Origin of the sequence: Kitasatospora sp. A2-31 (genome assembly GCF_022288725.1) — a bacterium.
GTDB lineage: Bacteria > Actinomycetota > Actinomycetes > Streptomycetales > Streptomycetaceae > Kitasatospora.
This window is the reverse complement of the sequence record NZ_JAKNTA010000015.1, coordinates 1-43,924: the sequence shown is the minus strand read 5'-3', so window position 1 is coordinate 43,924 and position 43,924 is coordinate 1. Positions and strand designations below refer to the sequence as shown.

Here is a 43,924-nt window from a genome sequence, read left to right as displayed (position 1 = left end):
GGGGTGGGGTTAGGGGGTGGGTTGAGGGGTGAGGGTGGTGAGGAGGTGGTGGAGGGGTTCGGGGCCGAGGAGGCGTCCGGCGGTGAGGTCGAGGCCGTGGGTGGTGTGGAGTTCGTTGCGTAGTCGGGTGGCGGTGAGGGAGTCGAGTCCGAGGTCGCGGAGGGGGCGGCGGTGGTCGATGTGGTCTTGGGGGATTTCGAGGAGGTGGGCGATGTGGTGGAGGAGGGTTTGGGCCTGTCTCTTATACACATCTAGATGTGTATAAGAGACAGGTGCAGGTGGGGGTGAGGCGTTGGGTGAGGGTGGTGAGGGTGGTGCGGGTTTTGGCGTGGGAGGCGGGGTGGGGGAGGGGTTGGAGGGTGATGTTGAGGAATTCGGCGAGGGTGTGGCCGGTGGTGTCGAGGAAGAGGACGTCGGCGTGGGTGGGGTGGGTGCGTTTGGTGGGGCGGATGCGGGCGAGTGCCCAGTAGTCGCTGGTGGGTGGTTGGTGGATGTGGATGGTGCCGAAGCGGGTGGGGGTGTAGGTGGTGTGGGGTCGGTAGGCGGCGAGGAGGGTGAGGAGGCCGGCTTCCCAGGTGAGGCCGTCGGTTGCGCTGGTGACGGGCATGGCGCCGGTGGTGGGGGTGGTGTCGGTACTGGCTGTGGTGGGGGTGGGGTGGAGGCGGGCGATGGCGAGGTTGTTGCGGCGCCAGAGGTGTTGGAGCGCTTGGTGGTTGGGGTTGATGGTGATGCCGTGGGTGTCGGTGAGGTGGTGGAAGTCTTGGGGGGTGTGGTAGTCGAGGCGTTTGGCGAGGGTGTGGTGGAGGAGGGTGTGGCGGTGGGGGGGGGGGGGGGGGGGGGGGGGGGGGGGGGGGGGGGGGGGGGGGGGTGGGTCGATGGTGATGCGGAGGTGGGTGTGGGGGATGTCGTGGTGGGTGAGAAGGGTGTTGGTGAGGTGGGTGTTGGTGAGGGTGTGGGGGTGGCCGAGGGTGGTGTGGGCGGTGTGGAGGATGGCGGCGAGGTAGGTGGTGGGGGGGAGGGGGCGTAGGCCGCGGATGGTGATGGGGGTGTGGTCGGGGGTGATGCCCCAGTGGGCGAGGGGGGCTTCCAGGGTGTGGGGGGCGGGCGGGGTGAGGGTGTGGTTCCCTGTGTGGCTCCCGGTGTTGCTCCCGAAGCCGCTGCCGGGGCCGGTGGTGGGGTTCGGGCTGTTGTCGTGGCTGGTGGCGAGGTAGGTGCTGCTCGGGGTGCCGGTGCCGGTGCCGGCGTGGCTCGTGCCGAGGGTGCCGGTGCTGGTGTGGGTGGGGTGGCGGAAGGGTTTGGTGTCCCAGGTGTAGGTGGGGAGGTCTGGGATGTGGGGTGGGGTGGTGGTGTTGTAGTGGCGGTTCCAGTTGATGGTGGCGCCGTGGGTGTGGGCGTGGCCGAGGGTTTCGAGGAGGGTGGTGGGGGCGTGGTGGTGGCGTTGGAGGGTGGGCAGGGTGGTGCCTTCGGTGGTGGTGGTGCGGAGGGTTTCGTCGATGGCGGTGGTGAGGACGGGGTGGGGGCTGATTTCGAGGAAGATGGTGTTCTGTTGGCAGAGGTGGCGGATGGCTTCGGTGAAGCGGACGGGTTGGCGGAGGTTGTTTTGCCAGTACTGGGGGGTGAGTTCGGTGCCGGTGAGGGGTTGGGCGTGGAGGCTGGAGATGAGGGGGGTGTGAGTGCGCTGGGGGGTGATGTGGGTGAGGGCGGTGGTGAGGTCGTGGGCGATGAGGTCCATGTCGGGGGAGTGGGAGGCGACTTCGACGCGGACGGTGCGGCAGAGGATGCCGTGTTGTTCGAGGTGGTGGGTGATGGTGGTGAGGGTGTGGGGTGGTCCGGCGAGGATGGTGGAGGTGGGGGAGTTGTCGGCGGCGATGCAGGCGGGGGCGTAGTCGGGGTGTGAGGTGAGGAGGGTGCGGGCGGCGTCGGCGCTGAGTTCGACGGCGAGCATGGCGCCGCGGCCGGCGAGGCGGCGCATGAGGTGGCTGCGGCGGCAGATGATGGCGGTGGCGTCGTTGAGGGTGAGGGCGCCGGCGGTGTGGGCGGCGGCGACTTCTCCCATGCTGTGGCCGAGGCAGACATCGGGGTCCAGGCCCATGCCGCGCAGGGTGGTGGCGAGGGCGGTGCCGATGGCGAAGAGGGCGGGTTGGACCTTGTCGATGTCGGTGGGCAGGGTGGTGGCTTCGGTGAGCAGGGTGGTCAGGGACCAGCCGAGTTCGTTGTGGATGGCGTGGTCGCAGGCGGTGATGGTGTTGCGGAAGGTGGGGTTGGTGGCCAGGAGGTCGCGTCCCATGCCGAGCCATTGGGAGCCTTGGCCGGGGAAGATGAAGGCGGTGCGGCGGGGGGTGTAGCCGGCGTGGGCGGTGGCGGCGCCGGTGGTGGGTTTGCCGGCGGCGATGTCGCGTAGGCGGTGGGCGAGGTCGGTGTGGGTGGCGCCGCGGGCCCAGAGCCGGTGGGGGTGGGTGTCGCGGCGTAGTGCGGCGGCGGCGCACAGGTCGCGCAGGCGGTGGCGGTGGCCGTCGCCTTCGAGGTAGTCGGCCCAGGCCGAGGCCAGCAGGGTCAGTGAGCGCTCGGAGCGGGCGCTGAGTACCAGTAGCTGTTCGCCGTCGCCCGGATCCTGAGCGCCCGCTCCCGCTCCCGCGTTCGCGTTCTTCGGGACGGCGGTGGTTGCGGTGGTGGTGTTCCCGAGGCTTGAACCGGTCGGCGTGTCCTGGGGGTTGAGGCCGGCGGGTGTGCGCGTGGTGGCTGGGGTGTTCGTCATGGCAGGCGTGCTGGTGGTGGTGTGTCCCGCGTCGGCCGTCTCCCCCTCGGCCGCGTGGGTGGTCGCCGCGAGGGCGCTGGTGCCGGGGCCGGTTGCTTCTGCGGGGTTGGCGTGGGTGGCGGCTGCTTCCTCGCGGGTGTCGGTGAGGGTGGGGTGTGCCGCGTCAGCCGTCTGTGCCGCGTCGGCGCTCTTGCCGTGGGTCGTGTGGGTGGTCGCCGCGAGGGCGTTGGTGTGGGGGTTGGTTGTGTGTGTGGGGTTGGTGGGGGCGGGGTGGTGGGTGCCGATGATGATGTGGGCGTTGGTGCCGGAGATGCCGAAGGAGCTGATGCCGATGCGGGCGGGGGTGTGGGGGCTGGGGGTGAGGGGGGTGTTGCGGGTGACGATGGTGATGTTGAGGTGTTCGTCGGTGATGACGGGGTTGGGTTGGGTGCAGTGGAGGGAGGCGGGGATGGTGTGGTGTTGGGCGATGAGGATGGCTTTGATGAGTCCGGCGATGCCGGCGGCGGATTCGGCGTGGCCGATGTTGGTTTTGACGGAGCCGGTGGGGAGGGGGTTGTGGGTGGGGCGGGCGGTGGCGTGGGCGAGGGCGCGTAGTTCGACGGCGTCGCCGACGGCGGTGCCGGTGCCGTGGGCTTCGATGTAGTCGAGCTGGTCGGGGGTGATGCCGGCGGTTGTGGCGGCGGTGTGGAGCATGGTGATCTGGCCGCTGACAGCGGGTTGGAGGAGGAGGCCGCTGCCGCGGCCGTCGTTGGTGACGGCGCTGCCGAGGATGGTGGCGAGGATGTTGTCGCCGTCTGTGTGGGCGTCGGTGAGGCGTTTGAGGATGACGACGCCGACGCCGTCGCTGCGGACGAAGCCGTTGGCGTTGGCGTCGCCGAAGCGGCAGCGGCCGTCGGGGGAGAGCATGGCGCCCTGGGAGTAGGCGATGGCGTCGTGGCTGGAGAGGACGATGTTGACGCCGGCGGCGATGGCGAGGTCGCATTCGCCGGTGAGCAGGGACTGGCGGGCGGCGTGGACGGCGACGAGGGAGGAGGAGCAGGCGGTGTCGATGACGACGCTGGGGCCGAGCAGGTCGAGGGCGAAGGACAGGCGTCCGGCGGTGACGGCGCGTAGTCTGCTGCCGGCCATGTCCTGGATGTGGGGGCCGGTGGGGTGGGCGGAGACTTCGGAGTATTCGGCGGTGGCCTGGCCGACGAAGACGCCGGCGTGGGTGCCGGCGAGGGTGGAGGGGCGGATGCCGGCGTGTTCGAGGGCTTCCCAGGCGGTGTGCAGGAGCAGGCGCTGCTGGGGGTCGACGGTCTTGGCCTCGGCGGGGGATATCCCGAAGAAGGCGTGGTCGAAGGCGAAGACGTCGTCGATGAAGCCGCCGTGGCGTGAGGCGGTCTTGCCCGGGGTGCCGGAGTGGGGTGCCCAGTGGGGGGTGATGTCGAAGCGCTCGGGGGGCACGGGGGTGACCGAGTCCGTGTTGGCCAGCAGGTTGTTCCAGAACTCGGCCGGCCCGTTTGCGCCCGGGAAGCGGCACCCGAGACCGATGACGGCCAGCGGGGTGGGGGCGACGTGTGTCGAATGTTCCATGGGATGGGCCCAACCTCTTCATTGAATCCGACCGGTGAGGACGTTTCAGCACTGCCGTTGGACGAGCAGGATGCAAACTTACACTGCGAGTCAAGTTTGGCCCTAGTGTTTTCAAAGAGAACCCCGCCGTCTCGGGATGTGGGATGACCTGGGCAGGTTGACACGCTCCCGCAACACCAACCGCCTCCCGCAGGGCACATGACGTCACGTCAGCAACAGCCTCAGCCTGCCGCCTTGCAGGCTCGGCCCCGCTGCCCCGACGCCGACCGGGCTGTCATGGCGCGGACCGGCTGGCGTGGCGCGGGCCGGGCGGGCTGTCGCGGCGCGGGTCGGGTGTCTTGGCGTGGACGGGCTGGCGTGGTGCGGGCCGGGTGCGGCGCGGCCGGGCTGTCGTGGCGGGGGTCGGCTGCGTCGGCGTGGCGTCCTCAGGTTGAACTCGCGTTGTCGGCGGTGTGTAGCAGAGCGGGCGGCCCCGCCGCCGGAGCTCCACCCTGCTCCGGCAACTGCACGAGCACCGTCTCCATCCGCCACCCTCCGGTCACGCCTCGCTACCCAGTGCGACAGATCGGGACTCGTCCGCGCACGAAACACCGCGTGCGGCGCGCGGCATCGGCGGGAGGCCGGTCCCGAGCCCGGGTCGAACCGTGGTCCCGTCCGCCGACGGTGAGGCCCGTACGGACTCCCGCCCTACCGCGCCGGCAGGTTCACCGCCCAGACGCTGAACGCGGCACCCTGCGGGTCCCGGAGCGCCGCGAGCGGCCCGACCGGGGTGTCGATCGGCCCGTGCACGACGGATCCGCCGAGCGCCTCCGCACGGGCGGCGGTCTCCTCGACGTCGGTCACCGCGAAGTAGACGATCCAGCGGGCCACCGCGCGCTCGCGCTGGAGGGGGATGACTCCGCCGACCATGTCCTCGCCGGCCACCAGTCCGGTGAACGGCGAGCCCCCGAGGTCGACGACCCGTACGGTGAGCCCGAACACCTCCCGGTGGAAGGCGAGGGCCGTGTCCCGGTCACCCGTCATGAGCTCACTCCAGGTGTACGCCCCGGGCTCGTTGACCACGATCCCCTCGGCGCCCTCCCCCCTCGCGCAGAGCCCGACGAGCGCGCCGGTCGGATCCACCGCGAGGGCCGTCCGCTCCGCCCCCACGCCGTCGCCGGGTGGCATCAGCAGCGAACCGCCCGCCGCCTCGACCTTGGCGGCGGCGGCCTCGATGTCGTCCACGGCGAGGTACGTCCACCAGGCCGGGGACGCGCCGCCCGCCTCGACGATCCCGGCGACCACTCCGCCGTGGTGCATGGCGATCGTGTGGCCCGGGGCTTCCGGAGTCACCGAGTCCTTGAACTCCAGTTCGTTGAGGTCTCGATCCTTGAACTCCCAGCCGAACAGGCCGCCGTAGAAGGCCATCGCGGCCTCCCGGTCGGTGGTCCGGAGGTCGATCCGACTGGGGGTGCCTTCGCGCCACCAGGTTCGTCGCGGCATGACGGTCACTCTCCTGTTCCGGGCAGCGCGAACAGCGCGGCCGGCCGTGCCGGTCGCGCTGTCGCGGAGTCTTCGGGGCCGAACGCATCCGCCCCCTGAACGGCGGTGCGTTCAGGGGGCGGATGCGTTCGATGTGCGGTACCCGTCCAGCCTAGCGCGGCACGGACATGACCGTCCATCAGAACCCTAGAGACCTCTCGGTCGCTGGACGACTGCGCGCCGGTGGACGGCTCGCACGTCCGGGCCCTCAAAGGGGGGACCTTGTCGGCCCCTCGCCCGTCGACCGCGCCCGTCCCGGCTCCAAACGCCATGTGATCGTGGACCGTTGTGGCACCCCGCTCGCCGTCCAGTACTGCCCGCACCTGATCGACGGCTGCTTCACCCGGGCCGGCCTGGACACGAACGACTGCTCCGAGCCGACACCGACATCACGAATTCCAGGTCAGTCAGCGCCCTGCCAGGGCGCCGCCGTTGACGTGCAGGGTCTGGCCGGTGATGTGGGCGGCGGCGGGTGAGGCGAGGAACAGTGCCGTGCCGGCGATGTCCGCGGGGTTGCCGGCGCGGCCGTTGGCGGTCTGGACGAGGAGGGCGGCACGTCGCTGGGGGGTCATGCCGCCTTGGAAGAAGTCGGTGGACTCGATGTAGCCGGGGGCGATGACGTTGGCGGTGATGCGGTCCTTGCCGAGTTCCTGGGCGATGGTCAGGTTCCAGGCTTCGACGGCGGCTTTGGCGGCGCCGTACGAGCCGGAGCCGCCGCGGTGGGCCGCGATGGAACTGATGCTCACCACGGTTCCTCCCGCTGCCAGGCGCGGCCGCAGGGCGGTGGTAACCAGGACGGCGGAGAGCACGTTGGCGTCGAGGTTCGCGCGCCAGGCCGCGGCGACGGCGTCCAGCCCGGTGGGCTCGTCGGCCCCGATGTCGGTGTTGCCGCCGGCATTGTTGACCAGCACGTTCACGCGGGCGGGCAGGGCGTCGAGCGCTGCCTGAACCTGCACGGGGTCGCTCGCGTCGAAGGCGACGGCGCGCACGTTCACGCCGAGCTGTGCACTGGTCTGCTCCAGCACGTCCTTGCGGCGTCCGGTGATCACCACCTGGTCGCCTTGGGCGGCAAAGGCCTCGGCGACCGCTCGACCGATCCCGGTACCGCCACCGGTCACCACAATCTGACGCATCCCCACCCCCGCGTTCGGCATTCGACGTGCTGGGGACGCTACCACCGTGGCCACCCCCACAACGACCGGACCAGCCACACCGGAGCTGCCACACCGGCATCAACTGCATCGGCCGCCCCGGTACCGAGGGCACCGGCTCGCGCGGGCGTGCGGCCGCACCCGACTGCACCGGCCGTGTCGGGGTCGGAGTTGGTGGGATCGTCAGGTCAGGGGCTCCTGGTGTCCCCGGGGGTCGGTGGTTGCGGTCCGGGGCCGGCGTCCGGTGGGCGGGGCCGATGGGTCAGGTGGTTCTCTGGGGGCGCACGGTGAGGATCTGTTCGGCGCGGCCGAGGGGGCCGTGCTGGTCATGCAGGACGGTGCTCGTGATGCCGTGGCCGGTGGGGCCGAAGCTGACGCTGGTGTCCAGGCCGGTCCAGCTGCCCTCGGGGCGGCGGAAGAAGTGGATCGTCAGGTCGGTATTGGGGAACATCCACTCGGTGGGTGGTTGGCGTGCGGCGATCCCGTTGGCGGTGTCCACCAGGGCGACGAAGGAGGCGTGCGCGGTACTGGGTTCCCCGGCGACCAGCTCGAGGGGGGTGGTGATCCAGGCGGTGGCCCGGCCCGGGGCGCTCTCGCGGCGGCGGACGTCGATCGAGGCGATGTAGCCGCCGCCCCACATCGCGCTCATCGTCCAGGGCTCCAAGTCCTTGGGCGCCGGGATACGGCTCTCATGGGTGCCGGCGACGGCGGCGGTGTCGAGTTCGGCGAGGAACCACGCGCGGGCCCGGACCACGGCGCGGTCGCCGATCACCACGGTCGCCTCGACCAGCTCGATGGTGCGTCCGGGCCGGACGGTTTCCACCGCGATCTCGCACTCCTCCAGGGCGATCAGGCCGAGTATGTCGAAGCTGATCCGGGCCAGGACCAGGCCGGCGTCGCTGCCGTGGCGGGCCCGGTGGCACTCGATCGCGTGGACGATCAGACCGCCCAGCGGGCTGAAGTGCTGCTCGTCGCGGTGCCAGGCGCCCTGGGCGTGGAGGGTGGGCTTGAAGCGGTCCTCGCCGGTGCGCTGGTAGTAGCTGTCGGGCACGGCGGTGGGGGTGGTCACGTGCGCTTCTCCTTGCTCCGATCGCCGGGCGCCCAACGGGCCGCTGCCGAGGCACGGCGGGCCCCGTGCCCGCGCCCATGATCGTAAACGGGCCGGACCGCCCCGGGAGCACGACGGTGACACATCCCACACCGCCACCCCGCCCGACCGCCCGCCCGACCGCGCGACGCTCTCACCGGCGACCGTCCGCCCGACCGCCTGAGGGCCCACCGACGCCACGCCGTCCGTGCGAGGGCCCGACCGTGCGCGGGGCCGGGCGCGGGGGCGCCGGGTGGGGTGGTGGGTGTGGCCCTGGCCGTGTGGTGGGTGGGGCCGCTCGTGTGTGGTCCGTGGCTGGGGTGCGGGTCGGCGGTGCGTGGCGGCGGCGGGTGCTCGCCGCCGCGCCGGCGTCCGTCGTTGGCTTCCGGTGGGCGCGTCCGGGTGTGTCCTGCGCGCGTATGCCCGGGTGTCTATCGGCTGCTGGGAGTGCGGGTGTCGGCGCCTGTACCGGCACCTGTACCGGCACCTTGAGCGGTGCCTGTATCGGGGCGGGGGTGGGGGTGGGGGGGGGGGTGGTGGGGGGTGAGGCCGTTCAGGAGGAGGTTGAGGGCTTGTTGGAGTTCGGTGTCCAGGCGGCCGCGGGCGCGGTCGGCGGTGGGGTGGCTCCAGCGGTGGAGGGTGCCGATGTAGAGGTCGCGTAGGGCGCCGGCGATCTGTTCGGTGCTCGCGGTGGTGTGGATCTCGCCGCGGGTGCGGCCTTGTTCGACGATGTCGGTGAGGATGGCGCCCAGGGGCGGGCCGGGTTGCAGGAGGCGCCCGGTCTGGATCCAGGCGGTGAGCATGGCGGCGCTCAGCTCGGGTTCCTCCTCGTTGAGGTCGCTGAGGGTGGACATGCACGCGCGCAGTGCCCCGGCCGTGTCGGGGGCGTTCTGGAGCCGGGGCGCGAGGCGGCGGTGGAGCTTGCGCACGCGTTCCTGCGTCCAGATGTTGATCAGGCACTCCTTGTGCGGGAAGTAGTTGAAGAACGTGCCGCGCCCGATGCCGGCCTGCGCGGCGATCTGGGCGACGGAGGTGTCCGCGTAGCCCTGGCGGCTGAAGAGGGCGACCGCTGCCGCGTAGACGTGCTCCCGGGTGCGCTCCTTCTTGCGCTCGCGTCGCGGCGCGACGGGCGCTGCTTCGTCCGAGGGCTGGCGCACGGGGCCTCCACTGCATCGACTTCTTTGCATGTTGGTTCACGATTACCCTCTCATACAAACATGGATCTGAGTGCATTTCATGGACGGGTGGCAGCATCCCGGCCGGGCGGGCCCCGATCGGGCGATGGCACGCCAGCTCCGGCCGTACGGTGGGACATTGATGAACCGTGATCCATCTTTAGTCTGTGGCCATGAAACGGACTAGAGTGTATGTTTGAATCATGGGCCGCCAGGGGCAGGGCGGGCCGGTCGATCCTGGGCAGGGGAGGGCATGGTGACGCTCCATCAGGCGTGCGCCGGAGACGTCCGCCACGCCGCGCCGCCGCTGTCCCGGGGGCTTGTCGCCCGTACCACGCGCACCGCCCCTACCGGCTCCACCGCCCGCATCGTCCCTGCCGTCCGCATCGTTCGCATCCTCTGCAAAGTCGGCATCGCGGGTGCCGCGTGCGCGGTGCGGGCTGCCCGTGCCGCCCACACGGTCCGGGCCGCCCGGGCCGGGGGTGCGCTGCGGCGTCGCACCGCCGGCGCGTCCGGGCGCCGGCGGCGGGCGGTCGTCCCGTCGGTTCGGTCCATGACCTCGTACACGTCCATCACCGGCCCGGAGGCGTTCCGGACGGTGGCCGCCGAGCGGATGGCGCGCGGCGCCAGGGCGATACCCACACACGCCCGACTGGCTTACCAATCCCCGGGGGAGCAATGACTCAGATGACGTATCAGGTGCCCAGAACCGGGACGCGTTCGGCCCACCGGGCGCGTGCGTGCCACCCGGTGGCCGGGGCGGCGCCGGCCGCTCTCACCTCCTCGGCGGTGACGGCCTCCCCGGCCCCGGCGGCCACAGGCACCCTCACACCCACCACCGTGCGGCCCGCCAGCGTGGCGCCCACCACCGTGCGGCCCGCGGCCCTGCGGCCCACCGCCGTGCCGCCCACGGCTTCGTCGCCCGCGCAGGGACAGACACAGACACAGGCACAGGCGCAGGGCTCGGGGGTGGTGTCGGTGCTGGTCGTGGCGGGTGACGCCGCGGCCGCGCAGCTACGGGTGCGGGACCTGCAACGCCAGGGCTACACGGTGAGCAGCGTCGACACCGGCGCCAAGGCGCTGGCCGCGCACCAGAGTTACGACATGGTCCTGCTCGACCTCGACCTGCCTGACCTCGACGGCCTGGAGGTGTGCCGGCTGATCCGCCGCACCGGGGACAAGCCGATCATCTCCATCGCCACCCGCGACACCGAGCTCGACCGGGTACTGGCCCTGCAGGCCGGAGCGGACGACTGCGTCCTCGCCTCCTGCGGGATCCGCGAGATGCTGGCACGCATCGAAGCGGTGCTGCGCCGTGCCCATCCGCGCCCGCAGGTCTCCCACACGATCTCGCTCAGTCCGCTGCACATCGACGGCACGACGCGTGAGGTGCGGTTGGACGGGCGGCCGGTGGTGCTGACGGCCAAGGAGTTCGACCTGCTGCACACCCTGGCGGCCGATCCGAAGACCGTGCTGTCCCGCAAGGAGCTCATGGCCCGGGTGTGGGACACCACGTGGGCGGCGTCCACCCGCACTATCGACACCCATGTGAGCAACCTGCGGGCCAAACTCGGCGGCAAGTGGATCATCACGGTCCACGGCGTCGGCTACCGTCTGGGCCGCGGCTGACCCCGCCCGCGACCCGGCCCCGCCCGCCCCGGGTCCCGGGTCCGGTCCCGTGCCGGGTGTCGGCCGTAACCCGCCGGGCAACCCGCCCGCTCCCGGCGGCCCCGGCGGCCACCCGGCCCGGGCCGGGTGGCCGCCGTCCATTGTGTCCGCTCCCGCTCCGCACCACCGCACCACCGCACCACCGCACCACCGGTCCGTACCTGGGTCGTGTGTGGGCGTCCCACTGGCCCGCACCCGTGGCCCGTACCTGGGCCGCCCTGGCCCGTGTGTGGCCGGCGTGTGGGCGTCCCACCGGCCCGTACCTGCGTCCGGGTCGGGTCGCCTGCGGCCCGGGCAGTTCTTGCCCTGTGTCCGGGTCAGGCAGTGCTCGGCGTGGGGCGTGCAGTCTCCGGCCCGGCATCCCTACTGAGCGGGGGTGCCGGGCCGGCTGCCTGGCGGTGGCGGTGGCGGCCGATCGGTGAGTCTGTCACGGGGCGGCGGGTTCGCCAGGTCCTGACGGTGGCCGGGCCGTCGCTCCGGCCGGGCGGGGTGTGGGCCGGGCGGGGTGTCGGCCCTGTCGCTCGTCCGTGCCCGCTCACGCCGCCGGTCGAGACCGGCACCGATTCCTTCCCTCGCGCGAGCGCCATCGTCGAGCGCAACGCCGCCACCGCATCCTGACCGGCCCCGGCCCGGGCCGGGTTGCCCGGCCGAGGCCGCCGGGTTCCTCCGAGGCCCGTGCGGCTTCCCCGCCTCGGCCGTTGAGCACGTCGAGCAGGCAGTGAACGGCCACGTCGGCTTCGATACCTTGGTGGAGTGGGTCGTCCGTCTTCCTGGAGATCCTCCTTGTCGCCGGGGCGGGACTGACGTCTCGTCACTGTCTCGTGGTCGGTGTGGAGCTCCACGGCGTCCGCCCGGCCGCGTTCAGCTCGCTTGGCCTGTTTGGCCCGTGCCTGTTGCGCCTGTTGTGCTGATCTGTTCCGCCTGGGTGGGGCCCTTGGCCCTCACTGCGGGTCTTGTGCGTGTGGGGTGAGGGGGGTGGGTTCCGGGGCCGTGCGCTGTGGTGTCGGTGGGGCGGTTTCGAGGGTGGTGGCGGTGGGGAGATCGGCGCCACGGCATGCCCGGGCCGGGCTGCCGCGGGTGGATGGCATGCGGCCGTCGGCGGGCGGCGGGGAGTCGTTCCCGGGCGGGGAGTCGGCCGGGTGGGGAGTCGGTCCGGGGTGTGGGGAGTGGGCCCGGGGTGGGGGGGGTGGGTTGGGTGGTTCCCGGCCCGGGGGGTGTTTTGGCAGGGCTGAAACGGCTTGTGACGTTCGCTGACAGTCCTTGACAAAGCCCGACACGGGGAACGTTGCCGGCCCTGGCCGGGGCCGACAGGATGGTCATCAGCGCACCGCACCACCGCGCTTTGGCTCGATCCCCTCGCCCGTCTAAGAGGGGCGGGAATTCAGTCCAGAGCCCGATCCGGGGGTATCCGCCCGGATCCAGGAGGAGGGAACGGCAATGGCAACATCAGAGCACGGGGACACACTCCCGATACTGCCGCACATATCCGACGCGACGCTGCGGGATTCCGCTCACATGGCAGGTGTGGAATTCGGTCCCAGGGATGCGGCCCGTATCGCGGACTTGCTGGTGAGGACGGGCGTCGACCTGGTCGAGGTCGGGATGGTCGCCGGGGCGAACTCCAAGGACGCCGACCTGGTCCTGGCCACCCACGAGGCCGTCGGCCCGCAGCGCAGCATGACTCTCGTGGTGGTGCGTGACCGCCAGCAGGTGGCGAGCGCCCTCGACGAGGCCGAGCGCCTGGGCGTCCGGCACATCATGTACTCGATCCCGACCTCGGAGCAGCACGCCCGTCTCAAGCTCGGCTCGCCGAGCGCCAAGTTCCTGCAGACGCTGGCCCGTTCCGCGATCACGCAGGCCAAGGAACGCGGCTTCCATGTCACCTTCAGCGGCGAGGACGGCGCCCGCACCCCGGCCGAGCGCCTGGTGCCCTACGTGGCGGCGGGCTTCGAGGCCGGCGCGGACCGCTTCCGTCTCGCCGAGACCGTCGCCTACCTGTCGCCCTGGCAGATGGAGGAGGTGATCGCCGACCTCACCGCGATCGACGGCTCCGAGATCGAGATCCACTCCCACAACATGCTGGGCATGGCGGTCGCCAACTCCCTGGCCGCGGTGCGCGCCGGCGCCCGGTGGATCTCCGCCACCGTCGGCGGCATCGGCGAGCGCGGCGGTAACGCCCCGCTGGCGGAACTGCTCACCTCGCTGCGCGTCATCCACGGCGACACCCGTTTCGACCTCTCGCACCTGACCGAGTTGTCCAAGGTCGCGCTCAAGGGCGCGGGCCTGGGCGAGGCGTTCCAGTCCGGCCCGACCACCCCGCACTCCTTCGCCTACGAGCTGCCCGGCCAGCTCACCCACCCCGAGGCGTACGAGACGCTGCCCGCCGAGCTCGTCGGCAACAGCCGTGAGCTGCTGGTGCGTACCCGTCTGACCCCGGCGCTGGTGAAGTGGGCGCTGGCCGACTCCGGCGTGTTCGTCGACGTCGAGGCGTTCACCCCCTGGCTGGTCAACCGTCAGGAAAGCAACGGCGCGCCGCTGCTGGACCGCGACGCGATCCGCAAGGCCGCCATCGAGTTCCAGGCCGCCTGACCCACCCCCCGGATCCACCCAGTCCGCCCCACCCCAGACCGCCCCACCCGAGGCAGCCCACCACGGCAGCCCCACCACAGCGGTCCCACCACGGCAGCCCCACCACAGCGGTCCCACCACAGCAGTCCCACCACAGCGGTCCCACCCGCAGTACCCCCGGGCGTGACCTCCGCACGGGACGGGCCACGGCAGATCCCCTGCTCCGCTGCCACGTAGCAGCGCTGTCCGGGCCGGAACCCGTACCGGCACGCGCCCCCATGTGCGGGGCTGGCCGAGGCAACCCGCCTGCACCGTAGCCGGGTTGCAGGCCTTCCACCCCCCGACACCCCCGACAACCCCCCCGGATCCCCACACCTCGATCCCCACGCCTCGATCCCTGCGCCTCGATCCCTGCGCCTCGATCCCTGTGCCTCGATGGCTGTGCTGCGGGCCGTGGGCCGTGCGGGACGGATCCCGCCGGCACCCCACGGCCGGTCACGGACCCCGGCCGAGAGGCCAGGCGCCGGACCGGACGGGAACCGGAGCCAACCCTTCACCACCACGCACACGGCTACATCGCGAAGCCGCGCCGCATCGGGCGCACCGGCACGGCCGGCGGCCCAACCGCGGCCCGCCTGCAGCCGTTCGGGCACCCGGACACCCACCCCGGCCCCGACACAAGCCGCACCACCGCACCACCGGCACCACCGCACCACCGGCACCACCGGCGCCACCGCGTCACCGGCACCACCGGCGTCACCGCACCACCGCACCACCGGCGTCACCGCGCCACCGGCGTCACCGCGTCACCGCGTCACGGCGTCACCGGCGCCACCGCACCACCGGCACCACCGCATCACTGGCACCACCGCATCACTGGCACCACCGCACCACCGCGCCACCGCACCACCGCGCCACCGGCACCACCGGCGCCACCGCACCATCGGCACCACCGCATCACCGGCGCCACCGCACCACCGGCACCACCGGCACCACCGGCGTCACCGCGCCACCGCGCCACCGCACCACCGGCACCACCGGCACCACCGGCGTCACCGCGTCACCGCGCCACCGCGCCACCGCATCACCGGCGCCACCGCACCACTGGCGCCACCGCATCACTGGCGCCACCGCACCACCGGCGTCACCGGCGTCACCGCGTCACGGCGTCACGGCGTCACCGGCGTCACCGGCGTCACCGCATCACCGGCGTCACCGGCGTCACCGGCGTCACGGCGTCACCGCGTCGCCGGCGTGACCGGTCCGTTGGCGTCACCGGCGTCACGGCGTCACGGCGTCGCCGGCGTGACCGGTCCGCTGGCGTGATCGGTGTGCCTGTATCACCGTTGTCCGTTCTTCAGCCTCACCTTCTTGGAGTCCTCTGATGTCCACCGCCACTCTTTCCGGTGTCTGCCCCGAGTGCGAGACCGACCTGACCGTTCCGCCGGTCGTCCAGGGCGAGACTCTGGCCTGCCCGGAGTGCATGCTGACCCTGCGCGTGGAGGACGTGCAGGGCGGCCAGCTGACCCTGCAGATGGTCGAGGTCCAGCTCCGCGACTGGGGCCAGTAAACATGGCCGCCAACGTCGCCATCGTCGCGGACCGGATCAGCTGGGAGGAACGCGAGCTGATCAAGGCCGGCCCCGCCCTGGGACTGAGCGTCGACTGGCTCAACGACGAATCCCTGTGCCTGGGCGGCCTGAACGCCGCGGCCATCCACCACTACGACGCCCTGCTGGTCCGCAGCCGTAGCTACACCCGCGGCGGACTGATCGCCACCCTCGCCGAGGCCGCCGGTATCCCGGTCCTCAACACGGCCCGTGCCATCAACGCCTGCGAGAACAAGGCGCTGCTGCGCACCGTGCTGCGCGGCGCCGGCGTGCCGGTGCCCGACTACCGCCTGGTGCTGTCCCGTAAGGACTTCGCCAAGGCACTGGAGGAGATCGGCACACCCGTCGTCCTCAAGCCGATCTTCGGCGGGATGGGCAAGCGCGTCACCCTGATCCGCGACAGCGACACCGCCCACTCCGTCTACGACTACGTCGAGGACCTCGGCCACGCCTTCGAACAGGCCTGCCTGGTCGAGCCGTTCCTCGCCGCCGGCAGCTCAGTGCGCTGCCTGGTCGTCGGAGGCGAGATCGTCGCCGCGGCCGAGTTCTCCAGCGCCGGCACCGACTGGCGCAGCAACGCGGCCCTGGGCAACCAGTCCAGCGCGCTCGCCCACGACCCCGACCTCGTCAAGATCGTCGACGCTGTCGTCGCCGAACTCGGTGCCGGAATCTACGGCGTCGACCTGTTCCGCACCGACGAAGGCCTCGTCGTCAACGAGGTCAACCACGCCCCCGCCTTCAAGGGCGTGGCCTCCACCACCGCGGCGGACATCCCCACCGCCATCGGCTCGTACGTCCAGGAGATCCTCGCATGATCCGAGCAGGTGTCGTCGGAGCCTCCGGGCTCGCCGGCGGCGATCTGATCAGGCTGATCACCCAGCACCCCGAGATGGAACTGGCCTTCCTCGGGGGTTCCTCCAACATCGGCCGCCGCCCGGCCGAACTCCACGCCAACCTGCGCCTGGACCTTGGCCTGACCGTCCAGCCGGTCACCGAGGAGGCCGTCGCCGACGTCGACGTCCTCTTCCTGGCCACCCCGGCCCCGGTCTCCGCGCAGTTGTCCGAACTGCTCGCCGACAAGGTCGCCACCATCGTCGACCTCTCCGGCGCCTACCGCATCCGCACCCCCGAGCTCCACGACCGCTGGTACCCCAAGGTCCAGCGGACCACCGACCTCGCCGACCGCTTCGTCTACGGGGTCCCCGAGCTCGTCAAGGACCAACTGCCCGGCGCCCGGCTGATCTCCATCCCCGGCTGCTACGCCACCGCCCTGACCGTCAGCCTCGCCCCGCTCACCCTGGGTCTGGGCCTGCACCTGAAGACCGTGGTCGTGGACGGCAAGTCCGGCTCCAGCGGCGGCGGCCTGCAACTGCGCACCGCGGACCTGCACCCGTTCCGCAGCGGGGCGATCGCCCCCTACGCGCCGACCGGGCACCGTCACGCCGCCGAGGTCGCGGACTTCCTGGAACGCGGCAAGCAGGGCAGCATCGACTCGCTGACGATGTCCGCCTACGGCGTCTCGCACGTGCGCGGCCTGCTGACCAGCGCGTACGTGTTCACGGACGAGCCGGTCACCCAGCGGGACCTGCAGCGGGCCTACACCCGCTTCTACAAGGAGCACCGGTTCGTGCGGGTGCGCCGGCACAACGAGACGCTGATCCCGGTGCCGGACCCGCAGGCCGTCCTCGGCTCGAACTTCTGCGACGTGACGGCCCTGCACGACGAGGAGGGCGGGCGCATCGTCGTCCTCGCCGCCCTCGACAACCTGATCAAGGGCGCCGCGGGACAGGCCCTGCAGGCCGCGAACATCCGCTTCGGCCTGCCGGAGGAGAGCGGCCTGACCATGCAGCCGGTGATGCCCGCATGAGCCCGAACACGAACCCGAACCCGGACACGCACCCGAACCCGAACCCAAACACGCACACGGCCGCGAACCCGGACACGCACGCGAACCCGGACACGCACACGGCCGCGAACCCGGACACGCACGCGAACCCGGTCGCGAACCCGGACCCAGGCGCGGACACGGGCGGGGGCGGGGGCGGGGCGGTGGTGGTGCCCACCGTCGTCAAGCTCGGCGGCAGCTGCCTGGACGGCCTCGCCGACGCCTGGTGGGACGACCTGGCCGCCTACGGCCGCACCCACCCGCTGATCCTGGTGCACGGCTGGTCCAAGCCGCTGCGCGAGCTCAACCCCCGCTACACCGAGCCGTCGGCGATCCTGCGTGACCGCTACGGCAACCAGAGCCGCTGGACCACGCCCGAGGTCATCGCCGACATCAAGACCGTCAGCGCGGCCATGGCCGAGGAGGTGTTCGCGCGTCTTTCGGCCCGCGGCATCACCGGTGAGCGACTGCTGGGCAGCGAGGGCCTGGTCAAGGCCGGGGCGGGCGAGCGCTGGTGGTGGCGCGACAAGCAACTCGTCGAGCTGGACAACCTGGTCGGCCCGATCACCGGCGTCGACCCGGCGCCGCTGAAGAACCTCCAGGCCGGCCACGCCTACCTGGTGACCCCGCTCGCCCGCAACGAGGCCGGCCAGGAGATCAACACCGACGCCGACCGGGCGGCCGCCGCGATCGCCGGCGCCGCCGGCGCCGCCGACCTGGTCCTGGTCACCGACGTCGCCCACCTGCTCATCGACGGCGAACCGGTCAAGCGGATCAGCGCCGCGGACGCGGCCGCGTTCCGCGACAAGGGCGCCACCGGCGGCATGCGCAAGAAGCTGCGCGCCGCGGGCGAGGCCCTGGAGGCGGGCGTGGAGCGGGTCGTCATCGGCAGCGCCAGCGTGTCGGACCTGCTCCAGGCCCGCACCGGCACCGTCATCACGCGAACCTGAGGAGCACGCCCGTGGCGCAATCCCGAGTGCTAGTGGTCAACAACGGCACCCTCTCCCTCAAGCAGCTCCGCCAGCGCTTCGAGGACCTGGGCTCGGAGACCGACGCCGTGCGCGCCGATTCCGTGCCCGCCAAGCTCGACGGCCGCTACCAGGCCATCGTGCTCAGCGGCACCAAGGTCAGGGCCTACGACACCGAGTTCTACAAGCCGCTCATCGACCTGGTCATGAACGCCGACGTCCCCGTCTTCGGGATCTGCGGCGGCATGCAGATCATCGCCGTCGCCAACGGCGGGCGCCCGGCCGACGGGCCGCAGCGCGTCGGCGGCTACGAGGTCCAGGTCGACAAGGAAGAGGCGCTCTTCACCCACGTGAAGCCGACCGTGACGGTCTTCCACCGCCACACCCTCTACCTGCAGGAGGCCCCTGCGGGCTTCCGCTCCATCGGACGCTCCGAGCACGCGCCCGTGGAGTTCCTGCGCTCCGACGACGGCCGCATCCACGGCTCCCAGGCCCACCTGGAGTTCCGCAGCGACGGCATGGAGATCCTGCGCGGCTTCGCCCAGCTCTACCAGCAGTAACCCGCACCGACCCGGGTGCCGACCCGGGTGCCCACCCGCACCACCGGTCCCGCACGGCCCGCCAAGCCCGGCACGGCCCGGCACGGCCCGCCAAACCCGGCACAGCACGGCCCGGCACGGCCCCCGGCCGGGCCCGGCCCGGCCCGGCACGGCCCGCCAAGCCCGGCACGGCCTGCCAAGGCCCGGCAAGCCCGGCACGGCCTGCGAAGGCCCGGCACGGCCCAGCACGGCCTGGCACGGCCCCCGGCCGGGCCTGGCCCGGCCTGGCCAGGCCCGGGCCGGCCCGGCACGGCCCGCCAAACCCGGCACGGCCCGGCACGGCCTGCGAAGGCCCGGCACGGCACGGCCTGCGAAGGCCCGGCACGGCCCGGCCCTGTCAGGCCCGGCACGGCCCGGCCCTGTCAGGCCCGGCACGGCCCGGCCCTGTCAGGCCCGGGCCGGCCCGGGCCTGGACCCCTGGGGGGAGACCAGCACCGGCCCCGCACGGCTCCACCCCGCCCCGCCCGCCCCCGGGCCCGGGGCCGGGGCCCTGGAGACCAGCACCGGCCCCGCACGGCTCCACCCCTGCCCCCGGCCCCGGGCCGGCCCGTACAGCACCGCACCACCCCATCGACGGCCGCCGCGCGCCGCCCCACAGGGGCGCGCGGCGGGCCCGCCTCGGCTACGACGTATCCAAGGAAACGGCACATGAGTGATCTGGAAAAGCAAGACCCCGCCTTCACCGTCCACCTCAACGGCAGCGGCGGCGACATCAAGGGCTGGGTGGTCGTCGACTCGCTGTACAACGGCCTGGCCATGGGCGGCACCCGCATGACCCCCGGGGTCACCGAGGAGGAGGTCGCCGGCCTCGCCCGCGACATGACCCACAAGTTCACCCTCGCCGGCCTGCCCATCGGCGGCGCCAAGGCCGGCATCGTCTCCGACGGCACCGACCGCGAGCGCACCTTCCGCACCTTCGGCCGCACCGTCAAGCCCCTCCTGCACGGCGGCATCCACCTGGGCATCGACATGGGCGTCACCCCCGGCGACCGCGCGATCTTCTTCGACGAGGCCGGCTACGACCCCCGCTACCGCCTCGGCGCCCCCGACATGCCCATCGACTGGCGCACCTACTACGAGCCGCTGATCGACGCCACCGGCCACGGCGTGGGCGTCGCCGCGATCACCGCCCTCGAGGCCGGTGCCCGCACCGAGCCGGCCCGCGTGGTCATCCAGGGCTTCGGCGCGGTGGGCCGCGCCGTCGCCGAGTTCCTCCAGGCCCGCGGCCACGTCATCGTCGGCGTCGCCGACATCGCCGGCACCATCAGCGCCGAGCGCCTGCCGGTCGCCGACCTGATCGCCATCACCGACGAGTTCGGCCGCATCGACCGCTCCCGCCTGCCCCAGCACGTCACCGTCTCCACCGAGCCCGACGCCTGGCTCGACGTCGACTCCGACCTGCTGATCCTCGCCGCCCAGAAGCACGCCCTCAACGACGACAACGCGCACCGCCTGCGCGCGGGCCTGGTCGTCGAAGGCGGCAACATCTCCTCCACCGAGCAGGCCCGCGAGAAGCTGCGCGCCTGCGGCGCCACCCTGGTGCCCGGCGTCATCTCCAACATCGGCGGCGCCGGCTCGGCCGCCCTGGCCGTCACCCGCGTCGTCCCCTTCGAGCTCGGCCACGAGGCCCGCAAGGCCTGGGTGTTCGACTGGGTCGCCGACACCGTGCGCCGCAACACCCGCGACCTGCTGCAGATCGCCGCCTCCCGGGCCGGCGACCCGCTGCCCGAACTGCTCGACACCCGCCGCAAGGAGCGCCGGTGACCGCCACCACCACCGCCGTGCACACCGGCCTGACCTCGGCCACCACCGAGGACCGCGCCGCCGAGTACCGCCGCCGCGGCTGGTGGCGCGACGAGACGTTCCTGGACGACCTGCGCCGCCAGGCCGCCAAGCGCCCGCACAAGCTCGCCATCGCCGCCCGCCGCCTGGCCGACTCGCGTACCGACACCCTCGACTACGCCGAACTGGCCCGTCTGACCGACCGGTTCGCCGGCGCCCTGCTCGAACTCGGCGTCCGACCGGGCGACTTCGTCGCAGCCCAGCTCCCCAACCGCTGGGAGATCGTGCCGCTGATGTTCGCCTGCATGCGGGTCGGCGCGGTCATCTGCCCCATCGCCCCGGTCTGCCGCGAGGACGAACTGCGCCACCGCCTGGCCCTGACCGAGGCCACCGTGTGCATCACCGTCCCCGAATGGGACGGCTACCCGCTGGCCGCCACCGTCCTGGCCCTCAAGGACGAACTGCCGCTGGAACACGTCGTCGTCCTCGGCGGCCACGCCTTCCAGGACGCCATCGACTTCCACGACCACTTCGTCGCCGTCCCCCACGAGAAGCACTACGAGGGCCGGCTCGACGGACGCGAACTGGGCCCCGACGACCCGTTCGTGGTGCTGTTCACCTCCGGCACCACCGGCGAGTCCAAGGGCGTCCTGCACAGCCAGAACACCGTCCACTCCGGGGTGCGCGGCTACGTCGACACCTTCATGCTCGGCGACGACCTGGTGGCCACCGTCACCAGCCCGCTCGTGCACTACTCCGGCTTCGGCCAGGGCGTCCTGGCCGGCGTCATGCTCGGCGGCACCATCGCCTTCCAGGACGCCACCGACAACCCCGGCCTGCTGGACCTGTCTCTTATACACATCTAGATGTGTATAAGAGACAGACCCAGCACCAGCCCAGCACCACCCCGCACCACCCAGCACCACCCCGCACCAGCCCAGCAGCACCCCGCCACCGAACCACCGCGCGCCGCACCCCCGTTGCCCCGCCCCTGCCGCCCCGTCGCCCCTGCCGCCCCGTCGCCCCTGTCGCCCTGTCGCCCCTGCCGTCCTGCCGCCCCTGCCGCACTTGCGCCGACCGGCCCCGGCCGCCCGAGCCCGACCACCTGGAGCCCACCATGCCCGAACCCGTGCCGGTGACCATGTCGGCGACCCTGGCCGCCGACGCCGAGATGGCCCGCCGCCGCCGCGCCGGCGAACAGGTCCTCTCCCTGGCCAGCGGAGAGATCGGCCTGCCCGTCCTGCCCGAACTGCGCGAACGCCTCGCCGCCGCCGCCCACCGCAACACCTACGGCCCCGTCGCCGGCAGCCCCGCCCTGCGCGAAGCCGCCGCCGGCTACTGGGAGCGCCGCAACCTGCCCACCGACCCGGACCTCGTGGTCTGCGGCCCCGGCAGCAAGCCCCTGCTGTTCGCCCTCATGCTCGCCATCGGCGGCGACGTCATCGTCCCCGTCCCCAGCTGGGTCAGCTACGCCACCCAGGCCCGCATGGCCGGCGCCCGGCCCCTGAACGTCCCCACCCTGCCCGGCCAGGGCGGCGTCCCCGACCCCGACGCCCTGCGCGAGGCCGTCACCACCGCCCGCGCCGCCGGACGCAACCCCCGCAGCGTCGTCGTCACCCTCCCCGACAACCCCACCGGCACCATCGCCCACCCTGACACCCTGCGCCGCCTCGCCCAGGCGGCCCGCGACCTGGACCTGGTCATCGTCTCCGACGAGATCTACTGCGACCTCGTCTACGACACCCCCGCCGGCCCTGCCCTCTCCCCGGCCGCCCTCGCCCCCGAACGCACCGTCGTCACCACCGGCCTCACCAAGAACCTCGCCGTCGGCGGCTGGCGCACCGGCATCGCCCACCTGCCCGACAGCGCCCTGGGACGCGCACTCCACACCCGGCTGACCGCCGTCGCCAGCCAGCTCTGGTCCTCCACCACCGCCCCCGTCCAGGACGCCGCCGCCTACGCCCTCACCGAACCGCCCGAGATCCTCGCCTACGTCGCCGCCGCCCGCCGCCTGCACGAGAGCGTCGTGCGCCAGGCCGCCCGCCACTTCACCGCCGCCGGCGCCCAGGTCGAACCCGTCCGCTCCACCTGCTACCTCTACCCGAGCTTCGAACCGCTGCGCGCCCACCTGCACGCCGCCCACGGCATCACCGGCGCCACCCAGCTCGCCACCCACTTCGCCCAGCACTACGGCGTCGGCCTGCTGCCCGGCACCGCCTTCGGCGACAGCGACGACCTCCTGCGCATCCGCACCGCCACCAGCCAGATCTACGGCACGACCGAAGCCGAGCAGACCACCGCCCTCACCAGCCCGGCCCCCCTCGACCTGCCCTGGATCAAAGCCGCCCTCGACCGCCTCGCCGACGTCCTCACCGACCTCACCGGCAACCCCGTCCCCCACCACGACACCCCCACCCAGACCACCCCCACCCAGACCACCCCCACCCAGACCGCCCCCGCCCCCGCCCCCGCCCACGCCTGAGCCGCAGCCGCGCCTGAGCCGCAGCCACCGCCCACGCCACCGCCTGAGCCGCAGCCGCGCCTGAGCCGCAGCCCCGCAGTCCCTCCTTCACCCGCCCCCGATTCCCGACCCAACCGCGGAGGTCCACGCCCCATGTCCGTCATCGTCAGCGAGTACACCTACCGCGGCCGGCGCTACGTCAGCCTCGGCATCCCCACCCCCGGCGAGCCCCAGACCCTCCACCACGTCGCCGACGGCGCCCTGCGCGCCGCCTTCCTCACCGACGCCGGCCCCGAGGCCGTCACCGCCCTCGTCGAGGCCGCCGAAACCCTCACCGTCACCGCCGGCGACCCCGAACTCCAGCCCCTGCCCCCGCTGCTGCCCACCACCGCCGGCGGCCAGGCCCTCGTCAGCGGCTTCCTCGGCACCCACAAGGCCAAGTCCGAAGCCATCGTCGGCTACAACGACCAGCCCCCCGTGCCCAAGTGGTTCTTCAAGGGCCTCGGCTCCTGGCTGCGCCTGCCCGGCCAGCCCCTGGTCGTCCCCGCCGAACCCGTCATCATCATCGAGGAAGCCGAAATGGCCCTCGTCTACGTCAACGACGACCAGGGCGTCCCGCACTACGCCGGCTACACCTTCGGCAACGACCTGTGCGACATCGGCCTGCACCGCATCGACCCCGGCTACACCTCCTCCGGCAAGCTCTGCGACACCGCGTTCTCGCCCCACCTCTTCCTCGGCGAGCCGCCGCGCGCCGCCACCGGCCGCGTCACCATCGAGCGCGACGGACAGCCCGCCTGGGAAGGCAAGTTCGACTGCGGCGCCGACGCCCTGTGGTTCCGCGTCGAGGACCTCGTCGACCGCGCCTTCTCCTTCCCCGCCCTGCGCCGCCCCGGCCTGGTCAACTACGTCCTCACCGGCGCCGACCTGTCCAGCTTCCACGACGGCTTCCACCTCACCGACGGCGACCACATCGTCATCGACATCGCCAGCCACGGCGTCGTCCTGTCCAACCCGCTCCAGTTCGGCGGCACCACCTCGTCCCTGTGACCGGGCCCGCCCCCGCCCCCACCAGGTGACCCCCGAACCCGACCCGGAACCCGCCCCCGGGCGCCCGGGGCCGGCAGGTACCGGCCCGCGGCTGCGCCTGCTCGCCGCACGCCTGCGCACGGCCCTGAACCGCGGCATCACCGCCGCCGCCACGCCCGCCACGGCCGCCGCACCGCCACCCCGCACGGGCCCCGGACCCGGCCCCGGACCCGGCCCCGGCCCCGGACCCGGCCGTGGGCCGGGCGGTGGGCCGGGCGGTCGGCGCCGCGGGCGGGCCCCTTCGAACCACCCGCCGGCGCTGCCGGCCAGGCCGGTCCGACCCCGGCTTGACCCTCACATTAATGGAAAGGTTTCAGTATCCCGTCATGACGAACAGCAAGCCGTCTCTTGGAGGTAGTGCAGTGAGTGACCTGACCGGCAAGGTGGCCCTGGTGACCGGCGGCAGCCGCGGCATCGGCGCGGCGATCGCCAAGCGCCTGGCCGAGGCGGGGGCGTCGGTGGCCGTCACCTACGTCAACGCCGAGGAGCAGGCCCGCGAGGTCGCCAAGCAGATCGAGGCGGACGGCGGCACGGCCCTGGTCATCCAGGCCGACCTGACCCGGCCCGCCACCGCGGCCCAGGCCGTGGAGCAGACCGTGCGCGAGCTCGGCGGCATCGACATCCTCGTCAACAACGCCGGCTTCCTCGCCTACGGCCCGCTCGGCGAGATCACCCCCGAGGACATCGACCGCGTCCTCGCCGTCGACGTCACCTCGATCATCCTGGCCGCCCAGGCCGCCGCCCCCAACCTCGGCCGGGGCGGACGCATCATCAGCGTCGGCTCCTGCTTCAACGGCCGTGTCCCGGGCGGCAACTTCGTCCTCCAGGCCACCGCCAAGGCCGCCCTGGTGGGCCTGACCAACTCCCTGGCCCGCGAGCTCGGCCCGCAGGGCATCAACGTCACCACCGTCGACCCGGGCCCGATCGACACCGACATGAACCCCGCCGACGGCGACACCGCCGACTTCCAGCGCGGCCTCACCGCCCTGGGCAGCTACGGCAAGGCCGAGGACATCGCCAACGCCGTCGCCTTCCTCGCCGGCCCCGGCGGCAACTACATCACCGGCACCGCCCTCGCGGTCGACGGCGGCTACACCACCTGACGGCGATCCGTCGCCCTTCCCCGGGGGTGACGGCATCGCAGCGAACGAGGCTCCCCGGCAGTCGGAACGAGGCGTGCGACCTCCCCCCGACCCCCGGGGAGCCTCGCCGCACCCCGGCACCCCCCGGCACCCCCCCCGGCACCCCCCCCGACACCCCCCGGCACCCCCCCCGGCACCCCCCGGCACCCCGCGCAGGCCCCGTGCAGGTCCCGTGCAGGGCCGGCCCGCGGGCTCAGCGCCCCGCCAGCAGCCGCCCGCTCACCGCACCCGCCGCCCCGCCCGCACCCATCTGCGCGCCCCGGGCCGTCGGTGACGGCGCACCGCACGTCGAACTCCCGGTCCCCGGCCCGCGCCCACGCCGCCGCGTCGCGCTCCCGGCCGAGGAAGCACGACCCGTGCGGCGACAGCGCCATCAGCACCTGCGCGCCGCTCCCCTCGGCGGTGAGCGTCACCAGCCCGCCGTCGTCACCCGCCATGAACCCCGCCATCGCGCGCAGCACCGCCAACGCCCACACCAACGTCGCCAGTTCGACGTCCACCCGGGTCTCGACGTCGACGGCGAGCGAACCCCTCTCCTCGTCGAACGCCAACGCCAGCGCCCCCAGCCCGTCGTCGAGACCGCACAGCAGACCCGCGTCGTCACCGCCCCCCGCCCGCCGGCCAGGCATCGCCCTCCCGCACGGCCGCGGCCCGACTTGGCGCGGTAGTACCGCCGCAGGCCGTCCTCACCCCACGACTCGCACAGACCGGCCCACTCCCGCAGCACCCACGCCGACGCCGCCACCACCGGCGCCCGCAGCCACGCCCGCACCCCCGGCCCCGCGATCTGGGCCGCCGCCACCCCCACCGACTGCGACATCCCGCCCCTGCCCGCACCCCGGGCACCCCGTGGCCACCGCCTACCGGGCCTGCCCCGGGCGGACCGTGCCGAGCCCGTCCGGCACCCCCGTCCCGACCGTCCATCCTCTCGCGTGTCGGAGCCGCCCCCTAGAGTCGGCACCCACACCGCAGGAGCGCTGCGGTACGGCACGAGGAGGGGAGATGTCGTGGGCGACGGAATCCGGTGGCTGCCCGAGGGCGGCGAAACGGGCTACCTGTCCGGCGTGACCATGGCCCGCGGCATCGACGCGCAGGAACTCGCGCTGCGCATGGGCGCCCAGCCCGGGACGGGAACCGAGCCGATCACCCATGCCGAGGTGCTCCAGCTGGACATGCTGATCTACCGGCCGGGGGACAGGGGCGACGGCATCGTCCGGATCGGCGAGCACGCCGGGTGGGCGTTCGCCTTCGAGTACGGCGACTCCACGGGGTCCGAGCGCCTGGAGGAGATCTCCCGCGACGGGGTCGAGGTCGTCCACTACACCCCGGTCAGGGAACATCCGCCCGCCCTCGTCTGCTACGCCCGCGACGGCCACCACATCTGCGGATTCGGCCTCGGCGAAGAGAGCACCCGCTGGGGCGAGGAGCCCGACCTGCTCCTGCCCGCCCTCGTCGCCGCCGACATCCTGGACCCCGACGGGACCACCTACCGGCGCCCCGACGACGAGCACCACACCGCGCGCAACCGCCGCACCCTCGCCGTCGTCGAACAGCACTTCGGCCTGGACCTGCCCCAGGCCCTCCTCACCCACGCCCTGCTACCGGCCTACGCCGTCATGGGAACCCCCGACATGACCACCGAGGACCCCGACTTCGACGCCGCCTGCGCCTGGGCCACCGCCAACGGCCACCCGCTGCCCACCGGCCGGCTGCGCCTGCTCCCCGACGTCACCCGGCAGGCCTACCGGTGGGCGATGCGGCACTGACCCACCCGCCCCGCACCCCCGCGGACCCCCTCGAAGCCCATCGGGGTCGACCAACCGCACCGGCAGACACCAGACTTGACGGATGCCGACACCGCCGCTCCTTCCTCCCCCCTCGGACCTGCGTGCCGTGCTCCTCGACTCCGGGGGCGTGCTGATCCGCCCGATCGGCGGCCGCTGGAACCCGCGGGCCGACTTCGAGCAGACCGTCCTGACCCGCCGGCCGGACCTCACACCCGCCCGGTTCGCCGAAGCCGTCGCCACCGGCGACCGCTTCCTCGACGCCGCCCCCACCACCCCCGACCCCGACGACTACCACCGCGTGCTGCTCCACGCCCTCGACGTGGACCCGGACCCGCACCTGCTCGCCGACCTGCGCCGCGACGTCCCCGCCCCCACCGTCCTGGAGACCTACCCCGACGTCGCACCCACCCTCGACGAGCTGCGCCGGCGGGGCGTACGGATGGCGGTGGTGTCCGACGCCTGGCCCAACCTGCCCCGCCTGCACGAGGAACTGGGCATCGGGCACTTCTTCGAGGCCTACGCGATCTCGGCCGAGCTGGGCTGCAACAAACCGGATCCGCGCATGTACCACCACGCCGCCACCGCACTGGGCCTCGCACCCGCTCAGTGCCTGTTCGTCGACGACGACCCCCGCCTGGTCGCCGCCGCCCTCGACCTCGGCTACGCAGGACGCGCACTGTGCCGGGAGCCCGCCGCCGGTGACCCGCCGCCCACGGGCGTGGCGGCGATCGCGTCCCTGACGGACCTGCTGGACCTGCTGCGGCCCACACCGCCACGCCCCGCCGCCGGCCGGCCACCGGGCCCGATGAGGACACCATGACGAGCCCACCCAGAATCCGCGTCGCCGCCGACGTGATCCGCCGACGCGCCGTCCCCGAGCTGCTGGTCTTCGACCACGCCGGCCTGCCGCAGGCGGGCACCCAGGTCCCCGCCGGGGGAGTGCAACCCGGTGAGAGCCCACAGGAGGCGGCGCTGCGGGAAGTCATCGAGGAGACCGGACTGTTGACGGCCACCGTGGTCGGGATCGTCACGACGGACGGGCGCCCCCACCCCGACACCGGGCAGCCGCGGCACACCACCTTCCTCCACCTGCGGGTACCCCGCGATGCCCCCGACGCCTGGGAACACCGCGTCCACAGCGGCGGCGACGACGCCGGCCTCGTCTTCGCCTGCCGCTTCCTCCCGCTGCCGCTGCGCCACCCGCTGGCCGACGCCCAGGACGCCTGGCTGCACCGCATCGACCCGCGCTGGAGCACACCGGCCCCAGGTCCCCGCCAGTGAGCCGCCGCCCCGCCGCCCCGCCGCTGCGCCGCTGCGCCGCTGCGCCGCCGCCCCGCCGCTGCGCCGCCGCCCCGCCGCCCCGCCGCCCCGCCGCCGCTGCGCCGCTGCGCCGCCGCCTCGCCGCCCCGCCGCTGCGCCGCCGCCCCGCCGCCGCTGCGCCGCTGCGCCGCCGCCTCGCCGCCTCGCCGTCCCGCCGTGCCTGCCGGCGGAGTCGCCCGGGTACGACGAAAGCCGCGCGGGGCGCCGGCGATGGCTGCTGCACCATCGCCGGCGCCCCGCGCGGCTGTTCCCGGCGGCACCGACCCGGCCCCGGGGCGCGCCGCGAGAGGGGGCTTCGCGACGCGACGTCCCGGGCCGCGGTGTCGGTGCCGCCGGGCGCTGTGATGCCGGCCCCGCAGGGCCAGCGACATGACGTCGTGTCAGCTGGCGTCGAGGGCACGCCGGCCGGGGAAGCCGTGCACCCGGGCCGCGACCACCACGGCCAGGACCGGCACCAGCAGGCCGAACACCGTCCACGGCAGCGGCCCGGCCCCGGAGGAGTCCAGCAGCAGACCGCCGATGATGCCGCCACCGGCCATCGCCACGTTCCACAGCACCACCAGGATCGCCTGCGCCGCGTCCGCCGCGTCCCCGCCCGCCTGACCCGCGGCCGTCTGCAGCAGCGTGGGCACACCGCCCCAGCCCAGCCCCCACAGCGCGGCCGCCACGTACACCAGCGCGTGGGTGCCCGAGAACGCCCCCAGGACCGCGACCGCGACCCCGACCAGCAGCGTGCTCGCGATGGTCAGGTTCCGCAGGTGCCCCTGGATGTAGGTGCCGACCACCCAGATGCTCACCAGACACGCGACACCGAACACCAGCAGCGCCGCGTCCGTCTGGTCGCCCATCCCGGCGTGGTCGAGGAAGGAGGCGATGTACGCGTAGAGGATGGTGTGCGCCAGCACGAACACCAGCATCACGAACAGCACCGCCGTCACCCCCGGCACCTTCAACGTGCTGCGCACGGGGATCTTGCCGCCGCGCTCCTGCCCGGGGTAGTCGGGCACGATGGCCGTGATCCACACCAGCAGCAGCACGGTCAGTACGGTCATCACGAGGAACGCGGTCTGCCAGGACGCGACCTGGCCCAGGAACGTACCCGCCGGCACGCCGACCGACAGGGCCAGGGGGATGCCGGCCATCGCGATCGCGATCGCCCGGCCCTCCAGCGCGGGGGCGACCATGCGCCGGGCGTAGCCGGCCAGCAGCGCCCAGGCCAGGCCCGCGGCGACGCCGGCGAGGAAGCGGGCGGCCAGGGTGAGCGGGTAGTTCGACGACACGACGGTCACGGTGTTGGCGACCGCGAAGCCGCCCATGGCGGCCAGCAGCAGGCGCTTGCGCGACCAGCCGGCGGTCGCCGCGGACAGCGGGATCGTCGTCAGCACCGTGCCCAGCGCGTAGATGGTCACCGTCTGCCCGGCGGCCGACTCGCTGGTGTGCAGGCTGGAGCTCATCTCGGGCAGCAGCCCGGCGGGCAGCGTCTCGGTGAGGCTGGTGATGAACACGGCGACGGCCAGCGCGAGCAGAGCCGCCATCGGCAGCTTCTGGCCCTCGGCGGGCGCAGCGCCTACGGTGTCAGGCGCACCGGTGGTGCCCGGTGCCTCGGGGACGGGGGGTGCGGGGGTGGCGGTGCCGACAGACGGCTCGGTGCTCCTCATGACGGGATGCTGAAACCTTTCCATTAATGTGAGGGTCAAGTCCGGTAGGCGCGGGGTCGGGACGGGCGGCCCGCGGACCGGGCGAGCGGTTGCAGCGCCGCAAGGGGCCGTGCTCCCCGCCGCATCGCCGGGAACGAGGTGGCGTGGTCAACGTGACTGGATCCTGGGCTGGTCGAGGGCTTTGCGGAACCGCCGGGCCGTCGGGCGGTCGGGCCCTCGAGCCCTCGGGCGGTCGGGCGGTCGGGCCGTCACGGGGCCGCCGGGGCGCCGATGCGCCCGGGGCAAGCGCGCCGGGGCAGCGGTGGCGGGGGAGCGGTGGCGGGGGAGCGGTGCCGGGGTCGGGGCGGTGGGGTTCGGTTACAGGCGCAGCGTGTGGATGCCGCCGTCGACGGACAGGACGGTTCCGGTGGTGCCGGAGGCCGAGGCGGCCAGGTAGGCGATGGCCTCGCCGACCTCCTCGGGCCGGGTCAGGCGTCCGATGGGGTGCCGGTCGTCCAGGGCCGCCCGCGCCGCCTGCGGGTCCGGGGCCATCGCCAGCACGCGCGTGATCCACGGGGTGTCGACGGCGCCGGGGGCGACCGCGTTGACCCGGATGCCCTCGCGGGCGTGGTCCGCGGCCATCGCGAGCGTCAGCGCGTGGACGGCCCCCTTGGAGGCGGAGTAGAGGGTGCGCTTGGGCACCCCGGTCCACGCGAAGATCGAACAAGTGTTGACGACCGCCGCCGCCGGCGACTTGCGCAGGTGGGGCAGGGCCGCGCGCGCCAGGCGCACCATGCCGACGACGTTCACGTTCAGCACGCGCAGCCACTCCTCGTCGTCGTTGTCGTCGATGCCGCCCTGGGCGGCGATACCGGCGTTGTTGACGACGATGTCGATGCGCCCGAACCGCTCCACCACCTGATCGACCGCGGCGCGCACCGACGCGTCGTCGGACACGTCGCAGCCGATGCCCACGGCCGGGGCGGCGACCTCGTCGGGGTTGAGGTCCAAAGCGGCCACGCGCACGCCCCGGGCGATCAACGCGGTCGCGGCGGCCGCCCCGATCCCGGACGCACCGCCACTGACCACGGCCACCAGGGCATCGGGCGAATCGGGCGTTGGAGCTTCGCTGTTGGCGGCCACGGCCGGCCCTCCTTGAAGAATGCGCTCACAGACGGACGATGAAGAACAGCGGGACGAACCGGCCCTAGCGGGCGGCCAGTTCGCGCTCCAGCCGCTGCACCAGCGGGTGCGCGGCGGCGAAGCCGGACAGGCCCGCGGTGCGCCGGGCCCACCACGCCGAGGCGAGGTTGGAGGTGATGAGCGTGCGTGAGGAGTTCGCCTCGGCGAGCTCGGTCGCCGCGAGCAGGGTGTGCATGCCGGTGCCGGTGAACAGCACCGTCGCGTCCTCGGGCACCTTCGCCTCGGCGATCCGCCGGCGGATCGTCTCGGTCGTCACCAGGTACGGGTTGAACCCCACGTCCACCCCGTCCTCGTCCACCGCGGACGGGGTGTAGACGATCCGCTCGACGCTCAGACCGGCCTTCTCCCAGTAGCCGCGGGACAGTTCGGTCAGCCACGGCGCGTACGGGGAGACCAGCGTCAGCTCCGACACCCCCAGCGCCTCGCACAGGTCCACGATCGCCCGCGTCGAGGAGGTCACCGGCGAGCCGAACCGCTGCGACAGCTCGGCGACGAAGTCGCGGTCCCCGTCCGGGTCCAGCAGGTAGTGCGAGGCGTTGCACGCCACCACCGTCGCGTCCAGCCGCAACTGCCCGAACGTCGCGAGCACCTCCGGCAGCACCTCGTTGTACATCTCCATCGTTTCCCGGTTGAATTCCGCGGTCACCGGGAAACGCGTGGTGTACACATTCATCTCGGGGACGAGATAGCTGTGGTACTCGGGCTCCGCGATAGGGTTCTCCGGGGGCACGACGAGCCCGAATCGGGGCAGCGGAAAGATATCCATGCCAGCACGGTAACAGCCGTCAACGCCCCCGCCGCCCCTGATCTCCCGGTCTTGACGTTCCCCCGCGCCAACCTTGAAAGATCTTGAGATCTTGACATCCCTTGACATCCCGCCACAATTCTTTGACGTCGGCCGGAAATCCCGGACGATGAAATCCGGAAAGGCCGGGCCGGGGGAGGGGTGGCGGGCGTCGCAGGAGATACCGGACCGAATCCTGGGAATTCCCGCGCGTGAAATGCCGCAGACGTCGGACGGGGGTCGCGCGATCGGGCGGCCGGCCCCTGTCCCGCCGGCTTCCTGGCCGCCGTCGAGCACTACCGGGGCAGCCGCGAGCAGGGTGCGCGGCAGTGGTACGGACCACCGGGTCTTCCCTCGGCTGCGCGGACCCTGACGGCCCCTTCCGCCGGATCCTGACACGGCCCCGGCGTGCGCCACCAGGCATTCGTGACGGTGCGTCATGGCATGGTCATAAGTCAGGGTTATCGGATCCTGTGCAGGTTCGGCGTTGATGATCACCTCGGACAGCTGAAGGATCGTCAGCGGGCCGGGAACAGGCTCGCCGCGGCCACGGCCGCGCCACAGCCATGTCCGCGCCTCGGCCACGGCCCGCCGTAGCCATGTCCACGCCCCTGCCCTCGACCGCGACGCCTTCGCGGCGGCCCGAGCCCTACAGACCCGGAGCACACCCGTGACCATGACCGGCACCGCAGCAGTGCCCACTACCTCCACCGCGGACGAGCCGGTGGCGCTCAGGCGCTGGCTCGCCGTCGTCGCGATGGCGGTCGGAACGTTCGCCCTGGTGACCGTCGAATCGCTGCCCGTCGGGCTGCTGCCCTTCGTCGGCGGGGACCTTCACGTCTCCGAGGGGACCGCCGGGCTGATGGTGACCGTGCCCGGCCTGGTCGCCGCCGTCACCGCGCCCCTGCTGCCGGTGGTGATCGGGCGCCTGGACCGCCGGATCGCCCTGGTCGGCCTGGTCGCGCTGATGGTGCTCGCCAACGCGCTGTCCGCACTGGCCCCCGATTTCACCGTCCTGCTGGGCTCGCGCTTCCTCGTCGGCATCAGCATCGGCGGCTTCTGGGCGCTCGCGGCGGGCGTGGCGGTGCGGCTGGTGCCCGAGCGCCTCATCCCGCGGGCCGTCTCGATCGTCTTCGGCGGCGCGACCGCCGCCAACGTCCTCGGCGTGCCCGCCGGCACGCTGATCGGCGGCCTCGCCGACTGGCGCACCGCCTTCGCCGCCGCCGGCGCACTGGGCCTGCTCGTCCTCGTCGCCCTGCTCCTGCTGCTGCCCGCCCTGCCCGCCCAGCAGGCGGTTCGCCTGCGCGCGCTGCCGCAGCAGTTCCGCCACCCCGTGGTCCGCGCCGGCGTCCTCGCCACGTTCCTTCTGGTGGGCGGCCACTTCGCCGCGTTCACCTTCGTCAGCCCCGTCCTCCAGGACGTCAGCGGGATCGGCGAGGGCGCGATCGGCCCGCTCCTGCTCGGCTTCGGCGCGGCCGGCATCCTCGGCAACTTCCTCGCCGGCGCGGCCGCGGAACGCAACGTCCGCGCCACCATCGTCACCGTCGGCGCCGTACTGACCGCGGTCCTCGCCGTCTTCCCCCTCGCCGGCCGCACCCCCGTCGGCGGTGCCCTGCTGCTGCTGTGCTGGGGACTGGCCTTCGGCGGCGTGCCGGTCGGCGTCCAGACGTGGATCCTCAAGGCCGCACCCGACTCGGCCGAAGCGGCCACCGCCCTGAACACCTCCGTCTACAACCTCGCCATCGCCCTCGGCGCGCTCGTCGGCGGCATCGTCGCCACCCACCTCAGCCTCAACGGCGTCCTGACCACCGGCGCCCTCTTCGCCCTCCTCACCGCCCTGGCCGTCTGGAGCGCCCGCCGCAGCTGACCGCCCGCCGCAGCTGACCGGCCGCCGCACCCGACCGGCCCCCGCACCCGACCGGCCCCCGCACCCGACCGGCCGCCGCACCCGACCGGCCGCCGCACCCGACCGCCCCGGCCCGCCCACGAACCCCGTCCCTCCCCTCGAACAGGAGCACCGCACCATGACCACCCCGGCCGACACCACCAGCCGCGTCTGGCTCGTCACCGGCGCCAGCCGCGGCCTGGGCCGCGCCTTCACCGAGGCCGCCCTGGCCGCCGGCGACCGCGTGGCCGCCGCCGCCCGCACCCTCGCCCCGCTGGAGGACCTCGCTGCCGCCCACCCCAGCCGGGTCCTGCCCCTGCAGGTGGACGTCACCGACCGCGACGCCGTCTTCGCCGCCGTGCGCAAGGCCACCGACCACTTCGGACGACTCGACATCGTCGTCAACAACGCCGGGATGCTCTCCATGGGCATGGTCGAGGAGTTCACCGAAGCCGAGGCCCGCGCCCAACTCGACGTCAACTTCTTCGGCGCACTCTGGGTCAGCCAGGCCGTCCTGCCCGTCCTGCGCGACCAGGGCCACGGCCACCTCGTCCAGGTCTCCAGCATCGCCGCCCTCGGCGGCTTCCCCAGCACCGGCCTCTACAGCGCCAGCAAGTTCGCCCTGGAAGGCCTCAGCGAAGCACTCGCCGCCGAAGCCGCCGGCTTCGGCGTCAAGGTCAGCATGATCCAGCCCGGCGGCTACTGGACCGACCTCTACACCGCCATGCGCACCACCGCCCCCCTCGACGCCTACACCCCGCTGCGCGAGGAACTGGCCCGGCAGTTCGCCGACGGCTCGGTCGACAGCGACCCCAAGCTCGCCGCCACCGCACTGCTCGCACTCGTCGACAGCGACGAACCACCGCTGCGTCTGCTGCTGGGCAGCATGGTCTACGACCTCGCGTTCGACCTCGCCCGCACCCGCATGGACACCTGGGCGCAGTGGGAGGCCGTCAGCCGCGCCGCGGAACACGCCATCCCCGCCCCGGCCGACGACGCGGCCGGCGACGCGGCGACCTGACGCCGCGCTGACCCGACCGCCCCCCCAAGACCCGCCCCCGGCCGGGCTATTCAGCGAGGACCAGCTCCGCGAGCCGGCGGGCGGCCGGCGCCGGATCCGTGCCCGGCCGGGTCGCCCCCGCCGCCAGCGCGCCGTCGATGAGCAACAGCAGCTGATCGGCGCCGGCCCCGGGCCGCGGATGCCCGAGCGCGGCCAACTCGCGCTCCAGCAGCCCGGTCACCCGCGCCCGGTACTCCCGGGTCACCGCGTGGCCCGGGTGCTCGGGGTCGGCGAGCGCGAGATCGGCCGCCAGGTAACGGCAGCCACGGAAGTCCTCCCGCGCCATCACCTCCCCGATCCCGTCGAACACGGCCAGCAGCCGCGCCCGGGGATCCTCACCCGCCGCCGCCATGGTCCGCACGTACGCCGCCTCGTCCGCCTCCGCGCTGCGCCGCAGGACCTCGGCGATCAGCCCGTCCTTGCCGCCGAAGTGCTCGTAGAGCGAGCGCCGCGCCACGTTGGCCGCCTTCAGCAGGGCGTCGACCCCCACGCCGACGCCCTGGCTGTAGGTGAGCTGCTGGGCGGCCTCCAGGAGGCGCTCGCGGGGGCCCGGGGTGGGGCGTGTGCGCGTGGTGGTCATGGCGGACAGCCTGCCACCGGTTGACGAGTAGATCAACCGGTCTATATGGTTCACGACAGATAGACCAACCGTTCTACTTCTGGGGGGTTCCGGCATGTCGCACCGCACCACGGCCGAGGTCATCGACCGCTTCAACCGCGCCTTCACCGAGCACGACGCGTCCCTGCTCACCGACCTGATCGCCGACGACTGCGTGATGGAGGCCATCCAGCCCGCCCCCGACGGCGCCCGCTACGAAGGCCGCACCGCCTGCCTGGAGTTCTGGCAGGCCCTCGCCGACGACCGCACCACCCGCTTCGAACCGGAGAACATCGTCATCGCCGGCGAACACGCCACCGTCCGCTGGCGCTACCGCTTCGGCGACGGCCCCACCGACTCCGTGCGCGGCGTCAACCTCACCACCGTCCGCAACGGCTTGATCGTCGAATCCCTCGGCTACAGCAAGACCACCGGCGACGTCCCCCTCGCCGCCGACGGCCTCGACGCCTGAGCCCACAGCCGCAGCCGCGGCCGGGCCCCCGCCCGGGGGCTCAGGCCGCGGGGCGGGTGGCGCGCAGGACACCGATCTTGTCGATGCGGTGCTCCGGGTTGCCGTTCGCGTCACGCCAGCGGTTGCCCGCGGCGTTGTCCTCCGGGGTGGCACACGTCGAGATGGTGATCATCGGCTGGACGGCGCTCTCACCCGGCCGGCCCGGAACGGCGGCCCGCTGCTCGGCCAGCGACCCGGGGGAGCGGAACGACGTGCTCCTGGTGCCCGTGATCACGTACTCGTACTCGGTGCCGCCCACCGTCACCAGCACGACATCGCCCTCGCGCACGGAGGGCAGATCCCGCAGCGGGCCACCGGCCGAGAGGCGGTGCGCGGTGACCAGGTAGTTGCCCACCTCGCCCGGCCCGACGCCGCCCTGCTCGCCGTAGGGGCTGGCGGCCACCCCGCGGTTCTGGATCCGGGTACCGGGCCCGTCGTCGGTGGTGCCCTGGTAGGGGACCACCGACAGCCCCGCCAGGTGGATCGACGGGATGGCCAGCGTCGCGGCCTCGCTCCGCGCAGCCGCGGTATCGGGGGCGGACGGCGCGGCGGGGGAGGGCTGCGCGGCCGGGGCGGACGGCGACACGGCCGCGGGCACCGTCGGAGTGCCGGCCGGCGCCGGTACGGACGGGCTCACCGGGGCCGACCCGGACGGGCTCACCGGGGCCGACGACCCCGCCGCCGGCACCGACACGGCCGCCGGCCGACCGGCCGCCCTACCGCCGTCGTCCGCACAGCCCGCAAGCAGACCCGCCCCGGCGAGCACGGAGGCCAGGACGAACGCGGTGGGAAGGGCTGGCATGGCTGGCATGGCGTTCCTGCAGGCGAAAGAGGCGACGGACGAAAGGGACGGCGAGCCGCCCATGGTGCCTCGCCGACAGCGCCAGACGGCGACCCGAACGGCCCCGAGCGGCCAAACGTTCGCTTCTCGTTATCTTCCCCACCCCCACCCACCCCGCGCAGCCCGAGCACACGGGACCCGCTCCTCCCCGCCACGCCTCGCTGCGCCTGACCTGCGACGACACGCCGGGGCGATCACCCGCTGCGCCCCCGACGGGACGCCCACCGCCACCGTCCGCGTACGGACCGCGCTTCCCCACGCCCCCCGTATCAACGCCGTGGCCGCCCCAGCAGATCTGCTGGGGCGGCCACGGCGTGTCGGCGTGCGCCGCCGGTCAGCTCACCTGCGCACGCACCAGCCACCGCTGGTTCGCATTACCGGTGCACGACCACACCCCGAGCGCGGTCCCGTTGGCATCCGCCCACCCGGGCAGCTCCAGGCACTTGTCGGAGACCGGGTTGTAGAGCGTCCCGTCGTAACGGCGCACCCAGGTCTGGGCGTCGTCATTGGCACAGGCCTGGAAGGACACCTTGGTGCCGTTGCCCGCCGGCTTGTCGCTGGTGGCGACACAGCGGTCCGCACCCGCGATCTTGATCTTGTTGTCGGTGGTCAGGGTGAAGTGCTGCGCCTCGCCGTTCCAGCAGTTGAACAGCGCCACCGGCGTGCCGACGGTGCCGCCGAAGTTGTCGAGGCACTTGTTGGAGTTGAACACGCTGCGGATCTGGACGCTGGACCCGGCCGTGGCCAGGGTGTTGGCCTGCTGGTCGGTGAACGCGTACGGGTAGACCCGCACGTCGCCGACCGCACCGTTCAATCGGGCGTCGGGCCCGGGGTAGCGGCTGGTGGTCTCGCCGCCGATGTTCAGGCTGCCGGTCGCCTTCCAACTGGAGGGAACCTTCGCCGAGCCGGCCGCCCGCCCGTTGACGTACAGCGTCGCGCTCTCGGTGCCCGCGTTGTAGGTGCCCACCAGGTGGGTCCAGGCGCCGACCTGCGGCTGCTCGCTGTCCACGGCCGTGTAGTAGGCGGCCGGGCGCAGCTGGTCGGAGGAGGCCAGGTTGAACACCCACTTGCCGTACGCCGGGGAGTACTGCAGGTAGAACGGGCTGCGCTCGTTGCCGGCCTGGGAGAGGACGGTCTGGTAGCCGCCGGTGTTGCCCAGCTTGACCCAGGCGGCGACGGTGAAGCTCTGACTGGCGTCGATGCCGGGCTGGTTGGTGGTGCGGTAGAGGGTGTTGCCGTCCAGGGCGGTGGCCTTGCCGGCTGCGCCGTTGTGGTCGGTGGTGCGGGTGAAGGTGTTCGGGTAGAGCGCGTTGGAGGCGTTGCTGTCGACGGCGGTGGTGCCGTCCAGGGCGTACCAGAGCGGGTTCACGGCGGTGTCGGCGGCCGGTGTGGGCCCGGCCTGCCAGGGGAAGGAGGCGTTGGCGGTGCCGGGGTCGGTGGCCTCGCCCCACCAGATGTCGATCTGGCCGTTGCCGCGCTTGCCCCACAGGCCGGGGGAGCCCTTGCCGGTGACGTCCCCGTCGGAGCCGAGGACCGGCCAGGTGTCGGGGGAGACGGAGCCGATGACGGAAGCACCGGAGATCCCGGTCAGGGTGGGGACGGTGACGACGTTTCCACCAGCGTCCTTGACGGGCCTTCCACTGTTGTCGGTGGCCGTCACGGTGCCGGTGGTGAAGGTACGGGCAAGCAGCGCCCCCTTGCCGCCGTCCGCGGCCGCTTCCAGGTTGCGGGTCCACAGGCCGGGGTGGCCCTGCTTGGCCCAGTCACCGGGGGAGATGAGCTCCTTGTCCTTCCAGCCGGCGGCGGCCAGGCGGACGGGCTTGCCCAGGGTGTTGTTCGAGACAGTCGGGTAGTACCAGAGGGCGGCATCAGCGCCGCCGTCGGTGCTCTCGACAGTGAGCAGACCGCTCTGGTTCTTGAACTTCAGCCGATAGTCGAGGTCCGTGCTGACCGGGTCACCGAGGGCGGCCACACGCAGGGTGGTGGACCAGTCGGCGGCGTTGTAACCGGCTGCGGCCCGCCAGGAGCAGTCCTCAGTGGCCGTCGGAACGCACTTCGGCTTCTGCAGGAGAGTCTTGGAGTCGACACGGCCGTAGTACCCGGTGTTGCCCGGGTTGCCGTAGATCCAGAGGTCCTTGCTTCCCGGGGCGTGGGCGACGATGTCGTCGATGTTGTTGCCGCCGGTCAGCGTGCCGCGGTGGGCGAACTGGATGTTGCCCCAACCCTGGCCGGTCGGCGAGTCCTCGCGCTTGGCCACCAGCGAGACGGCCGGGCTCTTCGCGAGCGGGTTACCGGCCACGGCATAGGCGCGCAGATCACCCGCCTGGTCGGGCGTCACGATGTCCGGCGCGCCGTCACCCGTGACGTCGCCGAACACCGGCGGCGGGCCGTCCGGGTTCCACGGCACGTAGAACGCGTACTGCGCGACCGGCGAGACGTTGCGGGCGTTGTCCATCACCTGCAGGTAGACGATGTTGGTGCCCCACCGGCCCGGCAGGACGCTCACACCCCCCTGCGGAAGGGACGAGCCGCACTGCCACTGGGCGCCCGAGAGCTGGGGGTCCCAGGACCAGCGCGCACACATCACACCGGAGGGAGTGCCGCCGCTCGGCGCGGTGTCGACCGCGGTGAACGGAACGGTGCCCCACTCCCAGACCTTCTTCTTAGTGACCTGCCCGTTGCCCGAAGGCGGGAAGCGGTCGGCGAGTTCGGCCTCCGGAAGCGTCGTGTAGACGTCCGGGACCGAGAGGCTCGGCGGGGTGAGGTCCACCCCGAACCGGCACGCCGGCGCGTACCCGGAGGACGTGTAGCCGTCCGTGGCCACGGCACCCCAGCCGTAGACGTGGCCGTCCTTGATCACGTCGGAGCGCACCTGGAAGGCGGCGTTGCCGCCGTTGCCCACCAGACCGGACTGCCCCGAGTCGACGACGGGCGCACCCGGCAGGCTGTAGTCCCAGATCTTCGACCACGAGTACAGGGAGTTCTGCACGGGGCTGTGCACGGTGGCGTTGAGGGACACCGCGCTGTGGAGGTCGCTGCCCGCACCGAGCCAGCCGACCGAGGAGCCGTCGCAGCCCTGGTTCTCGGCCCAGGGCGATGCGGTGGTCGGCGGCGGCCACACGTAGGTGTTGGTCGGAGCCTCCGGGGCGCGGTCGTACTCGACGACGACCACCGGGCGGTAGTCGAGCCGCTTGAAGGCCATGCGGTTGGACTCGTCGGGGGCGAACAGGCCGAAGGTCAGGTTGTCGTGGGTTGCGGCCCGCTCCTGGTAGATCGACGTGACGTCGTACTTGAACTCGACGTTGTCGTGGCAGTCGGGGCCGCCGGAGCCGGCGACCTCGGCGCGGCCGAGCCGGTTGCCCACCGTGACGGGCGAGTTGTTCCAGGTGGTCCGGTCGTCGATCGGCCCGGTGAGGTAGAGGTCGACCGGGTAGGTGGTGGTGCAGGAGAAGTCCGAGGACTCGTACTCCCAGACCGACATGGTGGCCTTGTTGATGACGGCGCCGGAGAAGCCGCGGGTGTCGATCTGGAAGTAGGAGCGCTCGATGCCCTTGTCGGTCTGGAAACCCTGGTAGCCGACGCCGGGACGGGCGTACTGGCCGTTGGTGGCCGTGGTCTGCCCGTAGCGGGGCGTGGTCGGGTAGGCCTGCTGGGTCCAGGTCCAGGCGTTGCCGCTGCGGGAGTCGTAGATCCAGCCCGGGTCGATGAACCACGGTCCCTGGCCCTTGCCGAGCACCGAGCCGTCGGTGGTCAGCTCGATGGCGTTGCCGGTGGCCCTGGTCGGCATGGCGGCGACCCGCGCACCGATGCCGGGCCCGTCCGCGCTGCTGGCCTTGTCGGATTTGGCGGGCACGCCGGTCTGCGGCTGGCCTCCGGCATCGGTCGATGCGGCCTGCGCGGCCGCGACCGACTTGCCGACGGGGGCCGCGGCGGCTGTCGGCGTGGCGGTGCTGCCGGAGCTGTCCCACATGCGCGGGACGGGGGCGTGCCAGCGGACGGTGCCGTCCTTGCCGGTGGCGGTGAGGTTGCCGGTGGCGTCGGCCTGGACGGTGACGCCCTGGCCGCTGGTGCCGAAGCGGACCGTCTTGAGCTGGGGGTTGTTGGCGGCTTCCGTGGTCTTGACGATCAGGACGGTGCTGAGGCCGCCGAACTTGTCGGCGGTGACCTTCAGGTCGATGCCGGGGGCGACCTCGGGGTAGACCAGGCCGTCGCCGTCCTCGTCGAGGGTCGGCTTGGTGAGCGGGAACGGCGAGTCGATCGCGAGGGTCTCGCCGCCGGGGCTGGTCAGCGTGCCGAGGGGGCCGCTGCCGCCGCCGGACAGGCGGACGCCGGAGGCGGCCGCCTTGGGGCGGTAGCCGCCGGTGGGGTCGGCGACGAGCTTGGCGTCGAGGGCGGTCCAGGTGCCGTCCTGCAGCCTGACCCGTTGCTGCTCGGGGTGCTGGGTGCGGGAGAGATGCCCCTGGGGGGTGGCCACCGTTTCGCTGTACTCGTCCGTCAGCTCCGGCACGGGGACGGGCTTTCCGGTGGCCTTGGCCTGGGCGATCGCCCGGTCGGCGGCCGAGGCGGGAGGCTTGTCCTTGGTGTGCTTGGCGTCGGCGGCGGCCATGGCCGCCGCCAGGTCCGGCGGAAGCGTCCCGGGCGCAGCCGCGGCGAATGCCGGGCCGGCGAACGCGACGGGCGCCACGGAGGTCAGGGCCAGGACGAGCCCAATGGCGGCGGCAGACACGCGCGGTGACGGGATGTGCGGACGAAGACGCGCGCCGGAGCGAGCCCCGGACGGAGCGACAGGCATGTGGAGAGGTCCCCCCTCGAGATGGCAATCGGGCCTGGTCGTGGCCGGTATGTGAAGACCACGGGCAGGGGTCACCAACAAGCTGTCGCATCGCCAAAGCGTCAGTCAACTCGATTAAGTGTTCGACTGTCCGATTTGGGGGTGGGCGAACCGCTTTGCTGTGCGTGTGAGAAGTATCACTGTCCGTATTGATCGAGTATTGGCTCGACCTCAGGGTGGTTGACGCCCTACTGTCCGCGACAGTCATCTGTTCCTGCCCTGGTCGGGGGCGGGCTTACCTGTGGGGGGTAGCGGTGTCTACTGGTCGCGTCCGCTCGGTCTGGCTTGCAAGGGGGAGGGGGGCGCCTCCACCGGGGCGTAGGGCATCACGCGTTGCCGTTGTGAGTGCCTTGGCGATGTTGGGTGTCCTTGTTTCACCGGTCGCCCCCGCCTTGGCGGCCCCGCTGGCGGGCAAGGACAAGGACAAGGTGTGGTCGCCCCCGAACACGCCGCTTCCGAAGACGCCGTCGGTGGCGGGTTCGCCGGAGAAGCCGAAGTCGGTTGCGGCGAAGAAGGGTTCGCCGGACTGGGTGCCGCCGAAGACCGTCCCCAAGGTGGCGGCGGGTTCGGCCGTGGCGCTGCTGGACGCGGCGCCGGCGGCTGGCGCGAACTCGTTGCGCAAGGGTGCGGACGGCGTCGAGGTCCGGGAGGCGGCGGCGGGGGCGTCGAAGCAGGCCGGTGAGCTGCCGGTGTGGCTGGCGCCGGTCGCACCGGATGGCGGGGCGAAGGGGGCGGCCCCGGCCGCCGATTCCGTCCCTGCCGGTCCGCCGGTGAAGGTGACTGTGGCCGATGCGAAGGCGGCGGCAGCGGCAGGCGTGCAGGGTGCGCTGGTGTCGCTGGCGCGAACGGAGCAGGCGGACGCGGCGAAGGTCCGGGTGGGTCTGGACCTGTCGGGTGTCGGTTTCGGCGGAGGTTTCGCGGAGCGGGCGCGTCTCGTCTCTCTTCCCGCGTGTTCGCTGACCACGCCGGAGGTGGTGGGTTGCCTGGAGCGCACGCCCGTCCCGTCGCACTACGACGTGCAGGCGAAGAGGCTCGTCGCGGATGTGGACCTGCCCGCGGTCGAGGTGGCGTTGACGAAGGGCCAGCAGGCGGACGCCAAGTCGGCTGGCCTGGCGCCGTCGGACGCGTTCTCGGCTTCCGCTTCGGCGCCGATGGTGCTGGCCGCTGAGGGAACCCCTTCGAGCGGTCTTGGCACCTACAGTGCGACGTCGTTGTCGCCGAGTCAGGCGTGGACGGCGGGCAGCTCGTCGGGGTCGTTCACCTACAGCTACCCGATCCAGTCGCCGCCGACGCTGGGCGGCGCGGCGCCGCAGGTGGCGTTGGGGTATGACTCGGCGTCGGTGGACGGACGGACGTCGTCCACGAACGCGCAGGCTTCGTGGATCGGTGACGGCTGGGACCTGAACGCGGGGTTCGTGGAGCGTTCCTACCAGGTGTGTGACAAGGCGGGGATCGCGGGTTCGGGGGATCAGTGCTGGGGCGGGGCGAACCTGACCCTGTCACTGGGCGGTCACTCCGGCGAGCTGGTGCCGGACGACACGTCGTGCGTGTCGGGCAATGCCCGGGACGAGCAGTCGAAGTGCACGTGGCGGCTGAAGAACGACGACGGCACCAAGGTCGAGTTCCTCACCGGCGCTACGAACGGCACCTGGAACGGCTCGTACCTGAAGGTGACCGACACCGCGGGTACGGTCTACTACTTCGGTCTGAACCATCTGCCTTCGGCCGCCGGTGCCCCGACCACGGTCGGTCCGGAGTCGAAGTCGGCGTGGACGGTGCCGGTGTACGCGCCGAACGCCGGTGACCCGTGCTACGACGCTTCCAAGGGCAAGGGGTCGTGGTGCCAGACGGCGTGGCGCTGGAACCTCGACTACGTCGTGGACGTCCACTCCAACCTGACCGCCTACGCCTATGCGCCGGAGACCAACTGGTACGCGCGCGGCGGCGGTCAGAACCGCGGCTCGGGCACGAACACCGAGTACACCCGCGGCGGCACGCTCGCCTCGATCGCCTACGGCCAGCTGCTCTCCGACCAGTTGGGCGCGAACGGCGCCTATCAGGCGGCGTCCAGGATCGACTTCGGCATCGGGGAGCGCTGCGTGGCCGGCGAGGCGGCCTGCGCGCCCGCGCAGCGCACGGCGGCCAACGCGGCGAACTGGCCGGACGTTCCGCTGGACAAGCAGTGCGCTCAGCAGGGCACCTGCTCGAACTACGGTCCGAGTTACTGGTCGACGCAGTGGCTGAACTCCGTCACCACCTCGATCCGTTCGAACGGCGCCTACCGTCCGGTGGACCGCTACGAGCTCACCCACGTGTTCAAGTCACCGTCCAACTCGGGTGAGAACACACAGATCCCGTGGCTGCAGACGGTGAAGCGGTTCGGTAAGGACACCTTCAACGGGCAGGCCGAGCAGGAGTTGCCGGCGGTCACG

Annotated in this window: 30 protein-coding genes and 2 pseudogenes; 20 read left to right on the top strand and 12 right to left on the bottom strand. The window is 72.8% G+C overall.

Annotated features, from left to right (window positions below):
• Positions 1–9: 9 nt before the first annotated feature.
• From MCM47_RS31725 to MCM47_RS31700, 3 genes are all read right to left on the bottom strand, one after another.
• On the bottom strand, positions 10–249 hold the full coding sequence (locus MCM47_RS31725; protein ID WP_308222530.1) for an acyl carrier protein: 240 nt from the start codon (positions 247–249) through the stop codon (positions 10–12).
• Positions 242–4,330 carry a type I polyketide synthase gene (locus MCM47_RS31705; protein ID WP_255753081.1) on the bottom strand — a complete coding sequence of 1,363 codons (4,089 nt, stop codon included), beginning with the start codon at positions 4,328–4,330 and terminating at the stop codon, positions 242–244. The genes MCM47_RS31725 and MCM47_RS31705 overlap by 8 nt, the downstream gene beginning before the upstream one ends.
• 687 nt (positions 4,331–5,017) lie before the next feature.
• Positions 5,018–5,812 carry a VOC family protein gene (locus tag MCM47_RS31700; protein WP_238865455.1) on the bottom strand — a complete coding sequence of 265 codons (795 nt, stop codon included), beginning with the start codon at positions 5,810–5,812 and terminating at the stop codon, positions 5,018–5,020.
• 204 nt (positions 5,813–6,016) lie between these two features.
• On the opposite strand from MCM47_RS31700, the pseudogene MCM47_RS31695 reads away from it, so the two are divergent.
• Positions 6,017–6,159 (top strand): annotated as a pseudogene (locus MCM47_RS31695) (IS5/IS1182 family transposase); the annotation flags it as partial.
• A gap of 99 nt (positions 6,160–6,258) precedes the next feature.
• On the opposite strand, the gene MCM47_RS31690 reads toward MCM47_RS31695, so the two are convergent.
• The 3 genes from MCM47_RS31690 to MCM47_RS31680 all read right to left on the bottom strand — a co-directional run bounded on the left by MCM47_RS31690 (position 6,259) and on the right by MCM47_RS31680 (position 9,246).
• The gene (locus MCM47_RS31690; RefSeq protein ID WP_238865454.1) at positions 6,259–6,984 is read right to left on the bottom strand and encodes an SDR family NAD(P)-dependent oxidoreductase; all 726 of its coding nucleotides are present in this window, start codon (positions 6,982–6,984) and stop codon (positions 6,259–6,261) included.
• A gap of 280 nt (positions 6,985–7,264) precedes the next feature.
• Positions 7,265–8,071 (bottom strand): thioesterase family protein, encoded by an 807-nt coding sequence (locus MCM47_RS31685; protein WP_238865452.1) that lies wholly within the window; start codon positions 8,069–8,071, stop codon positions 7,265–7,267.
• A 449-nt stretch (positions 8,072–8,520) separates the two neighbouring features.
• Complete coding sequence (locus MCM47_RS31680) at positions 8,521–9,246, bottom strand: TetR/AcrR family transcriptional regulator (protein WP_238865450.1); 726 nt, start codon at positions 9,244–9,246, stop codon at positions 8,521–8,523.
• 858 nt (positions 9,247–10,104) lie between these two features.
• Here MCM47_RS31680 and MCM47_RS31675 point away from each other — a divergent pair.
• The 15 genes from MCM47_RS31675 (at position 10,105) to MCM47_RS31600 (ending at position 28,103) form a co-directional block, all read left to right on the top strand.
• Entirely contained in the window at positions 10,105–10,893 is a 789-nt protein-coding gene (locus MCM47_RS31675) for a response regulator transcription factor (protein WP_308222529.1), read from the top strand.
• 1,476 nt (positions 10,894–12,369) lie between these two features.
• Complete coding sequence (locus tag MCM47_RS31670; RefSeq protein WP_238865448.1) at positions 12,370–13,521, top strand: LeuA family protein; 1,152 nt, start codon at positions 12,370–12,372, stop codon at positions 13,519–13,521.
• 1,363 nt (positions 13,522–14,884) lie between these two features.
• Complete coding sequence (locus tag MCM47_RS31665; protein WP_238865446.1) at positions 14,885–15,070, top strand: lysine biosynthesis protein LysW; 186 nt, start codon at positions 14,885–14,887, stop codon at positions 15,068–15,070.
• Positions 15,071–15,072: 2 nt separating this feature from the next.
• Positions 15,073–15,924 carry a RimK family alpha-L-glutamate ligase gene (locus tag MCM47_RS31660; RefSeq protein WP_238865444.1) on the top strand — a complete coding sequence of 284 codons (852 nt, stop codon included), beginning with the start codon at positions 15,073–15,075 and terminating at the stop codon, positions 15,922–15,924.
• Positions 15,921–16,976 carry an N-acetyl-gamma-glutamyl-phosphate reductase gene (gene argC / locus MCM47_RS31655; protein ID WP_238865442.1) on the top strand — a complete coding sequence of 352 codons (1,056 nt, stop codon included), beginning with the start codon at positions 15,921–15,923 and terminating at the stop codon, positions 16,974–16,976. Before MCM47_RS31660 ends, argC begins: the two co-directional genes overlap by 4 nt.
• A 188-nt stretch (positions 16,977–17,164) precedes the next feature.
• A complete protein-coding gene (locus MCM47_RS31650) occupies positions 17,165–17,944 on the top strand; it encodes an acetylglutamate kinase (RefSeq protein ID WP_238865440.1) in 780 nt (259 codons plus the stop codon).
• A gap of 11 nt (positions 17,945–17,955) precedes the next feature.
• Positions 17,956–18,522: a gamma-glutamyl-gamma-aminobutyrate hydrolase family protein gene (locus tag MCM47_RS31645; protein ID WP_238865438.1), complete on the top strand. Its 567-nt coding sequence runs from the start codon at positions 17,956–17,958 to the stop codon at positions 18,520–18,522.
• A gap of 687 nt (positions 18,523–19,209) precedes the next feature.
• Positions 19,210–20,325, top strand: a complete 1,116-nt coding sequence (locus MCM47_RS31635) for a Glu/Leu/Phe/Val dehydrogenase dimerization domain-containing protein (RefSeq protein ID WP_238865436.1) — start codon at positions 19,210–19,212, stop codon at positions 20,323–20,325.
• Entirely contained in the window at positions 20,322–21,209 is an 888-nt protein-coding gene (locus MCM47_RS31630) for an AMP-binding protein (protein ID WP_238865434.1), read from the top strand. The genes MCM47_RS31635 and MCM47_RS31630 overlap by 4 nt, the downstream gene beginning before the upstream one ends.
• A gap of 251 nt (positions 21,210–21,460) precedes the next feature.
• Entirely contained in the window at positions 21,461–22,825 is a 1,365-nt protein-coding gene (locus MCM47_RS31625; protein ID WP_238865432.1) for a pyridoxal phosphate-dependent aminotransferase, read from the top strand.
• A 132-nt stretch (positions 22,826–22,957) separates the two neighbouring features.
• The gene (locus tag MCM47_RS31620; RefSeq protein WP_238865430.1) at positions 22,958–23,854 is read left to right on the top strand and encodes a fumarylacetoacetate (FAA) hydrolase; all 897 of its coding nucleotides are present in this window, start codon (positions 22,958–22,960) and stop codon (positions 23,852–23,854) included.
• Between the two features lie 401 nt (positions 23,855–24,255).
• Positions 24,256–24,996, top strand: coding sequence for an SDR family NAD(P)-dependent oxidoreductase (locus MCM47_RS31615; RefSeq protein ID WP_238865428.1), 741 nt, complete (start codon positions 24,256–24,258; stop codon positions 24,994–24,996).
• Between the two features lie 1,046 nt (positions 24,997–26,042).
• A complete protein-coding gene (locus tag MCM47_RS31610) occupies positions 26,043–26,801 on the top strand; it encodes a DUF6461 domain-containing protein (protein WP_238865426.1) in 759 nt (252 codons plus the stop codon).
• Between the two features lie 82 nt (positions 26,802–26,883).
• Complete coding sequence (locus tag MCM47_RS31605; protein WP_238865424.1) at positions 26,884–27,642, top strand: HAD family hydrolase; 759 nt, start codon at positions 26,884–26,886, stop codon at positions 27,640–27,642.
• Positions 27,639–28,103, top strand: a complete 465-nt coding sequence (locus MCM47_RS31600; protein ID WP_238865422.1) for an NUDIX domain-containing protein — start codon at positions 27,639–27,641, stop codon at positions 28,101–28,103. Before MCM47_RS31605 ends, MCM47_RS31600 begins: the two co-directional genes overlap by 4 nt.
• A 419-nt stretch (positions 28,104–28,522) precedes the next feature.
• Here MCM47_RS31600 and MCM47_RS31595 read toward each other — a convergent pair whose 3' ends face one another.
• From MCM47_RS31595 to MCM47_RS31585, 3 genes are all read right to left on the bottom strand, one after another.
• On the bottom strand, positions 28,523–29,800 hold the full coding sequence (locus tag MCM47_RS31595; RefSeq protein ID WP_374209241.1) for an MFS transporter: 1,278 nt from the start codon (positions 29,798–29,800) through the stop codon (positions 28,523–28,525).
• Positions 29,801–30,157: 357 nt separating this feature from the next.
• Positions 30,158–30,922 carry an SDR family NAD(P)-dependent oxidoreductase gene (locus MCM47_RS31590; protein WP_238865420.1) on the bottom strand — a complete coding sequence of 255 codons (765 nt, stop codon included), beginning with the start codon at positions 30,920–30,922 and terminating at the stop codon, positions 30,158–30,160.
• A gap of 64 nt (positions 30,923–30,986) precedes the next feature.
• Entirely contained in the window at positions 30,987–31,748 is a 762-nt protein-coding gene (locus MCM47_RS31585; RefSeq protein ID WP_238865418.1) for an arylmalonate decarboxylase, read from the bottom strand.
• Between the two features lie 694 nt (positions 31,749–32,442).
• Between MCM47_RS31585 and MCM47_RS31580 the strand changes: the two genes are divergently transcribed.
• Positions 32,443–33,633, top strand: coding sequence for an MFS transporter (locus tag MCM47_RS31580; RefSeq protein WP_238865416.1), 1,191 nt, complete (start codon positions 32,443–32,445; stop codon positions 33,631–33,633).
• Between the two features lie 157 nt (positions 33,634–33,790).
• The gene (locus MCM47_RS31575) at positions 33,791–34,672 is read left to right on the top strand and encodes an SDR family NAD(P)-dependent oxidoreductase (protein WP_238865414.1); all 882 of its coding nucleotides are present in this window, start codon (positions 33,791–33,793) and stop codon (positions 34,670–34,672) included.
• Positions 34,673–34,718: 46 nt separating this feature from the next.
• Here the strand turns inward: MCM47_RS31575 and MCM47_RS31570 are convergent, their stop codons facing one another.
• The gene (locus tag MCM47_RS31570) at positions 34,719–35,291 is read right to left on the bottom strand and encodes a TetR/AcrR family transcriptional regulator (protein ID WP_238865409.1); all 573 of its coding nucleotides are present in this window, start codon (positions 35,289–35,291) and stop codon (positions 34,719–34,721) included.
• A gap of 94 nt (positions 35,292–35,385) precedes the next feature.
• Here MCM47_RS31570 and MCM47_RS31565 point away from each other — a divergent pair, with 94 nt between their 5' ends.
• Positions 35,386–35,781: a nuclear transport factor 2 family protein gene (locus MCM47_RS31565; protein WP_238865407.1), complete on the top strand. Its 396-nt coding sequence runs from the start codon at positions 35,386–35,388 to the stop codon at positions 35,779–35,781.
• A gap of 40 nt (positions 35,782–35,821) precedes the next feature.
• Here MCM47_RS31565 and MCM47_RS31560 read toward each other — a convergent pair whose 3' ends face one another.
• Positions 35,822–36,631 (bottom strand): class E sortase, encoded by an 810-nt coding sequence (locus MCM47_RS31560; protein WP_238865405.1) that lies wholly within the window; start codon positions 36,629–36,631, stop codon positions 35,822–35,824.
• A 364-nt stretch (positions 36,632–36,995) separates the two neighbouring features.
• A complete protein-coding gene (locus MCM47_RS43515; protein ID WP_238865403.1) occupies positions 36,996–41,387 on the bottom strand; it encodes a LamG-like jellyroll fold domain-containing protein in 4,392 nt (1,463 codons plus the stop codon).
• A gap of 455 nt (positions 41,388–41,842) precedes the next feature.
• On the opposite strand from MCM47_RS43515, the pseudogene MCM47_RS31550 reads away from it, so the two are divergent.
• A pseudogene (locus MCM47_RS31550) lies at positions 41,843–43,924 on the top strand (hypothetical protein); the annotation flags it as partial.

Excerpts from the sequence above, each read along its gene's own strand:
- MCM47_RS31705 (WP_255753081.1), bottom strand. The coding sequence starts at position 4,330 with ATGGAACATTCGACACACGTCGCCCCCACCCCGCTGGCCGTCATCGGT.
- MCM47_RS31700 (WP_238865455.1), bottom strand. The coding sequence starts at position 5,812 with ATGCCGCGACGAACCTGGTGGCGCGAAGGCACCCCCAGTCGGATCGAC.
- MCM47_RS31690 (WP_238865454.1), bottom strand. The coding sequence starts at position 6,984 with ATGCGTCAGATTGTGGTGACCGGTGGCGGTACCGGGATCGGTCGAGCG.
- MCM47_RS31670 (WP_238865448.1), top strand. The coding sequence starts at position 12,370 with ATGGCAACATCAGAGCACGGGGACACACTCCCGATACTGCCGCACATA.
- MCM47_RS31665 (WP_238865446.1), top strand. The coding sequence starts at position 14,885 with ATGTCCACCGCCACTCTTTCCGGTGTCTGCCCCGAGTGCGAGACCGAC.
- MCM47_RS31660 (WP_238865444.1), top strand. The coding sequence starts at position 15,073 with ATGGCCGCCAACGTCGCCATCGTCGCGGACCGGATCAGCTGGGAGGAA.
- argC (WP_238865442.1), top strand. The coding sequence starts at position 15,921 with ATGATCCGAGCAGGTGTCGTCGGAGCCTCCGGGCTCGCCGGCGGCGAT.
- MCM47_RS31635 (WP_238865436.1), top strand. The coding sequence starts at position 19,210 with ATGAGTGATCTGGAAAAGCAAGACCCCGCCTTCACCGTCCACCTCAAC.
- MCM47_RS31625 (WP_238865432.1), top strand. The coding sequence starts at position 21,461 with ATGCCCGAACCCGTGCCGGTGACCATGTCGGCGACCCTGGCCGCCGAC.
- MCM47_RS31620 (WP_238865430.1), top strand. The coding sequence starts at position 22,958 with ATGTCCGTCATCGTCAGCGAGTACACCTACCGCGGCCGGCGCTACGTC.
- MCM47_RS31605 (WP_238865424.1), top strand. The coding sequence starts at position 26,884 with ATGCCGACACCGCCGCTCCTTCCTCCCCCCTCGGACCTGCGTGCCGTG.
- MCM47_RS31600 (WP_238865422.1), top strand. The coding sequence starts at position 27,639 with ATGACGAGCCCACCCAGAATCCGCGTCGCCGCCGACGTGATCCGCCGA.
- MCM47_RS31595 (WP_374209241.1), bottom strand. The coding sequence starts at position 29,800 with ATGAGGAGCACCGAGCCGTCTGTCGGCACCGCCACCCCCGCACCCCCC.
- MCM47_RS31585 (WP_238865418.1), bottom strand. The coding sequence starts at position 31,748 with ATGGATATCTTTCCGCTGCCCCGATTCGGGCTCGTCGTGCCCCCGGAG.
- MCM47_RS31580 (WP_238865416.1), top strand. The coding sequence starts at position 32,443 with ATGACCGGCACCGCAGCAGTGCCCACTACCTCCACCGCGGACGAGCCG.
- MCM47_RS31575 (WP_238865414.1), top strand. The coding sequence starts at position 33,791 with ATGACCACCCCGGCCGACACCACCAGCCGCGTCTGGCTCGTCACCGGC.
- MCM47_RS31570 (WP_238865409.1), bottom strand. The coding sequence starts at position 35,291 with ATGACCACCACGCGCACACGCCCCACCCCGGGCCCCCGCGAGCGCCTC.
- MCM47_RS31565 (WP_238865407.1), top strand. The coding sequence starts at position 35,386 with ATGTCGCACCGCACCACGGCCGAGGTCATCGACCGCTTCAACCGCGCC.
- MCM47_RS31560 (WP_238865405.1), bottom strand. The coding sequence starts at position 36,631 with ATGCCAGCCATGCCAGCCCTTCCCACCGCGTTCGTCCTGGCCTCCGTG.